General features: G+C 39.3%; 53 protein-coding genes. 36 read left to right on the forward strand and 17 right to left on the reverse strand.

Features of this window, described 5'->3' with window-relative positions:
- Positions 1-281, forward strand: a 281-nt coding sequence (locus tag R2S10_RS00005; protein WP_316838361.1) for a hypothetical protein, incomplete at its 5' end; no start/stop codon positions are given.
- A gap of 120 nt (positions 282-401) precedes the next feature.
- Here R2S10_RS00005 and R2S10_RS00010 read toward each other — a convergent pair.
- Positions 402-926: a GNAT family N-acetyltransferase gene (locus R2S10_RS00010; protein ID WP_316838362.1), complete on the reverse strand. Its 525-nt coding sequence runs from the start codon at positions 924-926 to the stop codon at positions 402-404.
- Positions 927-1,085: 159 nt separating this feature from the next.
- Between R2S10_RS00010 and R2S10_RS00015 the strand changes: the two genes are divergently transcribed.
- The 6 genes from R2S10_RS00015 to R2S10_RS00040 all read left to right on the forward strand — a co-directional run bounded on the left by R2S10_RS00015 (position 1,086) and on the right by R2S10_RS00040 (position 6,740).
- Positions 1,086-1,496: an OsmC family protein gene (locus R2S10_RS00015; protein ID WP_316838363.1), complete on the forward strand. Its 411-nt coding sequence runs from the start codon at positions 1,086-1,088 to the stop codon at positions 1,494-1,496.
- A 217-nt stretch (positions 1,497-1,713) separates the two neighbouring features.
- Positions 1,714-2,748 (forward strand): glutamate 5-kinase, encoded by a 1,035-nt coding sequence (proB, locus tag R2S10_RS00020; RefSeq protein WP_316838364.1) that lies wholly within the window; start codon positions 1,714-1,716, stop codon positions 2,746-2,748.
- Positions 2,749-2,753: 5 nt separating this feature from the next.
- Positions 2,754-4,004, forward strand: coding sequence for a glutamate-5-semialdehyde dehydrogenase (locus R2S10_RS00025; RefSeq protein WP_316838365.1), 1,251 nt, complete (start codon positions 2,754-2,756; stop codon positions 4,002-4,004).
- 150 nt (positions 4,005-4,154) lie between these two features.
- Entirely contained in the window at positions 4,155-5,255 is a 1,101-nt protein-coding gene (locus tag R2S10_RS00030; protein ID WP_316838366.1) for a sensor histidine kinase, read from the forward strand.
- A gap of 2 nt (positions 5,256-5,257) precedes the next feature.
- Entirely contained in the window at positions 5,258-5,695 is a 438-nt protein-coding gene (locus R2S10_RS00035) for a response regulator (protein ID WP_316838367.1), read from the forward strand.
- Between the two features lie 31 nt (positions 5,696-5,726).
- Complete coding sequence (locus R2S10_RS00040; RefSeq protein ID WP_316838368.1) at positions 5,727-6,740, forward strand: LacI family DNA-binding transcriptional regulator; 1,014 nt, start codon at positions 5,727-5,729, stop codon at positions 6,738-6,740.
- Between the two features lie 9 nt (positions 6,741-6,749).
- On the opposite strand, the gene R2S10_RS00045 is transcribed toward R2S10_RS00040, so the two are convergent.
- Entirely contained in the window at positions 6,750-8,483 is a 1,734-nt protein-coding gene (locus tag R2S10_RS00045; protein WP_316838369.1) for a phospho-sugar mutase, read from the reverse strand.
- 200 nt (positions 8,484-8,683) lie between these two features.
- Between R2S10_RS00045 and R2S10_RS00050 the strand changes: the two genes are divergently transcribed.
- Together R2S10_RS00050 and lysA are read left to right on the forward strand one after the other, a co-directional pair.
- Entirely contained in the window at positions 8,684-9,997 is a 1,314-nt protein-coding gene (locus tag R2S10_RS00050) for an aspartate kinase (protein ID WP_316838370.1), read from the forward strand.
- 185 nt (positions 9,998-10,182) lie between these two features.
- Positions 10,183-11,340 carry a diaminopimelate decarboxylase gene (gene lysA / locus R2S10_RS00055; protein ID WP_316838371.1) on the forward strand — a complete coding sequence of 386 codons (1,158 nt, stop codon included), beginning with the start codon at positions 10,183-10,185 and terminating at the stop codon, positions 11,338-11,340.
- Between the two features lie 114 nt (positions 11,341-11,454).
- Here the strand turns inward: lysA and R2S10_RS00060 are convergent, their stop codons facing one another.
- From R2S10_RS00060 to R2S10_RS00070, 3 genes are all read right to left on the reverse strand, one after another.
- Positions 11,455-11,841 carry an SRPBCC domain-containing protein gene (locus tag R2S10_RS00060; RefSeq protein ID WP_316838372.1) on the reverse strand — a complete coding sequence of 129 codons (387 nt, stop codon included), beginning with the start codon at positions 11,839-11,841 and terminating at the stop codon, positions 11,455-11,457.
- Positions 11,828-14,401: a DUF3857 domain-containing protein gene (locus R2S10_RS00065; RefSeq protein ID WP_316838373.1), complete on the reverse strand. Its 2,574-nt coding sequence runs from the start codon at positions 14,399-14,401 to the stop codon at positions 11,828-11,830. Before R2S10_RS00065 ends, R2S10_RS00060 begins: the two co-directional genes overlap by 14 nt.
- An 84-nt stretch (positions 14,402-14,485) precedes the next feature.
- Entirely contained in the window at positions 14,486-15,676 is a 1,191-nt protein-coding gene (locus R2S10_RS00070) for an acyl-CoA dehydrogenase family protein (protein WP_316838374.1), read from the reverse strand.
- A 117-nt stretch (positions 15,677-15,793) separates the two neighbouring features.
- Here R2S10_RS00070 and R2S10_RS00075 point away from each other — a divergent pair, with 117 nt between their 5' ends.
- Positions 15,794-16,171 (forward strand): dihydroneopterin aldolase, encoded by a 378-nt coding sequence (locus tag R2S10_RS00075; RefSeq protein WP_316838375.1) that lies wholly within the window; start codon positions 15,794-15,796, stop codon positions 16,169-16,171.
- Positions 16,172-16,227: 56 nt separating this feature from the next.
- Positions 16,228-17,625: an FAD-binding oxidoreductase gene (locus R2S10_RS00080; protein ID WP_316838376.1), complete on the forward strand. Its 1,398-nt coding sequence runs from the start codon at positions 16,228-16,230 to the stop codon at positions 17,623-17,625.
- Positions 17,626-17,739: 114 nt separating this feature from the next.
- Here the strand turns inward: R2S10_RS00080 and R2S10_RS00085 are convergent, their stop codons facing one another.
- Positions 17,740-18,231 carry a thioesterase family protein gene (locus R2S10_RS00085; protein ID WP_316838377.1) on the reverse strand — a complete coding sequence of 164 codons (492 nt, stop codon included), beginning with the start codon at positions 18,229-18,231 and terminating at the stop codon, positions 17,740-17,742.
- 75 nt (positions 18,232-18,306) lie between these two features.
- Between R2S10_RS00085 and R2S10_RS00090 the strand changes: the two genes are divergently transcribed.
- Positions 18,307-18,741, forward strand: a complete 435-nt coding sequence (locus R2S10_RS00090) for an Hsp20/alpha crystallin family protein (protein WP_316838378.1) — start codon at positions 18,307-18,309, stop codon at positions 18,739-18,741.
- An 83-nt stretch (positions 18,742-18,824) separates the two neighbouring features.
- Here the strand turns inward: R2S10_RS00090 and R2S10_RS00095 are convergent, their stop codons facing one another.
- Together R2S10_RS00095 and R2S10_RS00100 are read right to left on the reverse strand one after the other, a co-directional pair.
- Positions 18,825-19,574, reverse strand: a complete 750-nt coding sequence (locus R2S10_RS00095; protein ID WP_316838379.1) for a PKD domain-containing protein — start codon at positions 19,572-19,574, stop codon at positions 18,825-18,827.
- Positions 19,575-19,748: 174 nt separating this feature from the next.
- Positions 19,749-21,140, reverse strand: coding sequence for an arginine decarboxylase (locus tag R2S10_RS00100; RefSeq protein WP_062549353.1), 1,392 nt, complete (start codon positions 21,138-21,140; stop codon positions 19,749-19,751).
- 102 nt (positions 21,141-21,242) lie between these two features.
- On the opposite strand from R2S10_RS00100, the gene rocF reads away from it, so the two are divergent.
- On the forward strand, positions 21,243-22,193 hold the full coding sequence (gene rocF / locus R2S10_RS00105) for an arginase (protein WP_316838380.1): 951 nt from the start codon (positions 21,243-21,245) through the stop codon (positions 22,191-22,193).
- Between the two features lie 3 nt (positions 22,194-22,196).
- Entirely contained in the window at positions 22,197-23,975 is a 1,779-nt protein-coding gene (argS, locus tag R2S10_RS00110; RefSeq protein ID WP_316838381.1) for an arginine--tRNA ligase, read from the forward strand.
- Positions 23,976-24,054: 79 nt separating this feature from the next.
- Here the strand turns inward: argS and R2S10_RS00115 are convergent, their stop codons facing one another.
- Together R2S10_RS00115 and R2S10_RS00120 are read right to left on the reverse strand one after the other, a co-directional pair.
- Complete coding sequence (locus tag R2S10_RS00115) at positions 24,055-24,624, reverse strand: hypothetical protein (RefSeq protein WP_316838382.1); 570 nt, start codon at positions 24,622-24,624, stop codon at positions 24,055-24,057.
- Between the two features lie 41 nt (positions 24,625-24,665).
- Positions 24,666-25,784 (reverse strand): AI-2E family transporter, encoded by a 1,119-nt coding sequence (locus R2S10_RS00120; RefSeq protein ID WP_316838383.1) that lies wholly within the window; start codon positions 25,782-25,784, stop codon positions 24,666-24,668.
- 177 nt (positions 25,785-25,961) lie between these two features.
- Between R2S10_RS00120 and mnmE the strand changes: the two genes are divergently transcribed.
- Together mnmE and R2S10_RS00130 are read left to right on the forward strand one after the other, a co-directional pair.
- Entirely contained in the window at positions 25,962-27,329 is a 1,368-nt protein-coding gene (gene mnmE, locus R2S10_RS00125; RefSeq protein WP_316838384.1) for a tRNA uridine-5-carboxymethylaminomethyl(34) synthesis GTPase MnmE, read from the forward strand.
- Between the two features lie 212 nt (positions 27,330-27,541).
- Positions 27,542-28,768 (forward strand): glycoside hydrolase family 16 protein, encoded by a 1,227-nt coding sequence (locus tag R2S10_RS00130; protein WP_316838385.1) that lies wholly within the window; start codon positions 27,542-27,544, stop codon positions 28,766-28,768.
- A 111-nt stretch (positions 28,769-28,879) separates the two neighbouring features.
- Here R2S10_RS00130 and R2S10_RS00135 read toward each other — a convergent pair whose 3' ends face one another.
- Complete coding sequence (locus tag R2S10_RS00135) at positions 28,880-29,776, reverse strand: AraC family transcriptional regulator (RefSeq protein ID WP_316838386.1); 897 nt, start codon at positions 29,774-29,776, stop codon at positions 28,880-28,882.
- A 211-nt stretch (positions 29,777-29,987) separates the two neighbouring features.
- Between R2S10_RS00135 and R2S10_RS00140 the strand changes: the two genes are divergently transcribed.
- The 3 genes from R2S10_RS00140 (at position 29,988) to R2S10_RS00150 (ending at position 32,212) form a co-directional block, all read left to right on the forward strand.
- The gene (locus R2S10_RS00140) at positions 29,988-30,827 is read left to right on the forward strand and encodes an MBL fold metallo-hydrolase (RefSeq protein WP_316838387.1); all 840 of its coding nucleotides are present in this window, start codon (positions 29,988-29,990) and stop codon (positions 30,825-30,827) included.
- A gap of 268 nt (positions 30,828-31,095) precedes the next feature.
- Entirely contained in the window at positions 31,096-31,644 is a 549-nt protein-coding gene (locus tag R2S10_RS00145) for a YceI family protein (RefSeq protein ID WP_316838388.1), read from the forward strand.
- A gap of 274 nt (positions 31,645-31,918) precedes the next feature.
- Complete coding sequence (locus R2S10_RS00150; RefSeq protein ID WP_316838389.1) at positions 31,919-32,212, forward strand: GNAT family N-acetyltransferase; 294 nt, start codon at positions 31,919-31,921, stop codon at positions 32,210-32,212.
- Between the two features lie 79 nt (positions 32,213-32,291).
- On the opposite strand, the gene R2S10_RS00155 is transcribed toward R2S10_RS00150, so the two are convergent.
- The gene (locus R2S10_RS00155; protein ID WP_316838390.1) at positions 32,292-33,164 is read right to left on the reverse strand and encodes a pirin family protein; all 873 of its coding nucleotides are present in this window, start codon (positions 33,162-33,164) and stop codon (positions 32,292-32,294) included.
- 347 nt (positions 33,165-33,511) lie between these two features.
- On the opposite strand from R2S10_RS00155, the gene R2S10_RS00160 reads away from it, so the two are divergent.
- Positions 33,512-35,809: a GAF domain-containing protein gene (locus R2S10_RS00160; RefSeq protein ID WP_316838391.1), complete on the forward strand. Its 2,298-nt coding sequence runs from the start codon at positions 33,512-33,514 to the stop codon at positions 35,807-35,809.
- A gap of 67 nt (positions 35,810-35,876) precedes the next feature.
- Here the strand turns inward: R2S10_RS00160 and R2S10_RS00165 are convergent, their stop codons facing one another.
- The gene (locus R2S10_RS00165; RefSeq protein WP_316838392.1) at positions 35,877-36,473 is read right to left on the reverse strand and encodes an ester cyclase; all 597 of its coding nucleotides are present in this window, start codon (positions 36,471-36,473) and stop codon (positions 35,877-35,879) included.
- A gap of 321 nt (positions 36,474-36,794) precedes the next feature.
- On the opposite strand from R2S10_RS00165, the gene R2S10_RS00170 reads away from it, so the two are divergent.
- A complete protein-coding gene (locus R2S10_RS00170; protein WP_316838393.1) occupies positions 36,795-37,883 on the forward strand; it encodes an NAD(P)-binding domain-containing protein in 1,089 nt (362 codons plus the stop codon).
- 83 nt (positions 37,884-37,966) lie between these two features.
- On the opposite strand, the gene R2S10_RS00175 is transcribed toward R2S10_RS00170, so the two are convergent.
- Together R2S10_RS00175 and R2S10_RS00180 are read right to left on the reverse strand one after the other, a co-directional pair.
- The gene (locus tag R2S10_RS00175; RefSeq protein WP_316838394.1) at positions 37,967-38,410 is read right to left on the reverse strand and encodes a DUF1579 family protein; all 444 of its coding nucleotides are present in this window, start codon (positions 38,408-38,410) and stop codon (positions 37,967-37,969) included.
- A gap of 89 nt (positions 38,411-38,499) precedes the next feature.
- Positions 38,500-38,685, reverse strand: a complete 186-nt coding sequence (locus tag R2S10_RS00180; RefSeq protein WP_316838395.1) for a hypothetical protein — start codon at positions 38,683-38,685, stop codon at positions 38,500-38,502.
- Between the two features lie 186 nt (positions 38,686-38,871).
- Between R2S10_RS00180 and R2S10_RS00185 the strand changes: the two genes are divergently transcribed.
- The 4 genes from R2S10_RS00185 to R2S10_RS00200 all read left to right on the forward strand — a co-directional run bounded on the left by R2S10_RS00185 (position 38,872) and on the right by R2S10_RS00200 (position 41,367).
- Positions 38,872-39,033, forward strand: a complete 162-nt coding sequence (locus R2S10_RS00185) for a hypothetical protein (RefSeq protein WP_316838396.1) — start codon at positions 38,872-38,874, stop codon at positions 39,031-39,033.
- A gap of 4 nt (positions 39,034-39,037) precedes the next feature.
- Positions 39,038-40,279 carry an MFS transporter gene (locus R2S10_RS00190; RefSeq protein ID WP_316838397.1) on the forward strand — a complete coding sequence of 414 codons (1,242 nt, stop codon included), beginning with the start codon at positions 39,038-39,040 and terminating at the stop codon, positions 40,277-40,279.
- 57 nt (positions 40,280-40,336) lie between these two features.
- Positions 40,337-40,681: a hypothetical protein gene (locus tag R2S10_RS00195; protein WP_316838398.1), complete on the forward strand. Its 345-nt coding sequence runs from the start codon at positions 40,337-40,339 to the stop codon at positions 40,679-40,681.
- A 182-nt stretch (positions 40,682-40,863) separates the two neighbouring features.
- Positions 40,864-41,367, forward strand: a complete 504-nt coding sequence (locus R2S10_RS00200; RefSeq protein WP_316838399.1) for a DinB family protein — start codon at positions 40,864-40,866, stop codon at positions 41,365-41,367.
- A gap of 137 nt (positions 41,368-41,504) precedes the next feature.
- Here R2S10_RS00200 and R2S10_RS00205 read toward each other — a convergent pair whose 3' ends face one another.
- Positions 41,505-42,719, reverse strand: a complete 1,215-nt coding sequence (locus tag R2S10_RS00205) for an MFS transporter (RefSeq protein WP_316838400.1) — start codon at positions 42,717-42,719, stop codon at positions 41,505-41,507.
- A gap of 282 nt (positions 42,720-43,001) precedes the next feature.
- On the opposite strand from R2S10_RS00205, the gene R2S10_RS00210 reads away from it, so the two are divergent.
- From R2S10_RS00210 to R2S10_RS00260, 11 genes are all read left to right on the forward strand, one after another.
- Positions 43,002-43,823, forward strand: coding sequence for an AraC family transcriptional regulator (locus R2S10_RS00210; RefSeq protein WP_316838401.1), 822 nt, complete (start codon positions 43,002-43,004; stop codon positions 43,821-43,823).
- 85 nt (positions 43,824-43,908) lie between these two features.
- Positions 43,909-44,514 carry a sugar O-acetyltransferase gene (locus tag R2S10_RS00215; protein ID WP_316838402.1) on the forward strand — a complete coding sequence of 202 codons (606 nt, stop codon included), beginning with the start codon at positions 43,909-43,911 and terminating at the stop codon, positions 44,512-44,514.
- A 20-nt stretch (positions 44,515-44,534) separates the two neighbouring features.
- Positions 44,535-45,611 carry an alpha/beta hydrolase gene (locus tag R2S10_RS00220; protein WP_316838403.1) on the forward strand — a complete coding sequence of 359 codons (1,077 nt, stop codon included), beginning with the start codon at positions 44,535-44,537 and terminating at the stop codon, positions 45,609-45,611.
- Between the two features lie 42 nt (positions 45,612-45,653).
- Positions 45,654-46,385 carry a carboxypeptidase-like regulatory domain-containing protein gene (locus R2S10_RS00225; protein WP_316838404.1) on the forward strand — a complete coding sequence of 244 codons (732 nt, stop codon included), beginning with the start codon at positions 45,654-45,656 and terminating at the stop codon, positions 46,383-46,385.
- A 196-nt stretch (positions 46,386-46,581) separates the two neighbouring features.
- The gene (locus R2S10_RS00230) at positions 46,582-47,166 is read left to right on the forward strand and encodes an RNA polymerase sigma-70 factor (protein ID WP_316838405.1); all 585 of its coding nucleotides are present in this window, start codon (positions 46,582-46,584) and stop codon (positions 47,164-47,166) included.
- A gap of 53 nt (positions 47,167-47,219) precedes the next feature.
- Positions 47,220-48,176 carry a FecR family protein gene (locus R2S10_RS00235; protein ID WP_316838406.1) on the forward strand — a complete coding sequence of 319 codons (957 nt, stop codon included), beginning with the start codon at positions 47,220-47,222 and terminating at the stop codon, positions 48,174-48,176.
- Between the two features lie 140 nt (positions 48,177-48,316).
- Positions 48,317-51,589, forward strand: coding sequence for a TonB-dependent receptor (locus R2S10_RS00240; protein ID WP_316838407.1), 3,273 nt, complete (start codon positions 48,317-48,319; stop codon positions 51,587-51,589).
- 25 nt (positions 51,590-51,614) lie between these two features.
- The gene (locus R2S10_RS00245; RefSeq protein WP_316838408.1) at positions 51,615-53,138 is read left to right on the forward strand and encodes a RagB/SusD family nutrient uptake outer membrane protein; all 1,524 of its coding nucleotides are present in this window, start codon (positions 51,615-51,617) and stop codon (positions 53,136-53,138) included.
- An 82-nt stretch (positions 53,139-53,220) separates the two neighbouring features.
- The gene (locus tag R2S10_RS00250; protein WP_316838409.1) at positions 53,221-55,278 is read left to right on the forward strand and encodes a glycoside hydrolase family 65 protein; all 2,058 of its coding nucleotides are present in this window, start codon (positions 53,221-53,223) and stop codon (positions 55,276-55,278) included.
- Positions 55,279-55,546: 268 nt separating this feature from the next.
- A complete protein-coding gene (locus tag R2S10_RS00255) occupies positions 55,547-56,053 on the forward strand; it encodes a pyridoxamine 5'-phosphate oxidase family protein (RefSeq protein WP_316838410.1) in 507 nt (168 codons plus the stop codon).
- A gap of 308 nt (positions 56,054-56,361) precedes the next feature.
- Positions 56,362-57,051: a potassium channel family protein gene (locus R2S10_RS00260; RefSeq protein WP_316838411.1), complete on the forward strand. Its 690-nt coding sequence runs from the start codon at positions 56,362-56,364 to the stop codon at positions 57,049-57,051.
- 4 nt (positions 57,052-57,055) lie between these two features.
- Here the strand turns inward: R2S10_RS00260 and uraH are convergent, their stop codons facing one another.
- A complete protein-coding gene (gene uraH / locus R2S10_RS00265; protein ID WP_316838412.1) occupies positions 57,056-57,466 on the reverse strand; it encodes a hydroxyisourate hydrolase in 411 nt (136 codons plus the stop codon).
- Between the last annotated feature and the right edge of the window lie 205 nt (positions 57,467-57,671).

Below are 57,671 nucleotides of genomic sequence, written 5' to 3' on the forward strand. Positions count from 1 at the left end.
TTTTTTATTGCTTTTTGATGTATAAAAGTAATTGTGTTATGGCTAATTGGTTTGCCTATATCGGCGGTGATGTTATGTTGCCTGGGAGTTATATGATGATTTCAGCTGCTCCGAATTGCGCAACAGGGTGCTTTATGTGTGCGCTTAAACTAGATGATAATAGCAGTATTCCTTCTAGTATTCCTGGATCTGTTAAGTCAGCAATAGCTGAGGCTTTAGCTAATAAAACCTCTATAGTTGTTTCTGCAAATCTGGAAGTCCGCGTGAAAGATTGTCCTTAATTAAAGGTAATTGTTAAATTGATGATTTGGACTTTCTAAGTCTGAATCATCAATTGTTATATACCATGATGTTTATAGTAATTGAAAGAGTAGCTGTTTATTGCATTAACAGAAATTTCGCTATGCTGGTATTTCGATTTCAAACAAAGCCAATACAATGTTTTCATAGTGTTTTGGCAATACATCCGATGCTTCTGGAACAATGTTTCCTAAATAATCAAAGCCGCATCTTTCATAGTAAGCGATCAGTTTTGGATTGTCTCCCCATGTATCTAACCTGATGTATTTCTTTTCTTTTTTAGCCCCATATTCTTTCGCCCAATCAATAATCATGTTTACAAAGTGGTGGCCTCTGAATGCTGGATTGGTCACGATACGGTGGATATAAATTGAGGGATCAATATCTTTTTCCTTCCAGATCAGCGGATCATTAAAGTCAATCGCAAAGATACAGGCCGTTTGTCCGTCGATGATTACCTTCCATTGTCTGGTTTCCTGAATTTCTTTTTCAATTAAGCTGCGTTCAAATCCCTGCCAGTGTTTTTTGAATACTGTCTTTTGATATGCGATCGCATCGTCATAAAGTTCGAATATGCGTTCTATATCGTTGGTATCGGAAGGAATAATGGTAACGTCTTTTAACATTTTGCTTAAATTGAATTAACCGTAAAAGTCGCAATTTTATTTTAAGCGGTATGGGTACAGAAGTAATTAATTTGACCCATACAGATGACTGAGAATTACAGAGAAAAACCGGCTTAAATTGATAAATTTGATATAGAACCATTAATTAATATTTAAACTATGAAACGTAACGCAACAGCTGTTTGGAATGGCACAATTAAAGAGGGCAGTGGCCACCTGACCACAGATAGTAAAGTTTTGGATCAAACGCAATACTCTTTCAACAGCAGGTTTGCGGATGGCATCGGTACCAATCCTGAGGAGCTTTTAGCTGCTGCTCATGCGGGCTGCTTTACCATGAAGCTAAGTCTGGATTTGACTGAAGCTGGTTTTACTCCCGGGAATCTGGAAACTAAAGGGACTATTTCTTTAGACAATGGGGTAATCAGCAGTTCTCATTTGGTTTTAAAAGCCAGCATTCCTGGAATTACAGATGAACAGTTTCAGGAAATCGCTAAAGGTGCCAAAGCAAATTGTCCGGTGAGCAAAGCTTTCGCTATGGAAATTACTTTGGATGCCAGTTTGGTATAATGATTTTAATGTCTTTTAAAGATTAACCGATAAAACTGTCGAGTGCAAGTTCTTTGATTTGGCAGTTTTATCGTTTTTGCTGCTTTTTTATTTCAAGATGTGGTGATAAAAAAGGGAATATTCGCTTAAACTGATTGAAAATAAAGGAATTGATGAGAAAAATAAGGTAAAATTTCTATTTTAGGCTTTCAATAGAAAACCATCAAATTCAATAGAAATGAATAAGCCGATACTTGTTTTGAAATTAGGTACCGCATCTATTACTACTCCTAAGGGAGAGTTGGATGAGGGGGTGATTGCCGATGTAGCGGCACAGGTTGCACAGTTGGCGAAGGGACATCGGTTGATTCTGGTTTCTTCGGGTGCTGTTGCTGCAGGAAAGCAATACATTAAGAATTACAAAGGGAAAATCTCCGAAAGGAAAGCTGCGGCGGCCATAGGAAACCCCATTTTGTTAAACACTTATTCGAAGCATTTTTACCCCTATGGCATTCAGATGGCGCAGAGTCTTTGCGAGCGTCGACATTTTTCTAACAGAACTCAATTTCTACAACTTAAGGAAACTTATGAAGAACTGTGGAAAAATGGGGTCATCCCCATCGCAAATGAGAATGATGTAGTGAGTGATTTGGAGTTGAGGTTTTCTGATAATGATGAGCTGGCAACGCTATTAGGTGTCGGATTTGGAGCTTCATTGATTCTTTTGGGTACTTCTGTTCCCGGCGTTTTGGATAAAGATGGAAAAGTGGTGGAGAAAATAGACTCCATTAATAATGAGGTGTTCTCTCTTGCGGATAAGAAAACTTCGGACCTCGGACTAGGGGGGATGGTTTCTAAACTTACATTTGCTCATTTAGCCTCTACTATGGGGATTAAGGTGGTGATTTTTGGAATTAGAACACCAAATGGTATTCTGGATGCGGTAGCCGAGAAAACGGGTACTGTATGTGCGCCAAAGAATTGCTCTATCCCGGCCAGAAATAAATGGTTGGCCAGCGGAAGTTTGGTGACCGGCAGATTAATGGTGGATGAGGGCGCTTGCGAAGCGATTAAGTTGCGCAAAAGCTTATTGGCTGTTGGCGTGCTGTCCGTTATCACTTCATTTGAAAATGGGGAAATATTTGAGCTGGTAGATGCTCAAATGAACATCATTGGGGTAGCCAGGGCAAAGGCATCCTCAGAAACAATTCAACATAATTTAAAGCAACATAACCTGGAGATTGCCAATGCCAGTGATATCGTTATCTTATAAAAATAATGGAAGCTATAGAAAGTCAGTTAATTAATGCGAAGAAAGCCAGGTATTCCATTGCTTCACTAAGTGATGAAGGAAAATCAGTGTTGCTGCATCGTTTAGCCGCATTGATCAGGGATAAATCCCCTCAGATTATCGCGGAGAATCTTAAAGATCTTCGGAAAATGCCGGATACAGATCCTAAAAAGGATCGCTTGTTATTGAATGCTGATCGGATTTCAGGATTGGCAAATAGCTTAATTGATGTTGCTGCTTTACCTGATCCGACCAATCAATTGATTTCCAGTAAAGAGATGGACAACGGTTTGCTGATTCAAAAGAAAACAGTGGCTTTAGGTGTTGTAGGGGTGATTTACGAATCGAGACCCAATGTGACGATTGATGTGGCTGCTTTGTGTATCCGATCTGGAAATGTTTGTTTGCTTAGAGGTGGACAAGATGCTTACCATACCAATCTCTTTTTACTCTCGTTGATTCAGCAGGTTTTACTGGAATCCGGATTAGATCAAAATATTGTACAGCAATTGCCGGCGGATAGGAAATACATTCTGGATATTCTCCAGGCGGAAAAATATATTGACGTTATTATTCCCCGAGGTTCCAATGAACTGATTTCTTTTGTGCGCAAGAACGCCTTAGTGCCTGTTATTGAGACTGGGGCTGGGGTATGCCATACCTATGTTGCTTCCTCGGCAAAGTTGCCTATAGCAGCGGAAGTTGTACAGAATGCGAAGGTTTCCCGTCCCTCAGTTTGCAATGCACTGGACACGGTATTGGTGGATCAAAGTGTTGCAGCTGATTTTTTGAAACTATTAGCCCCTTTACTCTCTGCGCATGAAGTGGAAGTCTTTGCAGATCAGTCTGCTTTCTCCATTTTAAAAGCGATTGGTTATCCTCATTTATCTGTGGCGACGACTGCTGACTTTGGTAGAGAATTTCTTGATTATAAGTGTTCTATTAAGACGGTAGAAAATATAAACGAAGCCTTAGACCATATTTCTGAATTTTCTTCCAAGCATTCGGAAGCAATTATTACGGAAAATACGGAGGAAGCAACACAGTTTCTGGAAGAGGTAGATGCGGCAGTAGTGTATTGGAATGCTTCTACGCGATTTACTGATGGGCAGATGTTCGGATTGGGAGCGGAAATTGGAATTTCGACTCAAAAACTACATGCCAGAGGGCCTTTTGCATTGGAAAAACTGGTCACAGAAAAATGGATCGTAAAAGGGGATGGGCAAATAAGAAATTAACTTTGAGTTCCCCAATTCCCTATTTGGGAAAAAAGAAGGACAATATTTTTTCCCTTCTTGCAAATAAAAGGATTGGTATAGGTGTTTATACGGGTAATTTAGCGTGGCTTGACTTTTGAATATTGTTAGGGATTAACTACTAGCTTATTCATGCAAAACAATTTAAGTCAACCTCAACCCTTACTTTTAAAAATGTTGGGGGAAATTGAGGATTATGCGATTATATTTCTTGATCAGCATGGATACGTGGGCAGCTGGAATAAGGGAGCCGAAAAGATCAAGGGTTATAATGCTGAAGATATTTTGGGGATGGACTTTAGGCTGTTTTACACCGAGGAAGCCCGCATCAATAAAATCCCTGATCAGCTATTAGAAGAGGCAATCTTAAATGGAAAAGCACAGCATAGGGGATGGCGTCTTCGGAAAGATGGGGAACAATTCTGGGCTCATGTCACGATTACTGCTGTTTATGATGACAACAACGAGGTAATTGGTTTTTCTAAATTCACCCGTGACCTAACCGATAAGCTGAATGCGGAAAAAGCATTAAAGGAATATGCAAGGGTGCTGGAGTTTCGAAATAAAGAACTGGAACAATTTGTCTACATTGCTTCTCATGATTTACAAGAGCCCTTGCTGACCGTTAAGAACTTCCTGGGCTTGTTGAGGAAAGAATATGGCGAATCTTTTGATGAAAACGGTCTTTTATACCTGGATTACATATCGGACTCTGCAGAAAAAATGAAACACCTGATTAAAGGAGTTTTAGATTATGCGAGATTGGGTACTCATGAACCAAAAGAACTGGTAGATTGCAATGAGCTAATGGATGAGTTGCAGCAGGAGTTTTCTGATGAAGTAGATGGCTTAAATGTAGCGCTGAATTATGAGAATTTACCGCGTGTTCCGGGTTATGAGCCGGCTTTGAAACAGCTATTTCAACACTTATTCAGTAATGCGCTAAAGTTCAGGAAAAAAGAAGGGGAATTGAAAATTGAGATCAGTGCAACGTATGAAGATCGGCAATGGCATTTTCAGTTTAAAGACAATGGCATTGGAATAGAAGAAAAGTATAAACATAAGATATTTTTGATTTTTCAACGTTTAAATAGTCAGGAAGACTATAAAGGGCATGGAATTGGGCTTTCACATTGTAAGAAAATTGTGGAGCTCCATGGCGGGGAAATTTTTGTGAATTCCGCCTTAAATGAGGGGAGTACGTTTTGTTTTAGCCTTAAAAATGATAGATAGAAATGAAAAAATTCAAGGATCTTAGTTGTGTGTTACTAGTTGATGATGATATCCCCACCAATTATATCCATAGGAAAATCGTTCAGAATACGAATATTGAAGTAGACATTAAGACGATTACTTCTGCCAGAGAAGCACTAGACTATCTTACTTTTTCTGGAAAATATGAAAATGATGTTGATATGTTTAGGCCTGGAATCATCTTCCTGGACATCAATATGCCTGGAATGAGTGGCTGGGATTTTATGGAAGAATACCGTAAGATTGATGAGGTACATAAGTTGAAAACTGTTGTGGTTATGTTGACTACCTCGCTCAATCCGGATGACGAATTGATGGCTTCTGCCAACCATGAAATTATGAATTACTTACATAAACCTTTAAATGAAGATGCCTTTGTTAAAATTGCAGGTAAATACTTTGAGGAGATTAACAATTAATTCTATAGATTGGCGGTAAATTATTTTACGAATGAAACCTCCATCTATTAAGGATATTGCAAAAAAAGCAGAAGTATCCATTACAACAGTCTCCTTTATCTTAAACGGCAAAGCCGAAAAGATGCGCATTAGCAAGGAGGTGATTAAACGAGTAGAAGAGATTATTCTTGAGCTTGGATTTAAACCGAATCAGATCGCCAGAAGTCTGCGGACAGGGAATACCAAGACCATCGGATTGATTGTAGAGGATATTTCCAACCCGTTTTTTTCAGCTATCGCCAGACGTATAGAAGATAAGGCCTATAAAAAGGGCTATAAAATCAGTTATTCCAGTACGGAGAATGATCCCGCAAAAGCAAGAGATTTGATAGAGATGTTTAAATCCAGAAAAGTAGATGCGTATATCATTGCCCCGGTTCCTGGGATTGAAGAAGACATCAAGCAGTTACTTGCAGATAAAATTCCTGTGGTCATCTTTGACCGAAATCTTCCTGATCTGGATGTGAATTTTGTGGTTGTAGATAACTTTAAAGGGGGGTATTCTGCTGCGGAGTTCCTGATTAAGAAGGGGAGAAAGAACATTGCTTTCGTCACGGTAGATGTAGAAGTAGATCAGATTAACAATCGTTATCTGGGATATGAGCAAGCATTGAAAGACCATGGCATCCAGCCGAACCAACAAACCTTAGTGAAAATCCCATTTGACAGTACTGAAGAGGACACGAATGAGCGTTTGAAAGTGTTGTTTGAGGAGAACCCGGAAATTGATGCCGTATTTTTCTCTACCAATTACCTGGCTGTACGAGGATTGTTTTTCCTTAAAACGATTAAGAAACCTATTGATGATGGCTTTATGATTGTTGCTTATGATGATCAGGATGTTTTCAAGATCCATACACCTCCCATCAGTGTGGTTGATCAACCCATAGAACAGATCGCTGAAAAAATTATTGATATCATTCTTCAGGAGCTTTCTGCGGATAGATCATTACCCCAAACTGAAAGAAGTAAGGTTATATTACCTACTAAATTTATAGAAAGATGATTTAGAGGCTTAAGCCTCTAAATCTTTCATTACTGCTTTAATCTTCTCGCCTAATAAGGCATCCGTTTCTTTAAAGCTTGCTTTGTCTTTTAACGCTGTGTTTACGCTGCAGTAGAACTTGATTTTAGGTTCTGTTCCTGATGGTCTTGCCGAAACAATGCTACCATCTGCAGTGATAAACTGTAAAACATCCGATTTAGGGAAATCTAGTTTTGTTTTCTCACCCGTACTCAGGTTAGTTTCAAAGCCCAATTCATAATCCTTCAAGAAAGCAACTTTAGCACCACCAAGTGTTGCAGGTGGGTTGTTTCTGAATTTCTCCATCATGGCTTTGATTTCTTCAGCACCGGTTTTTCCTTTTTTAGTGATGGATACCAGTTCTTCTTTATACAAGCCGTATTCTACATACATGTCTAACATGGCATTGTATAGGCTACTGCCTTTATCTTTGTAGAAGGCGGTCATTTCTGCGATAAATGCGCAGGAAACAATTGCATCTTTATCTCTAACCAGTTCACCGATCAGGTAACCATAGCTTTCTTCACCACCACCGATAAAGGTTTTCTTTCCTTCAAGGCTGGTCATTAAATGTCCGATGAATTTGAATCCGGTTAAGGTATTGTAGAAAGTAACGTTTTTCTTTTTCGCGATTTCTTCAATGATATTGGTAGTTACAATGGTTTTAACAATGTATTGGTTACCATCCAGTTTCCCTTTTTCTTCCCATGCGCTCAACAGGTAGTTGATCAAAAGACTACCGGTTTGATTGCCGTTCAGCAAAACGAATTCACCGTCATTGTTTTTTACTGCGATACCTACTCTGTCTGCATCAGGGTCTGTTGCCAGCACCAGGTCTGCATCAATTTCTGCTGCTTTTTTAAGTGCTAAAGTCAGGGCTTCTTTTTCCTCAGGGTTAGGGTAAACCACAGTTGGGAAATTGCCATCCGGTGTGCTTTGCTCCTCAACCAGGGTTAAGTTAGTGAAACCGAATTGTGCCAGGGCTTGTGGTACCAGGGTAATTCCCGTTCCATGAATAGGAGAGAAGACGATTTTAAGGTCTTTTTGGCGTGCAATAGCTTCTGGAGATACGGATAATTCGGTGATTTTATCCAGGTATAACTGATCAATTTCTTCTCCGATCAGTTCAATGTTTTCTTCTACACGGTCGAATTTCACTTCATCAATGCTTTTGATTTTGGCAACTTCGTCCATCACCATCGTATCATCAGGGGATGTGAATTGTCCGCCATCAGCGCCATAAGCTTTATAACCGTTGTATTCTTTAGGGTTATGGGAAGCAGTAAGCATCACGCCACTTTTGCAACCCAGCTCTCTGATGGCAAAGGACAACTCTGGTGTAGGTCTCAATGCTTTGAAGAAATAAACATGGATTCCATTCGCTGAGAATACATTTGCAGTAATTCCAGCAAAATAATCAGAGTTATTACGGCTATCGTGTGCAATGGCTACTTTGATCTTCTCATTAGGATATTTATTGATCAGGTAGTTGCAAAGCCCTTGTGTGGCTGTACCGATAGTGTATTTGTTGATTCTGTTAGATCCGGCGCCCATGATGCCACGAAGGCCTCCAGTTCCGAATTCCAGGCTTCTGTAGAAAGAGTCGGTTAGCTCTGTAAAAGCTTCCTTGTCTAATAGACCTTGGATTTCTTCTTTTGTTTTACTGTCATAATTACCATTTAGCCATTGGTTGATGGTACTTAGGGTTGCTGCTTCTAATTGCATATGATTGTGTTCTATCTTTTGACTCTTGCAGGGATAAACGCATTATCTTTTACCTTGTTTTGTTAGAATAGGATAAAAATGCGGAATTCCAAATTTTATTTTGTGTATTTAGTGGTTATTATCGCCGTTTTTTTTAATTTCACGGCCGGTTACAAGTATATAGCCAATTTATTAAAAAATAAAATTCTTACCTCAATTAAATGAAGATATTAAAGTTTGGAGGAACTTCCGTAGGAAGCCCTGAGCGTATGAAAAAGTTGCTGGATATCATCAATCCGGCCGAAGAGCAAATTGTGGTCCTATCAGCTGTGTCTGGTACAACCAATAGTTTAGTGGAAATTTCAGGCAAACTTTTAAAGGAGGATAAACAGGTCGCGTTAAGCTTAATTAACGCATTGCACCAGAAATATAATGAGTTCATTATTGAACTATTGCCTGAAGGAGAGTTTCGCGAACAAGGACAAGAGGTGGTAGACTATCACTTTGGTTTCCTGGCTTCTTTAGTGAATGATATTTTTACTCCAATTGAAGAAAAAGTAGTGTTGGCACAAGGTGAACTGTTGTCGACTACCTTATATCATATTTACCTGAAATCTATCGGTGTACCATCGGTATTACTTCCTGCATTGGATTTCATGAAGACTGACGAAGATAATGAGCCGGATGTTCCATTTACTACGAAACATTTGACGCCAATATTGGAGCAGAATAAAGGGAATAAGTTGTTTATTACTCAGGGTTTCATCTGTAGAAACAGCTTTGGTGAAGTCGATAATTTACGTCGCGGTGGAAGTGATTATACTGCTTCTTTAATCGGTGCAGCAATTCTTGCGGAAGAAGTTCAGATCTGGACGGATATCGACGGAATGCATAACAATGATCCAAGGATTGTTAAGGGTACTAAGCCAATTTCTCACCTTTCATTTGATGAAGCTGCGGAGCTTGCCTATTTTGGTGCAAAGATTTTACACCCACAATCGGTATTCCCTGCACAGAAATATAAAATTCCTGTACGGTTATTAAATACAATGGAGCCTTCTGCTGCTGGTACTTTAATCTCTGCAGAAAGTGAAAAAGGAAAGATCAAATCTATCGCTGCTAAAGACGGTATCATTGCGATTAAGATCCAGTCGAGCAGAATGTTATTGGCTTATGGTTTCTTAAGAAGAGTGTTTGAGATTTTTGAACGTTATAAAACACCAATCGATATGATCACTACTTCTGAAGTAGCGGTTTCATTAACGATTGATTTCACTGATAACCTGGATAAAATTGTGGAAGAGCTTCATGCTTTCGGTACAGTGGAAATTGATAAGGACCAAAGTATTGTTTGTGTAGTTGGTGATTTCAGTGCGCAAACACATGGTTACGCTGCAAGAGTGTTGGATTCAATTAAACATATTCCGATCAGAATGATCTCTTATGGAGGTAGTAATTACAACATCTCTTTATTGATCAATACGGCAAATAAGACGGAAGCTTTAAAGAGCTTACATAACCGTTTGTTTGAATAAGAAGAGTTTACCTCTTTCTTAGCCAGATCATAGCGGCAACAAGAATTACAACGAGTACGATAAAGAGCTTTACTCTTCTGTCGTACTCTTTTCTACTCATTTTGTTGTTTCTGAAATCGACATAATTGCCGAAATAAATAAAGCCCAGAACAACAACAAAAAATATAATCAGATACTTGAACATTATGTTTTCCGAAAAAGATATAGCACGTTTCGCGAATTTAGAAACACCCTTTTATTATTACGACCTAAACCTGTTGCAAAATACATTAGATGATTGCGCAGCGGCGGCAAAGGTATATAATTTTCATGTGCATTATGCTATGAAAGCAAATTTCAACCCTGCAGTATTGCAAAAGATCAAAGCCGTAGGTTTTGGTGCTGATTGTGTGAGCGGTGGCGAAGTAAGCAAGGCAATTGAAGTTGGCTTCGAGCAGAAACAGGTGGTGTTTGCAGGTGTTGGAAAGTCGGACAGAGAGATCAATGAGGCTTTAGACCAGGATATATTCTGCTTTAATGTAGAGTCTATTCAGGAGTTAGAAGTGATCAATGAACTGGCGGCTAAAAAAGGAAAAATAGCAAGAGTAGCCATTCGAATCAATCCAAACGTAGATGCACATACGCATCATAACATCACTACGGGCTTAGATGAGAATAAATTCGGTGTAAATTCATGGGATTTACCTGCATGTGTGGACACTTTGAAAGAAAGTGCGAGCCTTGAATTTATCGGTGTGCATTTTCATATCGGTTCTCAGATCACCAATATGGACGTTTACAAAAACCTATGTGTTAGAGTGAATGAGTTCGCTGCATGGTTTGAGGAACGCGGATTTATCGTGAAGGTATTGAATGTTGGTGGTGGTTTAGGTATTGATTACCACAATCCAGAGCAACAGATTCCTGATTTTTCTGCTTATTTTAAAGTTTTCCAGGAGTTTCTGGAAGTTAGGTCTAACCAGGAGGTTCATTTCGAATTGGGAAGAGCGCTTGTTGGGCAATCAGCTTCATTGATCACTAGAGTGCTATATGTGAAGAACGGAAAGAAAAAGAACTTTATCATTTTAGATGCTGGGATGACGGAATTGATGAGACCTGCTTTATATCAGGCTTATCATAAAATTGAGAATATTTCTAAGCTTGATGTTGCTGATGCAGTTAAGTATGATGTGGTAGGTCCGATCTGTGAGAGTACTGATTGTTTTGGTAAAGAGGTGGAGCTTCCGGAAACTTTCCGTGGAGATTTGATCGCTTTGCGTAGCACAGGTGCTTATGGAGAGGTAATGGCTTCGCATTACAATTTAAGAGAGAACATCGTGTCTGTATACGATACGGAAGGATAATACATAAGCTAGCCTAATTTGTATAGGCATAAAATAAAAAAGCTTGTTGAAGACATGGAATTTCCAGTGTTTCAACAAGCTTTTTTTATGGGAGATTCCCAGTTGTTCGCTTTCTTAGTCTTCTTCGAAAAAGTCGATTAAGCCTCCAAAGTAATATTCTGTTAATCCTGCAGTGAAATCGTCATAGTCTTCATCAGGAATGTTTGTTTGCACAAACTCCAGAGAAGTACCTTTTTTATTATCCTGGTGAAATTTGATGGTTACGATAGAAGGTTCGTTATCTTCTCCGAAATACCATTGTTGTACAATCTTTTTGCCAGGTTCGAATTCCAGGTTTTTACCTACGATATCTCCATCCCAAAAAGAGAATTCTGTACCTGGTTCATCTGTGAATTCTACTTCAGCACCCGTCCATAGTTGAATGCTTTGTGCTTTTGTCATCGCTAAATACACTTCTTCAGGAGGTGCAGGTAGCTGATAATATTTTTTAAATGTCTTCATGTTCAATAATTTCTTTTTTCGAGGATTTGACCTGCTGTTGGTATTGATGAGTCAAGGCCGTCATCCATTCTAATTCAGGGTAGGTAAATACAAATGTTACGCGGACACGTTTGGACTTCTTTAGGTATAAAATCCATAAGAAACAGTAGGTGATTGCGGATAGATTGGTGATCAAATCTTCCTTGGATACCTGGATTTTTGCCTGCGCTAACAATAAATATATGCCGTAGTTTAGAATTATAAGGCAAATATATCCAATTAAGAAGGAAATATATAGCTTAGGGAAGCTTTTACGCTTCTTAAAAAAGAGAAATATTCCTAGGATGCAAAAGCAGAGGACCGTAGCAGATAGTATCACAGATCCAATAAGAAGGATTTTGCCACCATGGTTCAATAGGTTATGTTTTGTACCCAAGGCATCCCAGACCTCCTTTGACCATATTGGTGACAACCAAATTCTGGTCAATATTTCTATTGGAATCAGTGCTACATAAATGGCTAAAACTATCAACCAGCCCTTAATTGGGGGTGCCGCTTCAATTTCACCCAGGGTAAAAGCATATTTTTTCTGATATATTCCAATCACAAAGATTGCGGAAATGACGGATGTTACAATGAATAATACGGCAAGCTGAGCGTTGAAATCGAAAGCATTGGTGTTTGCATTTTCCCTGGTGATGAAGTAGTTTAGTTGATCTTCAACGATTTTCTTGTCCTTTACATATTTTTTCACTTCAGCACCTAAGATGTAATCCTTTTTGCCCTTAAATATATAGTTCAATGTGAGTAGTTTCCCTTTCTGAGCACCATTGCTTTCAAAATGAAAATAGTCATTGTCCAGATCAAAAGGTTCGGTAGTTAGGTTCCATTGTTCAGGAGTGGTTATGCTGAGTGTTTGTTCAATATTTACGGGGTATCTCAGAGAAAGCGGTGTCGTTCTGGATTTTGCAGGGACGTCACGCATTTGATCTCCAATAAGATCAGCAAGAAATGGGATGTAATGCTTTCCATTGTCATCAATTAGCCAGATGTCAGTGATTTCATAACTTTCTGTAAGCTCTATGGCATTGGTCTTTTCATTGTCCTTGATGCTAAGGGGCGCCTTAATTTCCGTATTGGGATAGAGCTTGCCGTAATATTCCAAATAAGATTTCTCCAGGCCATCGCTTCCTGATTCTGCTATTTCTGAGCGGATGTTATCGGCATAGTTTCCAGTATAAACGGTTTTGACGATCAGGCTTGTCTTGTTGTTTTCAGTGGTATCTGGTAGGTTGAAAATGAGATTTGTCGCCAGCTTTCCTGTGGCATTGCTATTTACTTGTTCCAGTTTATTTGTGCCTTTTTTCAGGACCAGCGCTTTTCCATAATCAGGAAAATACAGTTGATCAATTGGACCTCTTTGATAAGAAATAGTGGGATCAATCCATATTTTTTTGCCAGCCAGTTCTACCATAAGCACTACGTGGTTGAAGGCAAAAGGGCTGGGTAAATATTCATCTGTTTTAATGGTTTCGTAGGTGTTGGCATAGGCCATATAGGCTTTGATGCCCATCGGATTGAGTAGGTGCAGCAGGAGTAAGGATTTGTCCTTACAGTCGCCATAACGTTGTTTCAGTACTTTTTCCGGTGAATTTGGCTTATGTGAATATTGCCCGACTTCGATTCCCATATACCGGATCTCATCCTGAACAAATCTGGTGGCCAATTCCAGGTATTTCTTTGGATTCTGATTGGATTTCTGTTGGAGTTCCTTTACTTTTTTATCTAATAGTGCAGTGCTGATGCTGGAATAGTCGTTAATGGAGAGCCCCCAGTCGACTACATCAGTCCAGTTTTTAAAGGTGCTTACCTGTGTTCTTTTTAATAGGTTGTACCAATCTGGTTCAAAAGGGGTAGTTCTATGGGTTTTTGTTAATTTATGGTCCCATTCATAAACTCTAAGTCCATCTTTCTCTGTGATTTTTGCCGAGTTGTTAAAGTTGAAATTTTTGAGATAAAGCGGGATGTTTTTATCGATAATAAGGTTGGCGTAAAGATGTCCAATGCTACTGGATTTCTCGAAGTAAAACGTGTTCGCATAGTTTTTGCCAAGAATAGGGTTATCGCCTTTGATGGTGTAGGTATATTCTATACGATCTCCTTTTCTGATGTCATCCAGCACTAAAAAAGCATCGTAAGTTCCGTTATAGATAAACTTAGACAGGTCACTTTCAGTTTGTAATACTTTGAATTTATGGGACTGTAAAAGGTTTTTTGGCTGGTTGTTTCTCCAGAGAATGATCTTGTGAAAAATGAGTTTTTGGTAATCGGGTTCATAGGTGACGGAGATCTGGGAGCCATTTTGTACTCCTGCATCTGAGACGATCTCCCGAATGATGTGGGAATATTCTTCATGTAAACCTACATGGTTTTGCTTCTCATAAAGGGAGATGAAATAACCATCAGAAATATCTTTATCTGGCGGAGTGGCTCCTTTACTGTTTGTGATGATGATCCAGGAAGGATTTTGAGCTTGGATACTAAAGTTTTTACCCTGACTGTAACTTGCTGTGCTAAACATAATGCCTAAAAACGTGAGAAGTACCGTTTTTAGGCATTTGTTGAAGAATTTGGAGCGCATTTATTTGTGTGTTTTTAGCTTATATTATTTGAAGGCGTTTAATCCGGTTACATCCATACCGGTAATCAGTAAATGGATGTCGTGGGTTCCTTCGTAGGTAACTACCGATTCGAGGTTCATCATGTGTCGCATGATAGAGTACTCGCCAGTAATTCCCATTCCACCTAGCATCTGGCGTGCATTTCTGGCAATATCGAGTGCGATTTCTACACTGTTTCTTTTGGCCATAGAGATCTGTTCCGCAGTAGCGCGGTTTTCGCTTTTAAGTACCCCTAATCGCCATACTAGAAGCTGCGCTTTGGTGATTTCTGTCACCATTTCTGCTAGTTTCTTTTGTTGCAATTGGAATCCTCCAATAGGTTTGCCGAACTGTACGCGTTCTTTGGAGTAGCGTAAGGCGGTATCGTAACAATCCATAGCTGCGCCCAAGGCACCCCAGGCGATGCCGTAACGTGCCTGGTTTAGGCAACCTAATGGTCCTTTTAATCCAGTGATATCAGGGAAGATATTTTCTTTAGGAACTTTAACATTGTCGAATACCAGTTCACCGGTTGAGGAAGCTCTTAAACTCCATTTGTTATGCGTTTCTGGAGTGGAGAAACCTTCCATGCCTCGTTCTACAACAAGGCCTCTGATTTTTCCGGATTCGTCTTTTGCCCAAACCACTGCGATATCTGCAAATGGGGCGTTGGAGATCCACATTTTTGCGCCGTTTAACAGGTAATGATCTCCTTTGTCTTTTATATTGGTTACCATTCCACCAGGATTAGATCCGTGATCTGGTTCTGTTAGTCCAAAGCAGCCCATTAATTCGCCTGTGGCTAATTTAGGAAGGTATTTCTTACGTTGTTCTTCTGTGCCATAGACAAAGATTGGATACATGACCAATGATCCTTGCACGGATGCAGTGGACCTTATTCCTGAATCTCCACGCTCAATTTCCTGCATAAGGATACCATAAGCAATATAATCTAAGCCTGCACCACCGTATTCCACAGGAATAGTAGGTCCAAAAGCACCAATTTCTCCTAGTCCTTTGATCAGGTGTTTTGGGAATTCTGCTCTTTGTGCGTAATCTTCAATAATCGGACTGACTTCTTTTTTCACCCAGTCTCTTGCTGCAGAACGGATCAGCTTATGCTCATCAGTCAGTAGTTCATCTAGTTGATAATAATCAGGAGCTTCGTAAAGGTCTTTTTTGGCAGATTTATTCATAGTTCAGGAGATATTTGGTATCATGCTTTGTCCTTGATTTTTTAACCAGGCTTGTCTCAAAGTTAATAATTTAGGGGAATGGCTGGTAATAACCGTTCAAAGAATTATTTTTGTCAAATGAGCAATGCTAAAAGCTATATTCAAACGGTTGCGTTAAGAGATGTAAAATGTTATGCTTTTCACGGATATTATCCTGAGGAACAGTTAACAGGGATTTATTTCCTGGTAGATGTTGAAGTTACTTTTATTCATACAGGTGATACAGAGAATTTGAATCATACTGTAAATTATGAAGTACTGAACACCATTTTGCTGGAAGAAATGGGAAATACCCAGAAAATGCTGGAAACTGTAGTCCGTAGGATTCTGGATCGGGTATTGGATACTTATTCTTTTCTGCGCAGTGGAAAAGTGGGGATTCGAAAATTAAGTCCGGCGATGCCTGGTGAAATTGGGCATTCATTTGTTGAGCTGAGCTATGTAGCTCCTGAATAAGTACCTAATGTTTTCTTTTATTGCTTCCTATTAAAAATCCTAAACCTATTATAACCATGGAATACACTAAAATTACTGCTGAACTGCTGGACTTGATAAAAGCAGCGGTTGGGGCAGACAGTGTTTTTACAGATGAAGAGTCTTTGAGTATTTATTGTCACGATGAAACGGAAGACTTAAAATATTACCCTGAAGTTGTTGTGAAAGCCAGAGATACCGAATCGGTATCTGCGTTATTGAAACTTTGTAATCAATATTTGATTCCGGTTACGCCAAGAGGCGGAGGGACCGGCTTAAGTGGTGCTGCTTTACCAGTTTTTGGTGGGGTGTTGTTATCGATGGAGCGCTTTAAAAAGATTATCTCAATTGATACAGAAAATCTTCAGGCAGTGGTAGAGCCTGGGGTGATTACGCAGGAATTTATGGATGCAGTGACGGAGAAAGGTTTGCTTTATCCAATTGATCCATCCAGCAAAGGATCTTGTTTTATTGGTGGGAATGTTGCACACGGCTCCGGTGGACCAAGGGTTGTGAAATACGGTACCATTAGGGAGTATATCTTAAATCTAGAGGTGGTTTTGCCTAACGGAGAAATCATTTGGACAGGAGCTAATACCCTTAAATATGCATCCGGGTACAACCTGACCCAGCTGATGATTGGTTCTGAAGGCACGCTTGCTGTGGTGACAAAGATTGTAACCAAGTTGATCCCTCGCTCTGAACAAAACGTATTGATGCTGGCTTCTTTTGCAGAAAATGAACAGGCTTGTGCGGCAGTATCCGCTATTTTCCGCGCAGAGGTGATTCCTTCTGCATTGGAATTTATGGAGCGAAAAGGACTGGAATGGGTGATTAAATATGATGACATTAAGTTTGACCTTAAAGATGGCATCAATGCTTTTCTTTTGATTGAATTTGATGGGAATGATATGGACTCCATTTTCAAAGACTGTGAAAAGGTGAATGCGGTATTGGAAAGTTTTGGTTGTACGGATGTGCTATTTGCAGACACCGCTCAGCAAAAGGAGGAATTGTGGCGCATGAGAAGGACAATGCCTGAATCGGTGAAGTCCAACTCTATCTATAAAGAAGAAGATACGGTAGTTCCAAGAGCAGCATTGCCGAAACTGATCAATGGGATCAAAGAAATCGGTTCAAGATATGGCTTTGAAAGTGTATGTTATGGCCATGCGGGCGATGGAAATCTGCATGTGAACATCATTAAAGCTGGTATGAGTGATGAAGATTGGAATGACAAGCTTAAAGATGGTATTGTAGAGATTTTCGAGCTGACCACTGCTTTAGGAGGGACAATTTCCGGTGAGCATGGTATTGGTTTGGTACAGAAAGACTTTATGTCTATTAAATATTCGGAGATACATTTGAACCTGATGAGGGGCATCAAAAATGTGTTTGATCCCGCAGGTATTCTTAATCCGGGAAAGATTTTTTAAGCGTTTTATGAGGCGTCTTGCTTTTTTCAATTGCAAGACGCTTGTTTTTCATTTGAAATCTATTTGTGCTTCATTCTGAAGTCACGTGTTTTGCACTTTTGTAGGAAAAGTGTTTTAATTATCGAGCAGCTGCTCAAATGAGATCATCTTTGCTTTTTCATCTTCAGGGATAGGTGAGGAGTTTTTGCTGATGTAATCAAAAGCAACGCAGACTGTTTTTCCTTTGCTACAAATTACTTCTTCACCATGGACTAATTTCACCAGCAGGTATTCCAGGTCGAAACTACTGCTACCTATTCTGGATGTTCTTACGTACATACTGATTTTATCTTCAGGAAATATTGGAGTATGGTAGTCAAGTTCTGCTTTGGCGATGACCACTCCGGTTTTCTTCCAGTCCCATTTAACGGCCGTATTCCAATACTTTACTCTGGCAATTTCCATATAGGTAAAGTATACCGCATTATTTACATGGCCCATCATGTCGAAATCTACAAAACGCGTTTCAATCTGTGTTTTATACTTAAAACTGTCTAAATGATTGATGATGTCTGTCTTTTTGTCTGTTGTTTTTACTTTGTTGCGCCAAAATGTCTTGAAAATCATAGATAATGGGTTTGGTATGAGTGTTGATTATATCGAAGTATAAAATTAAAACTTAAAAAAAAGGAGAAATAAGCGATGACACTAGTAAATTTTAATAACAGAACCAGAAACACTGCACCTTATTTTAACAATGTATTTGATTCTTTGTTCAGTGAGGCGTTAAATAAAAATTTAACGATTAATAAAGTTCCAGGCGTAAACATTTTGGAGACTGAGACTGAATATGAGATAGAATTGGCTGCACCTGGTTTAACTAAAGAAGATTTTCAAATCAATCTGAAGAAAGATACTTTGTCTGTATGGGCAGAGAAAAAAGTTGCTGAGACAGACGAGAAAAAAGATTATACCCGCAAAGAGTTTGATTACTTCTCTTTTGCCAGATCATTTGTTTTACCTGAAAGTGTTGATGCAGAGAAAATTACTGCTGAATATACCAATGGAATTTTAAACATCACAATTGGCAAAAAAGATGAATCAAAAAACGCTGCTAAAGAGATAAAAGTTTCTTAATTAAGAAACCGTAGAGTTTTCATAATAAGTTTGGTTTAAGGTTAGAGGACGTAGCGAGAGCTCCGTCCTCTTTTTTTTATGTCTTAATTGAAATAGCCATTGATGACTAGCCTGCTAGTCAATAAATCTACACCAATTTCAAAGCTATTGGTTTTTATATTTCCCCAATAGGAGGTTGAACCACCAGAACTTCTTGTACTAAAAATCAATATCTTTTCATTGTTTTTATAGCTGAACAGGCTGTATAAATAACCGAGGTCTTTTGTGACCAGGATGGTAGACCAGTTAAATTTTAGGGGTTCTGATAATGGAATTGGGATGTTTTTACTGTTGTTGGTCAGGTCATTAAGAACCGGACTTTTGAAAATCAATTTTCCGGGAATTGTTCCATCTGGTAAGGTGGTGTAGGTGCGGTTATTAATTTCCGAGATTTCCAACCAGACATCTGCTTTATCCATATTTATATGATCGAGATTTAGCCTTTCTAAGGTGATTTTCCCGGAAAGGAGCTGGAGCACTTTCACTTCTTTTTTGCTAGTAGCTATTTTTCCATCTGCGTTTTTAACGCTGAGTGACACGGTATAGGTACCAGGTTTTTCAGCCTCAAATTTGGGTTCCTTCTCCGTTGAAGTCTTTCCGTATCCTAAATCCCAAAGGTAACTTACGGCATTTGTCGCATTATTTGTGAGGGGTATTGATATTCCCAAGGGAAATGGATGTTGTTCTAAATCTTTATTAAAACTGAATTCTGCTGTGGGCAGTGGTTGAGCGATTTCTTTCTTACAGGAAAATAAGCCAGCAGAAAGTAATAAGATAAGGGGCAGTTTTTTCATAGTTTTCGAAAATAAGGGATTCTTATAGGCCGAAAGGTGTATTCAGGTTAAGTTTTTGTTATGTCTTTGTGTGCTGAGTGTAAAAGTGTTTTCTTTTGATCATCGGGGGATCAAGACATAAAAAAAGCGTGTGCCTTTTGGACACACGCTGTATAATCTGTTTAGGATACGGTCTTAAACGTAACCCAGAATCTTTAGTACTTGTTTACTGTTTTGTTCCTCACCGAATACTTCAAAGTTGAAAGTTTCATCTCTGTTTCTACGGATAATTACGTGTTTCGGACTAGGCAATAAGCAATGGTGAATACCACCATAACCGCTCAATACTTCCTGATAGGCTCCGGTATTGAAGAAGCCCAGGTATTGTACTTTACGTGTTTTCGGCATAAATACACTGTTCATGTGTGCTTCCTGATTGTAATAATCCTGACCATCACAAGTGATTCCTCCTAAGTTGACACGCTCATATTCAGCATCCCAGTTATTGATTGGAAGCAAGATGTATTTTTGATTTAAAGCCCAAACGTCTGGAAGGTTGGTGATGAATGAACCATCTAACATCAACCATTTCTCTCTGTCGTTCTGTTGTTTACGTCCTAATACTTTGTATAGGATACCAGATGCTTCAGCAACGGTGTATTTTCCAAATTCAGTAATGATATCCGGTTCTACTACGTCGTGCTCAGCACAGATTTCTTTAATCCTTTTTACGATTTCATTTACCATGTATTCGTAATCGAAGTCAAATACCAGAGAGTCTTTGAATGGCATACCACCACCGATATCTAAAGTATCCAGTTCAGGATTGATTTTTTTAAACTTGCAATATAAAGTCACATATTTTTCAAGTTCGTTCCAGTAATATGGAGAATCTGTAATACCTGAATTGATAAAGAAGTGTAATAGTTTTACTCTGAAGTTAGGATTTGCAGAGATTTTATTGTTGTAAAACTCGATTACATCTTCCATACGTACACCCAGTCTTGAAGTATAAAACTGTGAGTCTGGTTGCTCTTCAGCAGCGATACGGATACCCAGGTTACAAGGTGTATCTAATTCTACCTCATCATCAAAAAGGTTAAATTCCTCTTTGTTGTCTAATACTGGAATGATGTTTTTGTATCCGTCGTGCAACATATCAATGATATATTGTTTGTACTGATAAGTTTTAAATCCATTACAGATTACTGTAATGTCTTTGGTAAGGGCACCTTTTTTCTCCAATGCCTCAATCATAGGCATGTCAAATGCTGATGAGGTTTCCAGGTGAATGCCATTCTTTAAGGCTTCTTCAACAATGTGCCTGAAGTGCGAACTTTTAGTACAGTAACAATACTTATAGTCCCCACGGTAATTGTTCTTGATGATAGCCGTTTGAAATAATAATTTGGCTTGTTGGATTTTCTTAGTTATCATTGGAAGATAAGTGAAACGTAATGGCGTACCATAAGTTTCAATCATTTCCATCAGATTGAGATCTTGAAAATACAATTCGTCGTCTATAACGCTGTAACCTTCCTGAGGGAAACCAACACTTAGATCAAGAAATTCGGAGTAACTCTGCATTTTTTATATTTTTGAACAATTATTTAAAGGGGTAGCTAATTAAATGAGTTAATTTTCGGCTCAAAGATAATCACTTTATAAAATACACTTGTATTTTTTTTTATGACTAAGACTTTAAAAATTATTGAGGTAAAATCCGAGATTGGCGCCGGTACACGGGGAGCCAGTTTAGGAGTGGATGCAATTAAGATTGCAGCGTTGGATTTTGGGAGTAGATTTTTCAAGAAACATAAATCTATAGAGGTGCCAAATGAGAACCATTTGTTGCTTGAAAGTGCCGGTAGCCCATATGCGAAGCGGATTTCAGGGATATTGACGATGGTTGAGCGGGTGAGTGATCAGGTGCGGACTACCTTAGAGGAGAAAGAGTTTCCGGTAGTTTTATCAGGTGATCATAGCACGGCAGCGGGTACGATTGCGGGGATAAAAGCGGCTTTTCCGAAGTCGAAATTAGGGGTGATTTGGATCGATGCGCATGCAGATATCCATTCTCCATACACTACACCCTCCGGAAATATGCACGGAATGCCCTTAGCAATGGCACTTGATGAAGATAATTTAGAGTCGAAAGTGAACAAGCTGGATCAGGAAACGATTAACTACTGGTATCAGCTAAAAAACGTAGGAAACTTGGCACCTAAGATTAATTATCGCGATCTTGTGCTGATTTCTGCGCGGGATATGGAGAAGCCGGAAGAATACTTGCTGAAGAAAAATAAAGTAAAGATCTTTACAACTGCAGATGTCCGGAAAAGAGGGGTAGAACGGACAGTGATTGATACCTTGGTGTATCTTGATCATTGTGATCTCATTTATGTTTCATTTGACGTGGATTCTATGGATCCTACGGCATCCAGAGGAACGGGGACACCGGTTGCTCAGGGATTGACAGAAAGAGAAGCAGGGAAGCTGATGTCGGGTCTGATCACCAATCAGAAAGTATGTTGCTTCGAGATTGTGGAAGTTAACCCAACTCTCGACAGGGAGAATCAAATGGCAGAGCATGCCTTTGAAATTTTAATTAAAGCGACTAACGCTTTTAGAAACGAGTAAATTATGAATATCGAACAACATATAACTACTGCAACAATCGCTGCAGTAAAGCATTTATACGGTCAGGATCTTCCTGAAAACCAAGTAAGTTTACAAGATACCAGAGCTGAGTTTGAGGGACAAATCACTATAGTGGTGTTTCCAGTCGTACGTTTCTCTAAAAAATCTCCGGAAGTAACGGCTACTGAACTTGGAGAATACCTGGTAGAAAATATTGAAGAAGTTACTGCATTTAATGTGATTAAGGGCTTCCTTAACTTATCAGTTGCAGATAGCTATTGGTTAGGTCTTTTCAATCAAGAGCTTTTGAGCCCTGAATTTGGTAAGGTAGCCTCAAATGGCAAAAAGGTAATGGTAGAGTATTCTTCGCCAAACACCAATAAACCATTACACTTAGGACACGTAAGAAACAACCTTTTAGGTTATTCTGTGGCTGAATTGCTTAAGGCAAGCGGTCATGAGGTGATTAAAGTGAATCTTGTAAATGACCGTGGAATCCATATTTGTAAGTCCATGTTGGCATGGCAGAGATGGGGAAATGGCGAAACTCCTGAAAGTTCTGGCTTAAAAGGGGATCATCTGGTAGGGAAATACTATGTGATCTTTGATAAAGAGTACAAAAAAGAAATTGAGGCCTTAAAAGAAGCGGGTCAGACGGAAGAGGAAGCTAAGAAGAATGCCCCATTGATTTTAGAAGCACAAAAAATGCTTCAGGATTGGGAAGCAGGAGATGATGCGGTGATTACACTTTGGAAAACGATGAACAGTTGGGTTTATGCTGGTTTTGAAGTGAGTTATAAAAACCTTGGTGTTGATTTCGACAAGTACTATTACGAAAGCAATACTTATCTGTTAGGAAAAGGAACGGTTGAAGAAGGTTTGGAAAAAGGCGTGTTCTTTAAGAAACCAGATGGTTCTGTATGGATCGACTTAACTGCTGATGGTTTAGACCAGAAATTGGTTTTACGTGCGGATGGTACTTCGGTATACATCACTCAGGATTTAGGTACTGCTCAAATGAAATATGATGATTTCCATATGGATGAGTCTATTTATGTAGTAGGAAATGAGCAGGATTATCACTTCAAGGTATTGTTCCTGATTTTAGAAAAACTAGGTAAAACCTGGGCTAAAGGCTTACACCATTTGTCGTATGGCATGGTGGATCTGCCAAGTGGCAAGATGAAATCAAGAGAGGGTACGGTTGTAGATGCTGATGATCTTGTTGCAGAGATGATCGAGACCGCGAAACAGAAAACTGAAGCGCTAGGAAAAGTAAATGACTTTAGCGAAGAAGAGAAAAGCGCTTTATATAACAATATTGGCTTAGGTGCTTTAAAGTATTTCCTTTTAAAAGTAGAGCCTAAGAAACGCCTGTTATTTGATCCATCGGAGTCTATCGATTTCCAGGGAAATACAGGTCCGTTTATTCAGTATACTCATGCCCGTATCAAATCTTTGCTAAACAAAGCAGGTTATGATGCTGCAAAAGGTGCTGCTGAAGTAGTCATCACGGATACAGAACGCGAAATGATCATGTTATTGGCTAAATATCCTGCAGAGCTAGTTGCTGCGGCGAAAGTGTTTAGTCCGGCAAGTTTAGCGAACTACCTATATGAGGTGGCGAAGATGTTCAATAAATTCTACCATGAGGTTCCACCGATTGTGAAAGAAGAAGATCAGGCATTGAAACATCACCGTTTAAATCTGAGTGCAGTTACGGCTAGTATTCTTAAATCAGGTATGAAGATTTTAGGAATCACGGTTCCGGAAAGAATGTAATTAAGGTTTCTAACCGCATAAAAAAGGTCCTGAGCGTAATAATAGTTCAGGACCTTTTTCTATTTACATCGTATGGTGTTTAATGCGTTATACTTGACATTTCGTAGGCTTTGTTCATCCGCGGCTGCAAAACCCAAACTCCTATGAATGGATAAATAATAGTCAAATCCAATAGGTTGTAGTCATCACGATTTATAGGGCGTTGTAATTCCACTTCTTTTAAAGTTTTTATCATAAAGTATACGGATTGGAAAAGACAGATGGCCGGATACACCAGGATTAGCCCTATTGCGACGGCTAGCGCAAAGAAACCAGATCCCCCATTTCCTTCGGTCTCCCTGTACAAGGTAATTGCTAAGAGGATGAAGGGCGGGAAGAATGCGAAGCCTACCTTCATTTTGAAATTTTTAATGTTCATCGATACGGTAGCCGGCAATAGTGGGTATAGATTGATGGTACTGAAATATATCCAGCCACAAAATACAGTCAGCAGATAAATTAAAGAGCACAACTCAATCCAATAGCCACTGGTTCCAGGCACTCTAAAGGAGCTGAAGAGATAGGATACTATGTTTGGTGCCAGGAATAAGGTAAATAGTTGCCAGTGTTTTAAATTGAGTATCCAGCGAGCGTTTGTATTCGGTTTCATTTTTTCTTGCAGAATGATGTGTTTAAGCCTGTGTCAGGTGATTATTTTTGAACTCCTGCTGAGGTCGGTACGGTTTTCTTTTTCCTGAAAGAGGCAAAGGTCATCGGGCTTTTTGAAGGTCTTTCATCACCAAATAATACTCCCCATTGCTTAAACATTTCTGTTCTGTCGAAGATCACTTTTAGTACTGCGATGATTGGCATGGACAGGAACATCCCTGATACGCCGGCAATACTTCCACCTATAATGACCCCTAGAATGGCAAAGAATGCGTTAATTTTGACTTTTGAGCCTACGATTCTAGGCATCAGGATATTATTATCCAGAAACTGAACTACGGCAATTACCCCAAGCACAGTGACTACCGGCCATAATTCTGTAGAAGAAGTAAGGGTAAGCAAAACGCCGATAATGTTTCCTATTAATGCACCTACATAAGGAATCAGGTTAAGAATGGCAAATATTACTCCGATCAATAAGGCGTGTTTAATGCCGACAAGCAATAAGATCCCACCTAGTAAAATGGTCATATAGGTGACCTGGATCAATAAGCCTACCAGATAGTTTTTGATGATAGATTCGGTTTCATAAATGGCTTCTTTAACCTTTGGGTGATGATCAGGTTTGAACCACATGAATACAAAGCGAAGTAAAATGTCTTTATAGAACAACATCAGGTAAATATAGATCGGTAATAGACCTACAAATACAAATAGTGAGCTTAAGGTTACTGCGGCACCACTGGCTGCTTTACCACCCATAGCCAGTAAATCATCACTTTTTTCTGTAATGAATTTCATTTGCTCGGTGGTAGATATATGGCTAATGTTGCCGAACCATTCGCTGAGTGTCTTCAAATGAGAGTTCACATTGGCTTTGATCTGGGGGAAGTCGTTTGCCAGAACGCCTATTTGTGCGGAGAAAAACCAGACAATTGAGCCTACGAAAATGACTACTAAAAGAATCGGTAAGATGATGGCCGCTATTTCCGGGAATTTGTATTTTCTTAAGAATCGGAAAACAGGTAGGAGCATAATACTGATGAAGAAGGCCATAATCACGGGCATGATGATGTCTTTTCCAATGACAAGGATGGTTCCTACAAGAACGATTCCGAGGAGTTCAATGGATCTTTTAACGGTTAGGGGCATGTCTTTCATAAGCGTCTGGCTAAATTAATAGATCGCATCAATTCTAAAAGCTCAGAATTGAGCCTGTTTTGATGGATCTGTAAGGATTTAATTGTAGTTTATTTGTTTTTTCAAAAACTAAACACGGTAAGGTATGAAATGTTTGGCTAGTTTTGTAAATAATCAAAACACAGAATATTTCTACTTATGATCAGTAATGAAACTATAGTTGCCTTATCTACTCCTCAAGGAATCGGTGCGATCGGTGTAATTCGTCTTTCAGGTAAGGATGCGATCACGATCACGAACTCCGTTTTTAGTAAGGATTTGCTAAAACAAGATTCCCATACTTTGCACTTTGGCTTGATCAAAGATGGTGATGTGGTGATTGATGAGGTGGTAGTCGCGCTATTTGTAGCTCCAAAGTCTTATACAAAAGAAAATGTGGTAGAAATTAGTTGCCATGGTTCAAATTATATCATTCAGCAGATCATTTCTTTGTTGATTAGAAAAGGTGCTTCGGCAGCGAAACCAGGAGAATTTACTTTAAGGGCATTTTTAAATGGTTCTTTAGATTTATCGCAGGCAGAAGCTGTTGCAGATTTGATTTCTTCGGATTCTCAGGCAGCGCATAGTGTGGCGATGAATCAGCTTCGTGGTGGTTTTAGTACCGAATTGAATGTGTTAAGAGAACAATTGATACATTTTGCTTCGATGATTGAATTGGAACTTGACTTCTCTGAAGAGGATGTGGAGTTTGCAAATAGAGATCAGTTGCAGGAGTTGATCAATAAGATCACATTGGTGATCAATAAATTGATCCGCTCGTTTGAGTTAGGAAACGTGATTAAGGAAGGTATTAATACAGTCATCGCCGGTAGACCAAACGCAGGAAAATCGACTTTGTTAAACGCGTTGTTGAATGAAGATCGTGCGATTGTAAGTGAAATTGCTGGAACTACTCGTGATACGATTGAAGAGGTTTTGAATATCAATGGGATTAATTTCAGATTGATTGATACTGCAGGTATTAGAGAAGCTACGGACACGATTGAAGCGATAGGAGTAGAGAAGACGATGCAGAAGATTAGTCAGTCGGCAGTGTTGGTTTATCTGTTTGATGTAGTAAATCTTTCCGCGACGGAAATCAGAGAGGATATTAAGAGTTTGCATAAACCAGGGATTGCTTTTATCGCAGTTGCGAATAAAATCGATCTTTCCTTTACGGATAGAGTGAAGGAATTAGGTCTTCCTTCAGATATTAACTTTATTTCTATTTCAGCTAAGGAAAATCAACAGATTGAAGAGTTGAAGCAGTTGTTGTATGATACTGCAGTAGGAGATAAGCTTTCTACGAACCATACGATGGTGACTAATATTAGACACGTGGAAGCGTTGCAGAAAACCAGGACGGCCTTGGATAGCGTGGTAAGGGGTTTGACGAATCCGGTTACTTCGGATTTTTTAGCGATGGATATTAAGCAAGCGTTGTATTATTTAGGGGAGATTACTGGACAGGTGACTACGGATGACTTGCTGGAAAATATATTTAGCAAGTTCTGTATCGGCAAGTAAATTGTTGTTTTTTTTCTTGTAGTTTCTTTTAATTGATAATCAGGGTTTTAGTTGTCGGAATTCTTTTCTATACCTTAATTGCTATCTTCGCTACACTCCTATATATCTTTCAATTAAAAAGATATCCACCTGTTCACCCTAAATAGAATAGATGGAAATAACTGTATATTCCCGATGTTAATAGTACAGTATATAAAACAGAAGGTAAGTCAATGATAGCAGATATAGAAATTATCAGATCAGCAACTGAGACCACTCAGCATTTTAATTATAATAAGTCTGCTATTACTCCAATTAATGGTCGTGCACCTAGGCAGCCTTTAACATCACAGAGGCATTTAAAGATCGTAGCCTGGGAAGATGTAGTAAACAAACCTGATCCATCTGTTACTGGATTCCAATATAAATTCAGTCCATCAATAACCTGGGGTGATGAATTTAACTACAGGGGTACGCCTGATCCAAAGAAATGGAATATGAGTACCGGTAATGGATACTATGGCTGGGGTAATCATGAGCTTCAGCATTTCACTGGCAGATCAAAAAATGTGAAAGTGGAAGATGGTAAATTAAAGATTATTGCTTTAAATGAGTCATACAATGGTTTCAATTATACATCAGGAAAAATTGTTTCCAACAAAAAGCAACGTTACGGCAGATATATTATCAAAGCAAAAATGCCATTAGGCGCTGGACTTTGGCCGGCAATTTTTGGGTTCGGCGAGCGTCACAAAGACTATGATCTGAAAACGTGGCCCAATTGCGGCGAATTTGACCTTGTAGAAATTAAAGGACAGAATGATCGTGAAGTAAACTATAATGTACATTCAGCTAAATCCTATGGTGCATCAAATATGGTTACGCTGCGAACTCCTGTTACGCTGAACCAGTTCAACGAATACAGAATCGACTGGACTCCGGATTATATCAAGTGGTACTTTAATGGTATGCTGATGCGGACTTTTACCAACAATGGTAAAGGATATGATGGATGGCCGTTCAATGATTACTTCGATCTAAATATTTGCCTAAGCGTTGGTGGTGATTTTGTTGGGAAGAATATCAATAAAATTGCAATGCCAGCGGTTATGGAAATAGAATATGTTAGATACTATGGCTTGATCAATATGAATAAAAGGAGTCAGTATTTGCAAAATCCAATTCAACCCCATCTTTCCCCTGCATCAGCGCAGATCGTAAAAAGCGGATCGCAAACCTTTACAGTGACAAATGTACCTGCCAATTCAACCGTACATTGGTATGCCTTAGGGAATGACCTGGGAGTTTTTGGATTATCAGGTTCTAAAATTACGATTACCCAAGCCATGTTGCAGGCAGCTGGTTATAAATCAGGGGCATTTTTTGAATTTTTCGTGGATTTTATTGATGCAAATGGAGTATCCAGTAAAGTAACAAGGGGAACTTTAACCATTCAGTAACCGTTAGTCTCAGACCTAGGTTCTTATTTAAAGCTCCACATCAGGATGAAAAAGCCAAGGGGATATTGTTCCAAAGCAAAGAACCATAAAAGTAAAGGATAGACTGTGCCCTTAATTGATATTCTTTGCAGGATTTGTTTCTGGTTTTCTAGGAATGCTAGTCATGCTATTGATGAACTCAGTTGTGGTTTGACCCGTTTGAGTTTTAAAGAATCTCATCAGATGGTTCGGTTCTGAAAAATTAAGTTCGTAAGCTATCTCGTTAATAGTTTTGTTCGAATGAAGAAGCGAGTTTTGTATTTCAAAAAGAAGTCGCTGTTTTATCAATTGAGTAGCTGTAGTGTTGAATTGGGCTTTGACCGCTTTGTTCAGTGAAATTCTGCTGATGCCCAACATTTCAGCATAATCATTGATCCGCTGCAGCTCCTTGATGTGGATCTCTACTAAATTCTTAAGTTGAAAAGCCAGATTATTCCCTGATTTTTTCAAAGAAAGTGTATGTTGTTTTGCATATCGGCGGTTCAGCGTCTGTAGCAGATAGTATAGTAATGAGCGAATAATATGTACACTATCTGTCTCACTAGTCAATAGCTCCATTTTGATCTCTGTCAACAGGTTGCAGTATTTTAGCATTTCATCCTGATCAATATTCATTTTTAAAGGATGTACCAACTGGTAAAAGTACAGTAAGCGGTAAGTGAATAGCTTATCGGCAAAAAAGTCATTTAAAAAGGCTTCTTGAAAAATCAAAGTAGTAACCTGAAGATTGTTGGGATCCAATCTCCAGTTTCGTTTTTGAAACGGTGAAATAAAGATAATCGAACCTGCTTTCAACTCGATTTCTTGCTGGTTTAGAATTAGTATACCCTTTGCTTCTTTAAAAAATAAAATCTCGAAATAGTCAGTATCAAAAGTACCTGTATCAGTGTAGTCAATATCATTTTCTGTTAACACATTTAACAGGAAGTCGACTCCGCATTCAGTCTTATGAAATTTGATCGTTTTCATGTTTTACTATTAGTACACAAAGTTAGTGAATATTATGATTAATAGCCTTTTACTAATACTGCTAAGACAGTGTGCGATTATCAAAATGGTAGTTATTAGTAGGCGTTTGATACGTTAAAGACAATTCGCTGTTCCGACCTTTGTAATGCACTCATCACTCCAAAAGTCTTATTAAAGGAGCTGGGACATTATTAATATAAAATGTAAATTCATGAAAAAAGTAATTTTAGCAGTAGCACTTACGTTGTCAGCTGCCATATCATTTGGTCAGAGAAATTTGGGTACGAAACCGACTCTCCAGTTAGTTAGAAACGCAACATTAATCATCGAGTATAGCGGAAAAAAGATCTTAGTAGATCCAATGCTGTCTCCAAAAGGAGCAATTGAGTCTTGGGCTGGCATCCAAACAAATCCAACAGTTGATCTGAAACTACCAGTAAATGAAATCGTTAAAAATGTTGATTTGGTATTAGTGACACATACACATGATGACCATTTTGACAAGGCCGCTAGTCAAATCCTGGATAAATCCATTGAACTGTTACACCAACCTGCAGATAAGGAATTCTTCGAAAAGGAAGGTTTTAAAAATGCAGCCGTTTTAGAGGACAATATGCTATGGAAAGATATAAGCATTCATCGGGTAGAGGGGCAGCATGGTAGCGGTGAGGTATTGAAGATGATGGGCAACACGTCCGGCTTTGTATTAAAGGCAAAGAACCAACCGACTGTGTATATTGTTGGAGACGCTATCTGGACAGAAGATATTAAGAAAAATATCAAAAAGTTTGATCCTGACTATATTGTTGTTAATTCCGGAGGAGCGCGTATCCAAGGGTATGAAAATACGCCAATCATCATGGACGAAGCGCAGACAATGGCTTTAATAGGTGAGAGTGGTAAGGCGAAAGTCATAGCTGTACATATGGATGCCCTGGATCATTGTCGGACAACCAGGAACTCTTTAAAGCAGAAAGCTGTCGAATTCAATATAGGAAAAGACAAATTGATAATTCCCCAGGATGGAGAAGTAATCGCCCTTTCCCTTTAAATCTTATTATTTATTTAAGGTTTCGGTAAATGGGCTTTCCATTAAAATATGGTCCAATTCCTTAACCGGTTATGATAAGAGTAAAAGCAAAAATTGAATACTTTTGGTGAGGGGCGGGAGCCTTTTGGAGAAGGAGTAGTCAAAGAAATTCTCTAAAGTGATAACCTAGATTAACTTTATGTCTTAATCTACATTATTGTTTTGGGGAGGGATTCCTAGTAAATTTAGATATCAACGAATAATTTAAAGATGAACTAAATTACAAATTATGACAAACGAATCTACTGATAAAAGCCTTCCGGTAGCAACCTGGAAGAATGACAAGGACCACTCCAGGTTAGGCTTTACCGTGACACACATGATGATTAATGACATTGTTGGTCAGTTTAACACCTTTGAAGTGACCATTACCGCCTCAAAGCCCGATTTCAGCGATGCAAGTATTGAGTTAAGAGCTGATGTAAAATCAGTAGATACAAACTCAGAGATGAGGGATGAGGATTTACGTAGTGCAGATTTTTTTGATGCCGCAAAATATCCAACCATACATTTTAAGAGTACAGCAATAGAAGGGATCATGGAAAATCAATATAAACTTAGCGGGGACATTACAATGCACGGTATCACCAAAGAAATAACAGTTGATTTTATTTATAGAGGAACTGTGCTTAATCCAAATACGAAGAAAACAACAGCAGGGTTCCAGGTACTTACTACATTGAAACGTTCTGATTTTAAAATAGGACTAATATTGCCTTTTGACGGTTTAAAAGATGATGTGCTGATTAAAGCAGACGGTGAATTTCCAAAACAATAATTTGGAATTACCCAAAGGTATTTAGAAGATAAAACTATGGCAACAGATCGCAAGAACTTTCATATACCTTTGCTTTCTGGTCTGCAGAAGGTGTTTTGGTGATTTTTGTCGCTTAGGTAAAAGTGATGGGATTTATGGGCCCGCAACTGATCTGATATATCCGGCAGGAGGGAACATTAAAAAGTTTATTGAGTAGCAGTTGGGCTTTGACATAAATTATGATCCTAACCTGTATACCAATTTTCTTGTTACCCATTGTATAACAAAAATAAATATGATTATGTACGACGTAAAGAACAATGTTAAAAATCTTAGATTAGAAATACATGAGAATGATGAGATCGCATACTTAGAATACCGCTATTACAAAAAAGATATTGCTTTTATGCATACTGTGGTTCCGAAAATATTGGAAGGGAAAGGTATTGCTTCAGCCTTAGCAAAATACGCTTTTGAGTTTGCCAAACAAGAAAAGAAACTAGTGATGGTGTATTGCCCTTTTGTGGGCAGCTATTTAAAAAAACACCCTGAATTGAGGGAGCAATTGGATAAACAGTATTCTAAATAAACATGATATAATATGGAAAAAAACAGACTTTAGGTGTCATTGGGGCAAATGATCAAAAGAAAACATGAAAAAATATTTATTAGTCGGTTAATACACCAAATTTTCCCGTATTAAAATCTTCGATGGCTTGTCTGATCTCTTCTTGTGTATTCATTACAAAAGGGCCATAACTTGCTATGGGTTCATTCAAAGGTTCTCCACTCATGATCAAAACCACGCATTTACTGTTGGCTTTGATATGAATTTCTTCTCCTTCATTTTTAAACAGAACAAAGCCATGTTCAATTATTTGTTCAGCATTCACTTCAATATTTCCATTTACAACTAGTAAAGCCGTGTTGTGTACTGCGGGGATAGTGGTAGAGACCTCTCCAGCTGTATTTAATCTGATGTCGAATAAATTCACCGGACTATAGGTCTTGGCAGGGCCTGTTATTCCATTAAATTCTCCTGCAATCACGTTTACTATTCCCGCGTCATCTGCTAATTCCAGCTTACCCATTTCGCCGGCGGTTAACTCCTGGTAATGAGCTTCAACAAATTTATCTTTTTTAGGGAGATTTATCCATAACTGGACCATTTCAAAAGGGCCACCTTTTTTAGAAAATGTCTCTTCATGGTATTCTTTATGCAAAATCCCATTACCGGCACTCATCCATTGTACATCTCCTGAATGAATAACTCCGGAACCACCCGAGCTGTCATGATGGGCCACAGCTCCTTTGTAAGCAATAGTCACTGTTTCAAAGCCTTTATGAGGATGAACACCCACACCTCTTAAATGATCTGAGGGACCAAAATCATATTCAGCGTTAAAGTCTAACAGTAAAAACGGGCTAATTCTTTGCTGGGAAATACCTGCTCCTGGAATATAATTCACGACCCTGAATCCATCACCAACCATATGCGGTTTTCCTGGATTTGGTGTGATTTTTTCAATTAACTTTTTCATATTGCTTTTCATTTGCTAATTCTTCTTTATCCGGAGTATCGTTGTACTGGTATGTGTTCCTTTCTAAGAAATATATAAACGACTTATTTTGTTTGATTTAACATTGTTAAGTTGTTTAAATTCATGTGTACTGATTTAAGATTCGGAAATCCTGACCTATTTAAATTACAACTAATTTATTGGGAAAACAGACAATAAAAAATAACCTACATTAAATAATTATGTTAATCGATGTTAATGAAAATGGATTTTTCTTAGACAGTTTATGCTATTTTAAAATCTGTAATCCAGTAGTTTAAATCGTAATTGCAAAGGATAAGCCTTATCTTAGCTTAAGAAATTAAGCCATGGCAGGGATCAGGACCGACTTCGAAAGCCCGTTTCAATTGAAATTTTCGTTTGAGTCTGTTATTCAGGAGCTTGAGCAGGCGGCCGAAACGAAAAATGAAGGAAAAGCAGCGTTTAAAAGACAGCTGTTAGAGCGTGTTTTAGCTTTTCCTGAACTAAGGGATGGTATTTCAGATACTGCAATTTTCGAACAACAGGCTCCGCTGATTGCTGAACTTTTGGCTGACTATTTTCCCAGCAGCCTCACATATAATGAAATCAAAGCGATAGCTTTACCTTACAATAGCCTCATTTTTAATCGAACAGAACGTTTTAAATCTATCCTTAAGGAAGCTGGTCAGGAATTTGAATTCAGCATTAGAGATTTTGATAACCGGCAGTTGTATGTCATGAGCTGTTGTATTATTCTGAATAAAATTTATGGTACGAGGCTTGACTTTGGAAAACCGATTTTTTATGATATCCCTACAGCTGAAGGTATTGTGAAGCACTATCGCATTCTATATAATGCTGATTTTCTGGATATTGTTCCCACAGACAAAGCAGTACCCCTCAGTGGTGAGGACATCAATCAGTTAATGGACAATTATGAGGATCTAAGTTTATGGGAAGAAAAATTTCCTCTGGAAAGTTATATTCTAAAGGGGTTTTCAATTATTACCCTTTTTGATGCGACGATAGAAAATGCGGTATCTATTTTCAAAGGAAAATTACTGGATTTTGAATCCGATGCCTTTCAGCAAAGCCTAAGTTCAATTTTCAGTTCTATATTTCGTATCAGTGATCTCCGGATTGGATATGTGATGTTTTGCCATGAGGGAATGGAATTCAATGAATTGACCATGGTCCAGCGTAAATACAGTATTATTCTACCTGGAAAGATCGGCCCGCAGGAAGATTATTTGCTACTGGAGCAGTATTGGAATATGGTATCCGGTCGGCAGTATTTGGCAATTTCCAATGTCGGCGAATTTGTTTTGAAGAATCCTCAGCATTCCATTGAAAAGCATATACTGGATCGTAAATTCGGTAGTTTTATCTTGGCACCGGTAATCAAAAATGGTATTATACTCGGAGTTTTGGAAGTAACATCACCGCAGGTCAGGTTGCTCAACAGCATCAATGCCCGTAAATTAGAAGTGGTGATGCCTTATCTTAGTGATAAGTTGGAAAAGATATCCATTGAAATGGAAAGTAATATCCAGGCACTCATACAGCAGAAGTACACCGCTCTGCATCCAAGCGTACGTTGGAAATTCCGTCAGGCCATTAAACATGAACTCAATGAAATGCCGGGGGAAGGACAAGCTGCTGATCAGGAAATTATCTTTGACAATGTGATCCCTTTTTATGGACAGGTTGATGTAAAGGGATCATCACAATCCAGGAATCTAAGTGTGAAAAAAGATCTTGAACTTCAAATAAATTCGGCTCTTTCACTCATTAATAATATTAGAAAGGATGACCGTACTAAACAGCTTTCTTATTTTTACAAGGAACTCCAGGGATTGATGATTAAAGTTAAAACTCTATTTCAGGCCGATACTGAGCAGCAGATCAATGAATATTTAGACGGTGATATCCGGCCATGGCTTTTGGGCACTCATGGTGGAAATGATTTTGGAGCAATAGAGAATTATGAAGAAGCTCTGGATAAAGAAAAGGGGTCGTTTCATACTTACCGAAGAAAATTCGATCAGACAATTAGCCTGATCAATGGGTATCTTGCCCAGACCCTTGATGATGCACAATCGAATGCCCAGACTATTTTTCCTCATTATTTTGAAAGATTTAAGTCTGATGGTATTGAATATAATCTCTATATCGGACAATCTATTGCACCAAATATAAAATTTAATTCCACCATGTTGTCTGATTTGAGGATCTGGCAGTTAAGAACAATGTGTAAACTTGTCCATATGCATCATTCAAAATTGGTTGAACTTCCTTATCCTTTAGAAGTCAGTTCTCTGATTTTGGTATACAGCACACCTATTTCGATTCGCTTTAGATTGGATGAAAAACGTTTTGACGTAGATGGTACTTATAATGCCCGTTTTGAAATGATCAAAAAAAGAATCGATAAAGCAAACATCAAAAACACTTCAGAAAGGATCGCCCAACCTGAGAAAATTACCATCGTTTATACTTCAGCAGCTGAAGAAAGGGAATACCGTAAGTACATTGGAATTTTACAGCAAGAAAGAAAGCTCTCCTTAATATTGGAAAGTTTTGAGCTCGAAGAATTACAGGATATATCCGGTTTGAGAGCACTTCGAGTAGGGGTTGTCTTTTAGTTGAAACCAGGTTAGCATTTAGTTACTGAGGCATTACTTTTGAATAGGCAGATGCAAATCGCTATAGTCATTTTCCAATGCCAAGTTGGTTCATATAGGTTTGATTGTCCCAAAATAGATATTCTTCGCTCATAGTGCCGTCCTGTTTCCAGATACTCACCGTTGCCATAGGTATTTTGAAAGCTTTGCCGGTTGGCTGAATGAATTTACCATTCCCGATTGGCATCGGTTTAGTAAAAGTACCTTCCATAACGCCTGTAACTGCAGTGATATTTCCCTGTCCTATTTTAATCGGATGTACAGTAATTCTCGTATCAGGGGCATATACAAACATTGCTTCCATATCAGCGATGTGTCGTTTGAGTCCATTGGTAGTATGTCCATCCGGGAAATGAACGATCACATCTTCAGCATGACTTTCATGGAATCTGGGCCAGTCTCTCTTACTGAAAACATTAAAATCCAAAGTGTCAAACGTAGTTAGATTCTTTGCAATCATTGCATTACCTGCTGTTAATTCTTTGATTTGAGCACGTAAAGAGTCAATTTCCGATTTGCTTCCCATATCTGTTCCGTTATTGCTTTGGCAACCGTTGAAACTTAGGGTAAAGCCCAGTACCATTACTACAAGTAGTATGTAGGTCTTGATAATTTTTGTTTTCATATGGTTATTGTATGATGTTTCTAAAATAGAAGAGGATTTATAAAGTTTGATCAAACTTTATGTTAGTGATTATTTGATCTGATATTCAAAAGGTTAACATTTATTTAATCAAAATGTTTTGCTTGTTGCTGTATTACAGGTTCTTAACTTTGATGGGTATGAAAGGACTGGATATCATAATAATTATCACAGCCGAAAATCGGATTCAAATGATGGAAGAAACTTAGGTTTATTTAACATAGATCAATGCGATACTTTAAAAGCTTCCTTAACTTTACCTCAGCATCAGAATTGCCAGAGTAAACCCTATAAATTTAATCTATGATACCTGATAAAAATGTATTTTATAAAGTAGACATTGTCGTGATTGGGGCAGGACAAGCTGGTTTATCAGCAGCCTATAATTTACAAAAAGAGGGAATAAAACCTGGAAAAGGTTTTGTTGTTTTAGATGATGAATTTAGTCCGGGTGGAGCCTGGCAACATCGTTGGGATTCTCTAACACTAAGCAATGTAAACGGCATTAATGACTTACCGGGAATGGCCTTTTCCGATGCAGTAAATACTAAGGAAACAGAATTGCAAGCGAATATTGCAATCCCCAAATATTATGAACAATATGAGAAAGCCTTTGGGCTTCCAGTCATTCGTCCCATAAGAGTGACTGATGTTACTGAGCAAAACGGACGATTTATCATTCGAACAAGTGGAATTCAATTTAGTGCTCGCGGATTGATCAATGCTACCGGTACCTGGAAAACCCCACACTGCCCTAAATATCCCGGTTGGGAAAAATTTAAAGGGAAGCAACTGCACACTGCTGAGTACAAAAATGCTAAAGAATTTATTGGAAAGCATGTGATCGTTGTGGGTGGTGGCATTTCTGCTATTCAATTACTCGGTGAAATTTCATCAGTAACAGAAACTACTTGGGTAGCCCGTCGATCTCCTGATTTTAGACAATATGAATTTTCGCCGGAAATAGGACGTGAAGCTGTAGCTTTAGTAGAGAAAAGAGTAAGAGAGGGCTTGCCACCTGAATCAGTGGTTTCTGTAACAGGCTTGCCCATCACACCTGCTATTGAAGGAATGTTGAATAAAGGAGTTTTAGATCGGAAACCTATGTTCAAAGAAATCATTGAAACTGGCGTTCGATGGGAAGATGGAACTACACTCGATGCTGATGTTATTTTTTGGAATACAGGTTTCCGTCATTCTCTAAATCACCTTGCACCCTTGAAGTTAATAAATGATAAAAATGGAATTGAAATGGCTGGAAAATTAGCCACACAGGTCGCTAAAGATCCGCGTATCCACCTAACCGGCTATGGTCCATCAGCATCAACTGTTGGCGCAAATCGTGCCGGTCGGACTGCAGCAATAGAGTTGATTGAATTTCTTAAATTGTAAAGAGATTTCAGAATTACATCCTTCAATAAATCCATCTAATGAAACTGCTAACGCTAATATCAACTTTCCATATTTTATATGCGTTAGTGTTTTTTGGAGAGCTTGATATCCATTAAATGAGTCCAGATTTTGTTGGCTGTAAATTGCTCCCAGACTCCAGAAAATACATCTTCATTCTCATTAAATCCACCTTTAAAACGTAAATCATCACCACTGAAAGTCCAAAGACCGTCATCAAGTTTTGCAATCATCAAACCAGAGTTACCTTTGTTGTTATAATACTGCATCGTATAATGGTGATTTAATTTATCATAGCCAATGATTTCATGTGTTTTACTATTGTCGGTCCCTATCATTACGTCTGCCGTATGAAGTAGAAAGAAACCGTCTGTTATCCATTCATACCTGTCGGTTCCTTTGATTTTTACTTCAGGATTATTATCAGAAGAGGGGATAAGTGCTGCTGTATTCCAGGTTCCAACGAACTTGTTCAGTTGATGGTAGGCCTGTTCATCTTGTTTATACATGATATTTGATTTATGGCAAGTTACGGTAGTCTTAATTATTTTGTGTTGGGTAGAATTGACAAATGGAGGGGGCAATTAGGACAAGTTCATTAAGCCTTCATTTCAAACATTTCTGTAGTATTAAATAGCAATGCCCAGTCTATTTCAGTTTCTTCATCTGTTACTTTAAAAAGTACCGTGGCGGTGAAATGTGGATGATGCAAGAAGTCGCAGGATTGATTTTGTTCTGCTTTTACAGCTTTATCCAGCTTCCTGAAAAGAATCGGATTGTACAAAGTTGTTTTCTGTGTGATATAACTACCTGTTTTGTAGAGCTATGTGTTGATCAATATATTGGTGGGGGATTGTATAACCCAAAGATAGGGTTTCGCATTAAGTCGTACTAAATTTAGATTCCTGTCCAGCATTTGAAAATAACAGAAACTAACCTGGACAATAAACCTATAAACCAAATAAACATCATGATGACGAGAAAGCGATCTCTTCTTTTTGCAACAACACCATTTGTTGCTACATTCAACACCAGGCCACTATTGGCCAAACCAATACCTTCTACTGGAATTTCCTTAGCTCCGGCGACCTTTAACAACAGTCAGTTTACCCTAAACTTTATCTATCAGTAAGGAAATGACAGTTAAAGAAAATAAAAAAGCATGGCAGTACCTATTAAGTGCTCCGGTGATTGTAGCTGCTCTCGGGTATTTTGTAGATATATACGATCTTTTGCTCTTCGGAATAGTAAGGATACCCAGTTTAACTGATCTGGGATTGAATGAGGCCGAAATATCAATTGAAGGAGCCAGTATTTTAAATTGGCAAATGAGCGGACTGCTCCTGGGTGGAATTTTATGGGGCGTTTTAGGCGATAAAAAGGGAAGGCTCTCCGTTTTATTCGGCTCTATCATTACTTATTCGATAGCCAATTTTGCCTGTGGTTTTGTACAGGATGTGACCGTGTATAAAATACTTCGCTTTGTTGCTGGAATTGGTTTAGCTGGAGAGCTTGGCGCAGGGATTACGCTGGTATCAGAAAGCCTGCCGAAAAAGTTAAGGGGAATTGGCACCTCTGTAGTAGCAGGAGTAGGGCTCCTGGGCGCAGTAGCTGCATACTTTACGGTAGAACTTTTTAGCTGGCGCTATGCTTACTTTGCCGGTGGAGGCCTGGGTATTTTACTGTTATTCTTAAGGATAGGTGTTTTTGAGTCAGGTATGTTTAAAAATATGGCCGAAAAAGGGGACTTGAAAAAGGGCGATTTCTTATCGTTTTTCACTAATGCCAGACGCTTAAAACTTTATGTAAAATGCATAGGAATCGGCCTGCCTACCTGGTATGTAATCGGTATTCTAGCCACCTTCAGTAATGAATTTGGCCTGGCCCTGGGAATTACAGAGGAGGTTAAACCAGGACTTGCAGTAATGTGGTGTTACATAGGGCTTGCAGCGGGTGATCTGCTAAGTGGTGTATTCAGTTACTACCTCTCCTCGCGAAAAAAGGCGGTGGCCATCATGATGCTTTTTACCCTCCTGGGAACGATAGTTTACCTGTATGCAGGCATTCAGACTGCAAAAGGGCTTTACATGATGTGTCTTTGGCTAGGCTTTGGTATAGGCTATTGGGCTATGTTTGTGACCATCGGAGCAGAACAGTTTGGGACAAATGTACGTGCCACTGCCGCTACCACGATTCCAAATATGGTACGTGGTACGGTCATACTGATGACCACTTTTTATGCTTATCTCAAACCTCATGTGCTGGAGCTGGATGCCGCTGCGCTTTTGGGATTGATTTGTTTTGGCATAGGATTTTATTGCATCCTTACTGTTCCCGAAACACACGATAAGGATCTTGATTTTACTGAACCAGAGTAAGTTCGATAACGGGGCTTGCTTAAAATTAGGAACATATGAATAATAAAATGTTTGGGTATGATAAATAAAGAGGAATATCTGGAGATGTTAGAAAAAAAAGAAGTAGAAATCAGGATGGAGCAGAAAATTAATAAAAATCATGCTGGTGGAAGAGGGATACTAGAACTGCTAATAGAAAATGCTACTGACCGGTTGGTTAATCCAATAAAGTGTTTTTTAGAATTCGAAACTTCCTATCAAAAAATACCGTTTACATCAGCAGATGATATTACGGTCACTTTTTTTGTAGAAAAATATTCTATGAAGCAGTTAAAATCAGTCATAAATCTGGGTAGTAGGAGCCTAAAGCTGCTAAACAGGATATTATGGAATGCTGGTTACGATTTATTGAGGGAGAGTTAGGATAAGAGTAAGGTTGTTCTATTTAGGGTATTTAAATTGCCCGTTGTAATGTGTTGGTTACCATTAATCTACTTATAAATAGGTGTGAATTGCAATGTCGCGCTAAGCATGTTTTTTAATTGATTCCAGGATGAACCTACTGAAATATTCCTTATTTTTATATTGAATTAATTACTAGAAAAATGATGAAACAAGCATTAATTGGTGAATTCCTGCATGAAGCAGAAAACACAAGAAAGTTATTATCAATGATTCCGGACAGTGCATTAGAATACCGTCCGCAGCCACATCTTTGGTCGGTAGGTCAACTAGCTTCGCATATTGCCGAAGTATACAACTGGTATGAACCTACATTTAACCAGGATGATTTTGATATGGGATCTTATAAATATGACAAAGGTGATATTAGCAAGGCATCTAATATCCTGGGAAAGTTTGAAGAAAATGTTGCGAATGCAAAGAATGTAATTGAAAACTCTAATGAATCGCAGTATATGAATCATTGGACAATGTCGGCAGGAGGCAATCCAATTATGCCCTCAATGCCGAAGATTCAGGTGATCAGGGGATTTCTTTATAATCATTTGTATCATCATCGTGGAGAGCTTGTCTCACACCTTAGGGCAACAGGAAATAAAGTCCCATCTATGTACGGCCCTAATTATGAGGAGTCTCAGCGTTCCTAAATCTTGTTAAAACAAGGCTGATATTTACAATACAACAGAATTCAAGTTTAAAGAGCTGTTTTTCAATGAGGAGAACGGCTCTTTTTCTTATGATATCTATCAAGTGGCCTTTCAAGCGCTAATCAGTAGCTAGCATTTTATGATTCAATAATCACCGGAATTAGATTTTTCTTCCTCATCAATTTCAGGATAAGGAAGAAAATAACTACAAATACCAGCCCTGCTATTGCCTCTGCAGTTAGCATATACCGACTGCCGAATTTATCATGTGTCCATCCGTTAAATGTAGTCATATACACTACCGGTAAATTGCCCAAAGAGGACAATAAGGAATATTTAGTGGCTACATGTTTTTTGCCAATTACAAAAAATATAATGGCGGTGAAAGCTGTGTACATCAATCCTGTACAAAGCCCATAAGTGAGTACGCCTACAATATAAGTGGCTGGATGATAAGGAAATACAGCTATTAAAATAGTAAACAATGCGCAAACCACACCACTACCTAAATAGGCATTCCAAACACCATATCGGTCAGTAATAAAACCACCTGCTATACAACCTATGGCACTCACACCGCCACACAATAAACCTGTTACAAGTACAACGGTATTAGCATCAGTATTCCAGTCCTTTGCCACCGCCGACCATAAATTTGCCATAGCTCCTGTCCCAATCGGCATAACAATAAGTATCATTACAAATAAGGCTACAGGTAATTTTATCATGGATAAAATATCTTTACCCATTACTTTTATTTCCTGCAGCATTGATTTCTCTTTTAAATGCTGGATATCTTTAATAAGCAGCATAACCATTGCAAATAATAGGGATGCAAGGCACAAAACAATACCCGTTAGTGGGAGATTATAATGCGTTGCAAGCCACAAACCAGCACCTCCGCCCAGACCCGTAGCAGCAAGATTACCGGCCTGATACCATCCTGAAGCTTCTCCTTTTTTAACATCTCTGATACGCTTTCCCATAAAGCCATTAATAGGCAATAAGGTAATGGTAGCGGCCACTTGAGATATAAAGACAATTACTGAAAGTAAAGCGACTTCTTTTAGGCTAAAGGGAATAAAACAGAGCAACAATAATGAAGCTAGGCTAGCCAATAAACTTATCCAATACCATTTATGTAAACTAAGTGATAAATCTACTATTGGTCCCCAAACGAAACGCGATAAGTTAGCTGAAAGCCCTAAGGCAACAATGCTTGCTGTGAGTGCTACAGGAAAGCCGTTTTGCGTCAGTAAAAAAGGCAATGCCACCGTTACAAAGCCTTGACTGATACCCATAGGCATGATAAGGAAAAACATATAGAACGGCCTTGTATATTGCTGCTGCATTTTTAGGTTCTGATAAAGGCAATCTTTGTAATCACACCAAAAGTTGTAGCATCTATATGTTTGTACTTATGGTTATTAACAATCATGGTGACTATTGGTTTTCCCTTTTCGGATTCCAGTATCCTTGTGATATTAAGATCTTGGTTATTTTCTTTATTTTAAATAATGATGTTGAATTGAATGTGGATGAGCTTTTCAGAAAGGTAAATTGAGCCGCACAACAAAGTTTGCCTGCTATGTTTTGATTAGGTTTGCCTATCTTGATATATATTGTGCATGACCATGGAACCGCTAGAAAAACTAAGAACCATCCATTACTCGGGCATATTCCTGTCCTGCTTTTCTGATTACAGTGAAAAATGTATCCATGCTACACCTGAGCATGTGCTTTTGTATTTGTACTCCGGTGAACAAATTATAGAAGACAGAAATGAGAAGATTACGATACGGGCTGGAGAGTGTGCATTTATCAGACGGAACCATAGATTGTTAATGTATAAGAACAGCAAGGATGAAGAACTGTACAAGGGTATTTCCTTAACATTTAATCGGAGCCTCCTGCGCGAATTCTACAGCAGGATGAACAAAACAGACATCCCAAAAAAGGTAACTATTACAGAAGAAAATGTGATTAAGATCGAACCTAGGGCGGATATCAACAGTCTGTTCCAGTCACTGAGCCCTTATTTTGATGATGGTGTTGAGCCAACAGAAGGTGTAGCAAAATTGAAATTGCAGGAAGGAATTTATGCGCTGTTGAATAGCGCTGATGTTTTCTTCCCGATACTGTTCGACTTTACTGAACCCTGGAAAATTGACATTTTGGAATTTCTTAATGAAAATTATATGGATGAGCTTTCTATGGAGCAGATTGCTGGGTATACAGGACGTAGTCTCGCCACGTTTAAAAGAGATTTTAAGAAGATCAGCAATCTTAGTCCACAAAAATGGCTGATTAAAAAGCGCCTGGAAGCAGCTTACGTTAAACTAAAGGAAGAAGGGAGAAAGGTGCAGGAGGTATATGTTGAAGTTGGTTTCAAAAATCCTTCACATTTTTCTACTGCATTTAAAAAGCACTACGGATTTCCGCCAACAGAGGTATAAAATTCTGGAAGAATTGAGCTTCTCAGAAAGGTAAATTGAGCCCCACAGCAACGTTGCTGTGGGGCTTTCTGGTTAATTTTGCTTTATGGAAAATACGATAGGAGAAATTGTTCTGGCACATAAGGCAGCAGATATATTTGAAAGGATGAGGGCTGGGGAGCCTATACGGCTAAATGATCCAGAGTATTTTAAGATTAACGAGGCCCTTTCCAGGACTATGGAACTATCCCGGCAACTGAATTCTGCAATTGATACCGTTCAGATCCGCCAATCCTTAACTGAGATCATCGGCACAACGATTGATGAGAGTACCACCATTTTTGCCCCTTTTTATACCAATTTCGGCAGGTTCACTAAAATTGGAAAGAACGTTTTTATTAACCATGCCTGCTCATTCCTTGATATGGGCGGTATCACGATAGAAGATGAGGTGCTGATTGGCCCGAGGGTAAATCTGGTCACAGAAAACCACCCTTTAGACCCAGCCGACAGGAGGGCACTAGTCACAAAACCAATCCTGATCAAAAGGAATGCATGGATCGCTGCGGGAGCCACAATATTGCCTGGTGTTACTATAGGTGAAAATTCGGTAGTTGCAGCAGGAGCAGTAGTTTCAAAAGATGTTCCAGATAATGTAGTTGTAGCTGGCATCCCTGCAAAAATCATTAAATCAATTCAGGCTTCAGTTTAAGGATATCTAAAAGGTAAAACATGAAAATTTTAAAGATTTTAATCACCGCAGCTGTGATGTTGTTTGGGCTGGCATGTAAGGAAGTAAAACAAAAAGAGCAATCAGAAAAGACAATAGAAATGGAACTGATTTCATCAGATAACTACACTACATTTAAAGTAAGTGATCATGTTGAGCTATATAAAGTAACGTTCAGTAACCAATATAAGATGGAAATTAGCGGACATCTTTTCATTCCAAAGAACCTGGATAGGAAGGTTAAACACCCAGCTATTATTGTAGGGCACCCTATGGGAGCTGTAAAAGAGCAAAGTGCAGATGTCTATGCATCCAATATGGCAGATCGTGGGTTTATCACCTTGGCCATTGACCTGTCCTTCTGGGGAGAAAGCGCGGGCGAACCACGCAATGCAGTTGCTCCGGATATTTACGCAGAAGACTTTAGTGCTGCTGTTGATTTCCTGGGTACACGTTCTTTTGTTGACAGAGAAAAAATTGGAATAATCGGTGTTTGTGGTAGCGGAAGTTTTGTGATCAGTGCTGCTAAGATTGACCCAAGGATGAAGGCCATTGCAACAGTCAGTATGTACGATATGGGGGCGGCGAACCGTAATGCATTAAACCATTCCCAAACATTGGAACAGAGAAAACTGATTATCGCGGATGCAGCGCAACAACGCTACATAGAGTTTATAGGAGGAGAAACCAAATATACCAGTGGTACTGTACATCAATTGGATGAAAATACACATCCTATCCAACGTGAGTTTTTTGATTTCTACCGCAGTCCAAGGGGGGAATACACACCAAAAGGAGGATCACCGGAAACTACTACACACCCGACTTTGAGCAGCAATACCAAGTTCATGAACTTTTATCCTTTTAATGACATAGAAACGATTTCGCCCCGTCCGATGCTTTTCATCACAGGTGATCAGGCACATTCAAAGGAGTTTAGCGAGGATGCCTACAAACGTGCCGCTGAACCTAAAGAGCTGTACTATATAAAGGCTGCAGGCCACGTAGATTTATACGACAAAACTGATTTAATCCCTTTTGATAAGTTGGAATCTTTTTTTAAAGCACATTTAAAATAGCAGATATGAAACAGTGTCAGAATATTAGTTTAAATTCATTTAATGAATAAGCGCTTAGAAATCAGTATACCCAAAAGTTGCCCGGAGAATTGGGCTAGCATGTCAGATGTTCCAGGAGGAAGTTACTGCCTATCCTGCCAGAAAAAGGTCACTGATTTTACTGATTTCAATCAGAAAGAGATAGAAGAGTGGTTTTTGCTGCACCAGGATGAAAAAACATGCGGACGATTTTATCGCAGTCAGCTGATCATTCAGGCAGAACATTTGCCGAAAGAGGGCGCTTGGACTACGCTCAGAATGAAGATCATTGCCGCCTCGGTTCTAATATTCCCTTTCACCTTGAAAGCCTCAGATTCGCTGACCAAAAAACAGAAAATAGAAGCTGCTCCGGTAAGCGCGCGTACATCACATAACCAGTATTTTGATCAGCAAACACAGCCAGTGGATAGCATAAGGACAATAAAGGGTGTTGTTTTGGATAAGGATACAAAGGAGGTATTGCCAGGAGTGATAGTAAGCATAAAGGGCAGCAAGATAAAATCTTACTCTGATAGTAAGGGCAATTTCCAGATCAGCTTTAATCAGGACATTAGTCCGGTGTTGGTAATCTCATACATTGGATATGAGGCTTTTGAACAGAAAGTACGTACCGAAGCTGGTAAACCAGTTACAATAGTACTCGTCTTAGATCAGGCAGTTTTGGGCGAGGTCTGCGTGGTCAAGAAACCTGGTTTCCTAAAACGGATATTCCGACCTTTCAAGAAAAATCTCTAATATTTTTCACCTGATTATTTCTTCCAGTACATGGTCAGTATAATTTGATGAGTGGTACAGGAGAAAACCCAGTTGGCTTCTGGTGTATTGAGATGAGCAAAGCGTTTAAAATCGATACCTGGGGAGCCGGGACAGAAATTTATAATTTTGCATTATTCATGTACTTGCGTATCTTTCCCTCCATAACCAAATAACATTGAATACAGGGGTAAAGACGGGAACACTTGCTGCCAAAGAAGAGAGCACTGAGCGTAAGGATATCGCTTTTAAGGAGCAATTTAAGCTATATGCACCTAAAATTTATCATTTTGGGATGTCCTACCTAAAGTCTGTTCATGACTCCGAAGAACTGGTTCAGGACGTATTCATGAAGGTTTGGAACCAATACGAATCGCTGGATGAAAGCCGAAATATAAAAGCCTATATTTTCAAGATTGCCGTCAACCTGATCTACGATCAGTTGAGAAAGCGTAAACTAGACAAACTGGCTGCGGAGTTAACAGCGTTGCATGCGGTAGAGCTGGAGGATACCACCTGGAATACGCTCAGCTTTAATGAATTGCAATCCCAGATTGATATGCTGATTTCGCAAATGCCCGATCAACGCCGACTGGTCTTTACCCTGAGCAGGGTAGAAGGCCTGAGTTATGAAGAAATTGCAAAAAAACTAAACATTTCCATCAGAACTGTAGAGAACCAGGTGTACCGTGCACTGGCCTTTTTAAAGCTCCACATCCACACCAAATACCTCCTTTATTTTATCTTCTATTATTTATATTAATTTTTTTTAAATCGGAGTGAGTACCTGAGCTTTCCTATCCGTATTAGGAGGGTATGCACAGAGAAGATCCCCAGGATAAAATAAGCCGTTCCTTCATTGAACCCGAATTAGAATTCGAGGTAAAGAAAGATTTGTATCAGTTTTTAGAACTTCAGCCGGAATCGCAGGCAGATGATCCGGACTTTGATCCTTTATACGATAGGATTTGTCATAAAATCGCTGAAGAAGCGAAACAAAAACAACGGAAGAAAGTCGTTAAACTCATCAGGTATGTGCTGACCAGAGCGGCTATCTTTTTACTGGGTATCCTCAGTTATGCCTTGATCGCACACCCATATTTCTACCCAAAAACCGCAACAGAACTGACATTGATTGCGCCGGAGCATGCGGTAAGCGAGGCGATTTTACCGGATGGCTCTAAGGTTTTTTTAAATGCAAAATCCAGCGTTCACTACCATCAGGATGAAAAGACCGAACTCCGCGAAGTATTCTTAAGCGGTGAGGCCTGGTTTGATGTTAAAAAAGATAAAGATCACCCTTTTGTAGTGAATACCGCCGGCTATAAAATCAGGGTTCATGGAACTAGATTTAACGTTCGTGCATTCCCTGGCGATCAGGAGATGACCACCACTTTACAACATGGATCAGTAGAGATTCTCCCAGGCGATGAAAAGCAAAAACTGACTCCAGTGATGTTAAAACCAGGACAAAAATTTGTCTTTTATCCGGCAACAGGAAAGGGCATTATAGCAGGAGTACAGGCAGGCTTCGCTTCGCTTTGGAAAGAAAGAGAAATCCGTTTTGAGAATAAGAGTTTCAAAGATTTACTGGAAATGCTGGAAGGCAGGTATAACGTCCGATTTGTGGTTAAAGATCAGGAACTGTTTAATTACCATTACAACGGTACCATCCGCGATGAAAACCTAAGTACAGTGCTGGATATCCTGAAACAAACCTTACCATTCCATTACCATACACTGGCAGATGGAAGGATCCAGATAGAAAAATAAAAAATCAGATTGCTTACCTAAAAACAGGCCTATGTAACAGCTAAACGTATACAATAAAAAAGTGCCGAAAGAGCTTCGACCCTACTTTCGGCACAATGACCAACTCAAAAGGATTTTAGAATTAATCTTTATTTAAAACTATGCAAAAAATAAATAAAAACTACTTATTAGTTTTGATCTGTTCGTTTTGCCTGATGTTTATTGCTGATCAAACCAATGCGCAGAGCAAGAGTTCGATCAGCCTGGATTATGATCAGGTGAAAATTACAGACGTACTAAAAGCAATAGAACAAAAAACACCCTACCGCTTTTTCTATCAGCGGGAGCAATTGGATGGGAACCGTAAGGTCAATATCCATGTGAAAAATAAATCTGTACAGGAAGTAATGGGAATTTTGTTCCCGGATAAATCCATTAGCTACAACATTCAAAAAGACAACCTGATTGTCTTAAAACCAAATCAGCCAGCTGCAAAAGGAGTTGCCGAAGGACAGAGGAGAAAGGTGACAGGACAAGTGACTGATGCTGCAGGAATTTCTCTTCCAGGAGTGTCTGTGAAAGTGAAGGATTTTAGTGTAGGTGCTACCACAGATGGGAATGGCCGCTATGAGATCCTGATGCCTGAAGGTGCAGTTTCCCTGACTTTCTCTTATATGGGGATGGAAAGCAAGACCTTAAGTCCGGGGACAAAGGGGACGCTCAACGTGAAATTGGAAAGCAGTGCCCTAGGCTTAAATGAAGTAGTGGTTTCTGTAGGTTATGGATCCGTAAGTAAAAAGGACCTGACCGGAGCAGTATCAACTCTAAAAACGAAAGACTTTAACAAAGGACTGGTTGCCAATCCTGTAGAATTGATGCAAGGTCGTGTATCCGGAGTCAACATCATCACCAATGGTGGAGAGCCTGGTGCCGGTGCATTGGTGAGGGTGAGGGGATCAAACTCCATCCGTTCAGGTCAGGATCCATTGTACGTGGTGGATGGTGTACCATTGGACATCACTGATGTACAGCCTTCAGGAGCTACCATTTCCGGTGCGGGAAGTAATGCCACCAAAAACCCACTGAACTTCCTGAATCCGGATGATATTGCTTCTATGGACATCCTTAAAGATGCATCGGCGACGGCAATTTATGGTTCCAGAGGTGCCAACGGGGTGATTATCATTACCACCAAAAAAGGAAAATCAGGAAAAGGAGTGCTCAATTATTCTGCAATAGGTTCTGTTTCCAGCTTACCAAAGCAACTGGATATGATGGATGCGGAAACGTTTAAAACTTACCGTGCCTCAAAAGGAATTACCGAAGGAGATTATGGGGCAAATACCAATTGGCAGGACGAAATTTTTAGAAATGCCTATGCTCAAAACCACAACCTTTCTTATGGTGGTGGAAACGACAATGGAAATTACCGTGGTTCAGTGAGCTATCTGGATCAGCAGGGTATTGTAAGAAAAACAGGGCTGGAAAAATTAACTTCCAGATTTAATGTTACTCAAAATCTGATCAACAACAGGTTGAAGATTGAAGCCAACCTCACCGCTGCCAGAACCAAAGACCAAAGGGTGCCTATCGGAGAAACCGGTGGTTTTGAAGGTGATGTGATTCTTTCCGCTTTAAAGATCAATCCAACGCTTCCGATTTACAATCCTGATGGTAGTTATTTTCAGATGAGTAAAGATGTGAGGAATCCATTGGCGATGATCAACCTCACCAATGATGTCAACCAGAACGACCGTATTCTGGGAAACATTACGGCTTCCCTTGACTTGATCAAAGGCTTGAAATATAAAATCAACCTGGCCACAGATCATTCTAATGCATCCAGAAAGGTAATGCAACACCATAGCCTGATCTACCTGAGCAATAAAGGAACGGTTGACATCAGTAATGTGGAGCAAAACAGTAACCTGATGGAGAACTTCCTGACCTATGATTTTAATCTGGGTGATCAACATAAATTTAATGCACTTGCAGGACATTCTTACCAGCAGTTCAAGGCACAATCCTATAAGTTGAGTGAGGAAGGATTTACGATTGATGATTTTGATTATATCAATGACCTGAGCCTGGGTAATTCCAAGCAGGTATCTGTAAGTTCTTCTATCATCAAGAATGCACTGCAATCCTTTTTCGGGAGGTTAAACTATAACTTCAAGGAAAAATACCTCCTTACCGCTACCCTGAGGGCGGATGGCTCAACTAAGTTTGGAGCCAACAACAAGTATGGCTATTTCCCATCTGCTTCTGCGGCATGGAGAATGAACGAAGAGACTTTCTTTAAAAACCTTCAGGTATTCAGTAATTTGAAGCTGCGTGCAGGATGGGGAATCACCGGAAATCAGGAAATTCCAAATAAGATTTCTCAGATTCTGCTAGGTTCATCAGGTGGGGCAATTCTGGATGGTTCCAGCAAAAATGTAGTTCAGGGAATTACACTTACCCGTACGCCAAATCCTGACATCAAATGGGAAAAAACCAGCCAGATCAACCTGGGCTTAGACTTCGGGGTGCTGAATGGCAGGATAAACGGTACCATAGACTATTTCGATAAACAAACCAGAGATGTATTGCTGGAAGTATTTTCGATTGCACCTGCACCTACTACAAAGGTATGGACTAATGTTCCGAATATGAGCATCAGAAACAGAGGATTGGAGCTTTCTTTAAACGGCTTACTCGTAGAAAAAGAAAGATTGAGCTGGGATTTAGGACTGAATTTTACCACCATCAAAAACCGAGTATCAGGTTTACCAATGAGTCAGATTACTACAGGATCTCCTAGCGGGCCTGGAATCACCGGATATTCTTCTCAGATCATTAGAAATGGTTCTTCTATCGGTACTTTCTGGGGCAGGAAATTCCTGGGCTTTGATGATCAAGGAAACAGCAGGTTTGAAACGGATGAAAATGGCGTAGAGATTCAACAGAACCTAGGTTCGGCATTGCCACGTTTTAACTACGGAATCAGCACCAGTGTGGTGTATAAGAATTTTGACCTGAGTCTGGCATTAAATGGGGTGTATGGCAATAAAGTATACAACAATCTGGCAAACATCATCAATCAGAATACCTTGGTAGCTAAAGAATGGAATGCCACCAATGAGGCCATAAAAACCAATGAAAACCCTAATGGAACGCTGACCTACAGCAGTCGCTTTATCGAAAATGGTTCTTACCTACGCCTTTCTAATGCCACTTTGGGTTATACCCTTAAACTGAAAAATGTAGACTGGATCAATAAGGTTCGCTTTAACCTGACTGGAAATAACCTTTTTGTGATTACTAAATACACCGGTTATGATCCCGAGGTAAATGCAGATCACTCTTCTGGCGGTGTTCCTTCTATTGGTATAGACTGGACCACTTATCCAAAAGCCAGAACCGTTGTTTTTGGAGTAAATGTAGAATTCTAATGACCCATAAATAAAAAATATACTGATGAAAAAATTATATATCATGATCAGTGCGGCCATTTTATCGCTTAGCGCATGTACTGTGGAGGAAGAAATTCTGGATGAGGTAAATGGTGGTAAAGTAATCCATAATCCGGAAAATGTGGAGATGATTGTGGCTCCGGCATATGCCTACCTTAGGGATTTACAGAACCGTTCTGGGGTTTGGGGAACGATACAATCTGTGACCGACGAACTGGCATGGCCGGCAAGAGGATCCGATTGGGTAACACCTGATTTACAGGCTTTATTTACCCACGATTATGCGCCTACCAATTCTTATGTAAGAAATACCTGGAACAGCTTTATGCTAGGCATTACCCGTTGTAATGTGGCGCTGAAATACCTATCGGAATTTCCTAAATCTCCAAAAGTTGATGGCTATATCGCTGAGGTGAGGTTTATCCGTGCCCTTTGCATGTTTAGACTGACCGATAACTTTGGTAAATTTCCTTTCAGAGAGTTTTCGGAAACTGATTATTCAAAGGCACCAACGATTCTTGATCGTCAGATGGCGGTAGACCGGATGATCAAAGAACTGAATGAGGTCATTCCTCAATTGAAAAATAAATCAGAAATCCCTTATGGTAGGGTATCCAACGCTGCTGCTCAGATGTTGCTGGCGAATGTTTATTTGAATCATGAGGTGTTTACAGGAACGGCTAAATGGACGGAAGCGGTACAACAATGTGATGCGATCATTAACTCCGGTCAGTATACCGTGGCAGATGATTACTGGGGAATGTTCCAGTACGACAATGCAAAGTACCTGCAAAATACAGAGTCTATTCTTTCTGTGATCTATGATGAAACGATAGGACTTACAGGTTCGGTATGGGTTCCAATTACACTACACTACAACCAAAAGTTTGGTAGTTTTACAAGTCTTTGGAACGGTTGCTGTACTACACCAACATTTGTGAACACTTGGGACACTTCAGACAAAAGGTTTAGCGACAAAAGATTGATCAGTCAGCTGGGCTTTAATCAGGGTTTCTTGATTGGTCAGCAGTATTCTCCAACTGGTGTAGCTTTGAAAACACGTACGGGTGCGCCGCTGATCTTTACCAAGGAGTTCAGCATCAAGAATTCTAAGGAAGAGGAAGGCGTAAGAGTAGTTAAATTTGCGCCAAATCCATCTACCACGAATACCAGCAATGCAGGTAATGATTTCCCATTGTATCGCCTTTCTGATACTTACCTGATGCGGGGGGAAGCTAAATTCAGGTCAGGGAATGTTAACGGTGCTTTGGAAGACATCAATTACATCAGAAATACCAAACGCGGTATGCCCGCCTATACAAGTCTGGATCTGGATAAAATCCTGAAGGAACGAGGTTTTGAATTGTATTGGGAAGGTAACCGACGTACGGATCTGGTTCGTTTCAATAAATACCGTGATGCGAGAGAGGAGAAAAATTACGTCACTCCGGCTTATAAAGTGTTGCTGCCGATTCCGCTTAGTGCGATTGAAGCGAATGCCAGCCTTACTCAAAACCCAGGTTATTAATTAACAGGTTTACACCTAATATTCGACCTGTGGTCTGTGGTGTTTTTTATGCCCGGGCCACAGGTTTTTTTTCGAAATCCATATGAAAAATATATTTAATGTGCTGCTCATTGCATTGCTATGCAGTGCAATGGCCAGCTATGCACAAATCAATCCATGGTTGATCAAGGCTGATAAGATTGACCTGCAAAATTATTATGGCATCAGTATTGCCAATGGCATCATTGGAGTCACTTCTGCACCTGAACCATTTAAAGTAAAGAGCACGGTGCTTGCCGGAGCTTATGATAGTTATGGAAGAGGCCGGGTCAGTAATTTTATCAATAGCATTAACCTTTTAAATCTTTCCTTTTCTGTGAACGGTCAAAATGTATCGGAGAAGAATATTCAGAGATTTAACCAGGAGCTGAACATGAAAAAAGGGAGTTTTCATTCTTCCTTTGATTTTGGGACTAAAGCCAGTGTGAGTTATACTTATTATGCCTTGCGTCATCTCCCCTATAGTGTGATGCTGGATGTTACAGTGACTGCACATGAAGATCTTGAAATCAGTGCTGCGGGGATCATGGAAAGTCCGGATGCTTTACGGGAGGTACAAAACTATTACAGTGAAATCAATCGATCTCATGTAAAAGCCGGACTGCTAAGTAGTACCGCTAAAAGTCCGACTGGCAAAATCAATATTGCTGCCTCCAGTACTTTCATTTTTGAAGAGCCTAAAGCCTCACAGCCTGAGATGAGCCATGCCAGTTACGATCATAATCGTCACAGCATGCGTTTTAATAAAAAGTTAAAAGGAGGAAGTACGTATCGCTTTAGCCTGGCGGGCACTTTACTCTCCAGTTCCCATCATCCTGATCCATTGAATGAAGCCGAGCGATTGACGCTCTTTGCCAAACTGGAAGGCAGGGAACGATTGCTCATGAAGCACCATCAGGCCTGGGATGAATTATGGGAGAGTGATATTATTCTGGAAGGTGATGATCAGGCGCAACAGGACATTCATAGTATGATGTACCATTTGTATTCCTTTTCCAGAGAAGGATCGGAATATTCTTTATCTCCGATGGGGCTTTCCGGGCTTGGTTACAACGGACATGTGTTCTGGGATACCGATATATGGATGATGCCGCCTTTATTGCTCCTGCGTCCGGAACTGGCTAAACCCATGCTGAACTATCGTTTTAATCGTCTGGAAGCGGCAAAAAAGAATGCTTTTGAACATGGCTATAAAGGAGCGATGTATCCCTGGGAAAGTGCGGATTCGGGTATGGAGGAAACTCCGGTATGGGCCTTAAGCGGACCTTTTGAACACCATATTACGGGCTGCGTTGCTTTTGCGGCCTGGAACTATTATTGTGTGACCCGTGATCAGGAATGGCTGAAGGAAAAAGGCTGGCCGATGATTGCTGCGACTGCTGATTTCTGGACCAGCAGGGTAGAACGTAATGGTCCTGGAAAGTACGACATTAAGAATGTGGTGGCTGCCGATGAATGGGCCGAAAATGTAGACAATAATGCCTTTACCAATGCGGTTGCAAAAAGTAATCTGGAGATCGCGGTTAAGGCTGCTGCACTGCTTAATCTAATAGCGAATCCGGAATGGAGCCTGGTGGCCAGGAACATTCCTATTCTTCAATTTCCGGATGGGGTAACTAAAGAGCATGCAAGTTATGCTGGGGAGCCCATCAAACAGGCAGATGTGAATTTACTAGCTTATCCATTAAAGGTAGTTACTGCTCCTGATCAGATCCGTCGCGATCTGAATTATTATCAAGGCCGCGTTCCTGCTGCGAATACACCTGCAATGACGCAAGCTATTTTTGCCTTGTTACATGCCAGAACAGGTGATGCCGCGCAGGCCGCTCATTATTTTAACGATGCTTATCTACCTAACCTTAATCCTCCTTTTAGGGTGATTGCAGAAACCAAAGGGGGTACAAACCCTTATTTTGCTACTGGGGCAGGGGGCGTGTTGCAGGCTGTTATGATGGGTTTTGGCGGATTGGACATTACGGACGAGGGGATAAAGAAGCTAAAGAGTGTAATGCCAGTTCATTGGAAAAAATTGACCTTGAAAGGTATCGGGCCTGAGAAAAAACAATACATCATCACGTTAAAAGAAAAGGGACCATTTTAATTGTGCTATTGAAATGATTAACAACTATAGGGGAGAATTTTCTCCCCTTGTTGTTTGTATTAATGCTTTAAGCGGGTTTTTATTGAAAAATTTCCGCCTATCTGGCATAGGATGAATTCTTTTCAGCGCTTCGGCAGCATAGCATGTCGCATTTAGGTCAGGTAGAAACTGCATCAAACATATATTCTGGCTACTTGTTTATCTAGTGTTCGTTTTGTCGGAATACAAAGACAATCATTTTTAGAAAATATTTTAAAAACCAGCATTTATGAGTACAGAAAATTTAGCGCATCGTGAGGCAATAGAAAAACTAAAAACCATGGTGGATAAGATTGATATTGGGATGATGTGTACCAATACCTCTGACCTCGGGAAGCTTCATGCTGTGCCTATGAGCAGACAAGAAGTAGATCATGAAGGGAATTTATGGTTCCTGATTTCTTCAGATAGTGAAACTTATAAAAACCTTCAAAAAAGCAACCAGATCAGTGTTTTATACTCAGATATTAGTAAATACCGTTTTCTTAGTATAAACGGAATTGGAGAAATTTCTAAGGATCAGGCTAGGATAGAAAAATACTGGAATAAGATGATGGATGGCTGGTTTGAAAAAGGAAAAGAAGATCCAAGCATCAGGATCTTAAAAATCAGCCCTTCAGAAGGTCATTATTGGGATAATGAATCCAATAAATTAATCACTTTTTTAAAAGTTGCTGCAAGTGCAATTTCTGGTGAAAAGATTGACATTGGCCGGGAGGGGAACTTAAATATATAATGCAAAGCCAGAGTCTATATGGGCTCTGGTTTTAATGTTTATGATCCACTTATTGTCTTACCTAACCAGCCATCAAGTCTTCGCAGACGTTCTGTGATGTCGTAACAAAGCCCGTCCATTGCTCCTCAGAATGGAGTTACCACCTTGTAATTGTCATAGTTTTAAGGTTTAGAATTGCTTGCCGCTAAATCATTCGAAATTATTTTGCAGTAAATGTTTAATTTAGCTCGTTCAGAGCTAAAATACTTAAAGGTGTATGGGCTGAGAACGCTGTTTATTTGTATTAATTCACCTAAATCATACCGCCGTTGAAACGGATCATCAATAAAGTAAAGGATTATTGGCACTCAGACACCAGCTTTATCACATTATTGGTGATGCTCTTTTTTATGGTATTTCTGATGCCCATTTTGCTAGAAGGCGCGGTAGTAGACATTTTGGTTTTAAATATTTTATTCCTGGCGCTTTATTTTATTGGGATTTTTTCAAGCGAAGACAAGTGGAACATCTACTTATCGTCCTTTCTGTTCCTGGCGCATGTGATCTTGCTGATGATAAGATTTGACGATACGCCCAAAGAATACTATTTATTAGAGCGTTTAGTTGGACTTGTTAATATGAGCTTGTTCATATTTATTAATATCAGGTTGCTGTTTCGAAATGCAGAGCGCAGTATTTTCAGAATTATTGGAGCAGTAAATGTTTACCTATTGTTTGCCTTAATGGGGGCCTTTGCTTTTGAAATTTTAAAGATTCAAACTGGTAAATCAATCGCAGGGAATATCAATTTGCATAACAACGACAGCGATTATGCGGTTTATGTTTATTATAGTCTGGTATCCCTGACTACCGTAGGCTATGGTGATATTTACCCGGATGGAATGGCCTCACGTATGCTTTCCGTTTTGCTTTCTGCGATAGGTATTTTATATCCTGCTGTTGTTATTGCAAGGTTGGTGACTAATAACAACAGGCAATCTGTCTCAGAAGAAGCTTAGCATTTTAGCTTCCCCTATAGGTAGAATAGCCGTATGGACTCAAGGTAATGGGTACATGGTAATGCTGGTCATCTTTTATTTCAAAAACCACTTCAATGAAAGGATAAAAAGAATTTTGTTTTAAGCTTTTGAAATAAGGTTCAATTAAATAAGTCAGTTTAAAAATTCCTTTATTTTCTTTACTCCCGTAAGGTAGAAAGTTTTGTATCCGCCCATCCTTGTTGGTTTTACTTTCGGCGACAAATGACCATTGCTCATTGCCGATTTTTTGCGTTAATCTAATCAATACACCCTCAGCAGGCAATCCCCGGGAAATGTCTAATATGTGGCTAGAGAGTTGAAATTTTTGACTTTGAGCATTGCCAGACAATGTAAAGCCAATCATTAAGACTAAGATTGAAAGTTTTTTGAACATGATTTGTATTTTTTTTGTATTAAAATTTCAGGGGGACCTAGCTTTCTCATTACAATTTGCCTGGCCTTATTTTCCATAACATCTCCTAAAGCATCTTGTACATGAAGGAATGGATTTTGGTATAAAAATATACTATTTTATTTAAAAATAGTGTTAATTAAAACTAAATGTTAGTTTTGTGCACTAAGATGTAGTTTTTTAATGT

Source organism: Pedobacter gandavensis, assembly GCF_032678745.1.
In the GTDB taxonomy this organism is placed as follows: Bacteria; Bacteroidota; Bacteroidia; order Sphingobacteriales; family Sphingobacteriaceae; genus Pedobacter; species Pedobacter gandavensis_C.

Coding starts and splice junctions, on each gene's coding strand:
- R2S10_RS00010 (WP_316838362.1), bottom strand. CDS start 926: ATGTTAAAAGACGTTACCATTATTCCTTCCGATACCAACGATATAGAA.
- R2S10_RS00015 (WP_316838363.1), top strand. CDS start 1,086: ATGAAACGTAACGCAACAGCTGTTTGGAATGGCACAATTAAAGAGGGC.
- proB (WP_316838364.1), top strand. CDS start 1,714: ATGAATAAGCCGATACTTGTTTTGAAATTAGGTACCGCATCTATTACT.
- R2S10_RS00025 (WP_316838365.1), top strand. CDS start 2,754: ATGGAAGCTATAGAAAGTCAGTTAATTAATGCGAAGAAAGCCAGGTAT.
- R2S10_RS00030 (WP_316838366.1), top strand. CDS start 4,155: ATGCAAAACAATTTAAGTCAACCTCAACCCTTACTTTTAAAAATGTTG.
- R2S10_RS00035 (WP_316838367.1), top strand. CDS start 5,258: ATGAAAAAATTCAAGGATCTTAGTTGTGTGTTACTAGTTGATGATGAT.
- R2S10_RS00040 (WP_316838368.1), top strand. CDS start 5,727: ATGAAACCTCCATCTATTAAGGATATTGCAAAAAAAGCAGAAGTATCC.
- R2S10_RS00045 (WP_316838369.1), bottom strand. CDS start 8,483: ATGCAATTAGAAGCAGCAACCCTAAGTACCATCAACCAATGGCTAAAT.
- R2S10_RS00050 (WP_316838370.1), top strand. CDS start 8,684: ATGAAGATATTAAAGTTTGGAGGAACTTCCGTAGGAAGCCCTGAGCGT.
- lysA (WP_316838371.1), top strand. CDS start 10,183: ATGTTTTCCGAAAAAGATATAGCACGTTTCGCGAATTTAGAAACACCC.
- R2S10_RS00060 (WP_316838372.1), bottom strand. CDS start 11,841: ATGAAGACATTTAAAAAATATTATCAGCTACCTGCACCTCCTGAAGAA.
- R2S10_RS00065 (WP_316838373.1), bottom strand. CDS start 14,401: ATGTTTAGCACAGCAAGTTACAGTCAGGGTAAAAACTTTAGTATCCAA.
- R2S10_RS00070 (WP_316838374.1), bottom strand. CDS start 15,676: ATGAATAAATCTGCCAAAAAAGACCTTTACGAAGCTCCTGATTATTAT.
- R2S10_RS00075 (WP_316838375.1), top strand. CDS start 15,794: ATGAGCAATGCTAAAAGCTATATTCAAACGGTTGCGTTAAGAGATGTA.
- R2S10_RS00080 (WP_316838376.1), top strand. CDS start 16,228: ATGGAATACACTAAAATTACTGCTGAACTGCTGGACTTGATAAAAGCA.
- R2S10_RS00085 (WP_316838377.1), bottom strand. CDS start 18,231: ATGATTTTCAAGACATTTTGGCGCAACAAAGTAAAAACAACAGACAAA.
- R2S10_RS00090 (WP_316838378.1), top strand. CDS start 18,307: ATGACACTAGTAAATTTTAATAACAGAACCAGAAACACTGCACCTTAT.
- R2S10_RS00095 (WP_316838379.1), bottom strand. CDS start 19,574: ATGAAAAAACTGCCCCTTATCTTATTACTTTCTGCTGGCTTATTTTCC.
- R2S10_RS00100 (WP_062549353.1), bottom strand. CDS start 21,140: ATGCAGAGTTACTCCGAATTTCTTGATCTAAGTGTTGGTTTCCCTCAG.
- rocF (WP_316838380.1), top strand. CDS start 21,243: ATGACTAAGACTTTAAAAATTATTGAGGTAAAATCCGAGATTGGCGCC.
- argS (WP_316838381.1), top strand. CDS start 22,197: ATGAATATCGAACAACATATAACTACTGCAACAATCGCTGCAGTAAAG.
- R2S10_RS00115 (WP_316838382.1), bottom strand. CDS start 24,624: ATGAAACCGAATACAAACGCTCGCTGGATACTCAATTTAAAACACTGG.
- R2S10_RS00120 (WP_316838383.1), bottom strand. CDS start 25,784: ATGAAAGACATGCCCCTAACCGTTAAAAGATCCATTGAACTCCTCGGA.
- mnmE (WP_316838384.1), top strand. CDS start 25,962: ATGATCAGTAATGAAACTATAGTTGCCTTATCTACTCCTCAAGGAATC.
- R2S10_RS00130 (WP_316838385.1), top strand. CDS start 27,542: ATGATAGCAGATATAGAAATTATCAGATCAGCAACTGAGACCACTCAG.
- R2S10_RS00135 (WP_316838386.1), bottom strand. CDS start 29,776: ATGAAAACGATCAAATTTCATAAGACTGAATGCGGAGTCGACTTCCTG.
- R2S10_RS00140 (WP_316838387.1), top strand. CDS start 29,988: ATGAAAAAAGTAATTTTAGCAGTAGCACTTACGTTGTCAGCTGCCATA.
- R2S10_RS00145 (WP_316838388.1), top strand. CDS start 31,096: ATGACAAACGAATCTACTGATAAAAGCCTTCCGGTAGCAACCTGGAAG.
- R2S10_RS00150 (WP_316838389.1), top strand. CDS start 31,919: ATGATTATGTACGACGTAAAGAACAATGTTAAAAATCTTAGATTAGAA.
- R2S10_RS00155 (WP_316838390.1), bottom strand. CDS start 33,164: ATGAAAAAGTTAATTGAAAAAATCACACCAAATCCAGGAAAACCGCAT.
- R2S10_RS00160 (WP_316838391.1), top strand. CDS start 33,512: ATGGCAGGGATCAGGACCGACTTCGAAAGCCCGTTTCAATTGAAATTT.
- R2S10_RS00165 (WP_316838392.1), bottom strand. CDS start 36,473: ATGAAAACAAAAATTATCAAGACCTACATACTACTTGTAGTAATGGTA.
- R2S10_RS00170 (WP_316838393.1), top strand. CDS start 36,795: ATGATACCTGATAAAAATGTATTTTATAAAGTAGACATTGTCGTGATT.
- R2S10_RS00175 (WP_316838394.1), bottom strand. CDS start 38,410: ATGTATAAACAAGATGAACAGGCCTACCATCAACTGAACAAGTTCGTT.
- R2S10_RS00185 (WP_316838396.1), top strand. CDS start 38,872: ATGATGACGAGAAAGCGATCTCTTCTTTTTGCAACAACACCATTTGTT.
- R2S10_RS00190 (WP_316838397.1), top strand. CDS start 39,038: ATGACAGTTAAAGAAAATAAAAAAGCATGGCAGTACCTATTAAGTGCT.
- R2S10_RS00195 (WP_316838398.1), top strand. CDS start 40,337: ATGATAAATAAAGAGGAATATCTGGAGATGTTAGAAAAAAAAGAAGTA.
- R2S10_RS00200 (WP_316838399.1), top strand. CDS start 40,864: ATGATGAAACAAGCATTAATTGGTGAATTCCTGCATGAAGCAGAAAAC.
- R2S10_RS00205 (WP_316838400.1), bottom strand. CDS start 42,719: ATGCAGCAGCAATATACAAGGCCGTTCTATATGTTTTTCCTTATCATG.
- R2S10_RS00210 (WP_316838401.1), top strand. CDS start 43,002: ATGGAACCGCTAGAAAAACTAAGAACCATCCATTACTCGGGCATATTC.
- R2S10_RS00215 (WP_316838402.1), top strand. CDS start 43,909: ATGGAAAATACGATAGGAGAAATTGTTCTGGCACATAAGGCAGCAGAT.
- R2S10_RS00220 (WP_316838403.1), top strand. CDS start 44,535: ATGAAAATTTTAAAGATTTTAATCACCGCAGCTGTGATGTTGTTTGGG.
- R2S10_RS00225 (WP_316838404.1), top strand. CDS start 45,654: ATGAATAAGCGCTTAGAAATCAGTATACCCAAAAGTTGCCCGGAGAAT.
- R2S10_RS00235 (WP_316838406.1), top strand. CDS start 47,220: ATGCACAGAGAAGATCCCCAGGATAAAATAAGCCGTTCCTTCATTGAA.
- R2S10_RS00240 (WP_316838407.1), top strand. CDS start 48,317: ATGCAAAAAATAAATAAAAACTACTTATTAGTTTTGATCTGTTCGTTT.
- R2S10_RS00245 (WP_316838408.1), top strand. CDS start 51,615: ATGAAAAAATTATATATCATGATCAGTGCGGCCATTTTATCGCTTAGC.
- R2S10_RS00250 (WP_316838409.1), top strand. CDS start 53,221: ATGAAAAATATATTTAATGTGCTGCTCATTGCATTGCTATGCAGTGCA.
- R2S10_RS00255 (WP_316838410.1), top strand. CDS start 55,547: ATGAGTACAGAAAATTTAGCGCATCGTGAGGCAATAGAAAAACTAAAA.
- uraH (WP_316838412.1), bottom strand. CDS start 57,466: ATGTTCAAAAAACTTTCAATCTTAGTCTTAATGATTGGCTTTACATTG.